Origin of the sequence: Bradyrhizobium sp. JR4.3 (assembly GCF_040547695.1) — a bacterium.
Taxonomy (GTDB): Bacteria; Pseudomonadota; Alphaproteobacteria; order Rhizobiales; family Xanthobacteraceae; genus Bradyrhizobium; species Bradyrhizobium canariense.
This window is the reverse complement of the sequence record NZ_JBEPQF010000047.1, coordinates 1-48,025: the sequence shown is the minus strand read 5'-3', so window position 1 is coordinate 48,025 and position 48,025 is coordinate 1. Positions and strand designations below refer to the sequence as shown.

The window sequence follows — 48,025 nt, the reverse complement described above, 5'->3', positions numbered from 1 at the left end:
GCTCGGTTGCCCCACCTGCCGATATGCCATCCCCAGATCCTCTTCAGATGTCTCTTAGAGAATCGCAGATTCGCGATTTACGCAAAGCCCTCGCAAGCGGGAGAGGTTACAGCCAGTCCGGAGGTCCGCTGTCCAGCCACAAGTCCTACCCGGCCGACAGCGCTTCGACGGTGACGTTGCGGTTGGTGTAAACGCAGATGTCGGCGGCGATGTCGAGGGAGCGGCGGACGATGGTCTCGGCGTCCTTGTCGGTGTCGAGCAGGGCGCGGGCCGCCGCCAGCGCGTAATTGCCGCCGGAGCCGATCGCCATCACGCCGGCTTCGGGCTCCAGCACGTCGCCGGTGCCTGTCAGCACCAGGGAGACGTCCTTGTCGGCCACGATCATCATGGCCTCCAGCCGCCGCAAATAACGGTCGGTGCGCCAATCCTTGGCGAGCTCGACGGCGGCCCGGGTCAATTGCCCCGGATATTGCTCGAGCTTGGCTTCCAGACGCTCGAACAGCGTGAAGGCGTCGGCCGTAGCGCCGGCAAAGCCGCCGATGACATCGCCCTTGCCGAGTTTCCGGACCTTCCTGGCGTTGGACTTGATCACGGTCTGGCCGATCGAGACCTGGCCGTCGCCGCCGACCACCACCGTGCCGCCCTTGCGGACCGTCAAAATCGTGGTGCCGTGCCAGACCGGCGAGCTGTTCTGGGAAGCCTGCATGAATGATCCTCGTTGTCCGGGCTGATTTAGGCGGTCGGGAGCGGGGGCACAACGGGCCGCTCCGGGCCCAATTTCGCTCACCATAGGCAGAAGTAGAGGCCGGGCCGGCCGTTGCCGCAGTAGCGAAGGCGTCATTTGGCTGTTAAAAGACCGGCGTTTTCGGCCCCGAACGAGGATGAAAGCCAGTTTTGATGCGCACCGCGACGATCAAGCGCAAGACCAAGGAAACCGACATCGAGGTCACCGTGAACCTCGATGGCACCGGCGTGTCCAATATCGCGACCGGCATCGGCTTTTTCGACCATATGCTCGATCTCCTCGCCCGCCATTCCCGCATCGACCTCACGGTCAAGGCGGTCGGCGATTTGCACATTGATCATCACCATACCACCGAAGACACCGGCATCGCGCTCGGCCAGGCCATCAAGCAGGCGCTCGGCAACATGGCGGGCATCACCCGCTATGCTGGCGTGCACATGCCCATGGACGAGACGCTGTCACGCGTGGTGATCGACATCTCGGGCCGCCCTTTCCTGGTGTTCAAGGCCGACTTCCCTCGCGACAAGATCGGCGAGTTCGACACCGAGCTGGTGCGCGAGTGGTTCCAGGCCTTTGCCATGAACGCCGGCGTGACTCTTCACGTCGAAACCCTATATGGCGATAACAGCCACCATATCGCCGAGTCCTGCTTCAAGGGTCTGGCACGGGCGCTGCGCACCGCCGTCGCGATCGATCCGAAGGCGGTGGGCGAAATCCCGTCCACCAAGGGCTCGCTCGGCGGCTGACGTCTTTCGGCCCGCGGCACGCGCCGTTTGCGGTATCACTGAATTCTTGGGAACGGGGCATCGCCATGTCCGTCTACACAGTTCATGCTCCCTCCCCTGCCGGAGCGGATCTGCGCGCGACCGACAAGTTCGTCTTCGTGCGCGACGGCTTCCATTTCTGGGCGATGATCTTCGGCCCGCTCTGGCTGCTGTGGAATCGGCTGTGGCTGGCGCTGATTGGCTGGCTGATCTTCGTTGCCGCGTTCAACGTCGGGCTATCCAGCCTCGGCGTCGGCCGTTCCTCGATCTTCTTCGCCGACGTCATCGTCGCGCTCCTGATGGGATTCGAGGCCTCGAGCCTGCGCCGCTGGACGCTGTCGCGCGGTAAATGGCGGCAGCTCGACGTGGTGATTTCCGACGACGAGGACACCGCCGAGCGCCGTTTCTTCGAGCGCTGGAGCCAGAAGCAGCGCGGCATCGTCAACGATCAATGGGCCGTCGATCGCGGCGGCCCGCCGCCGACCCGCAACGTGCCGGGTCAGCAATTCTCCAACCCGCCGCCGATGCCGGCAGGTGGCATCATTGGTTTGTTTCCAGAACCGGGAGGGTCAAGATGAGCGTCGCCATCATCGATTACGGTTCCGGCAATCTGCATTCGGCCGCCAAGGCGTTCGAGTGCGCCGCGCGCAGCATGGACAATCCGCAAAAGGTGTTCGTCACCAGCGATCCGGACCAGGCCTACGGCGCCGACCGTCTGGTGCTGCCGGGCGTCGGCGCCTTCGCCGATTGCCGGCGTGGGCTCGATGCCGTCAACGGCATGGTCGAGGCGATCACCGAGGCGGTGCGCGTCAAGGCGCGGCCGATGTTCGGCATCTGCGTCGGCATGCAGCTGTTCGCCACCCGCGGCAAAGAGCACGTGATCACGCAAGGCCTGAACTGGATCGGCGGCGACGTCGAGAAGATCACGCCGCGCGACGAGAGCCTCAAGATCCCGCACATGGGTTGGAATACGCTTGATGTGCTGCGCGAGCATCCGGTGCTGGACGGGCTGCCGCTCGGCCCCAAGGGCCAGCACGCCTATTTCGTGCACTCCTACCACCTCAACGCCGCCAACGAAGCGGACGTGCTTGCGCGCGCCGATTACGGCGGGCCCGTCACCGCGATCGTCGGCAAGGACACGGCGATCGGAACGCAGTTTCACCCCGAGAAGAGCCAGCGCTTTGGTCTGGCCCTGATCTCGAACTTCTTGCGATGGAAACCGTGATGGCCGCTGCTCTTGTTACCTCCCCCCTTGTGGGGGAGGTCGAATGCGAAGCATTCGGGAGGGGGGTAGCCGCAACGGTGGTGCCCGTGGCTTACCCCTCTCCCCAGCCCTCCCCCACAAGGGGGGAGGGAGCGCACCGTTCGCGCAGAAAAATCCTGGCTCAATCATGATTCTCTTTCCTGCGATCGACCTCAAGAACGGCCAATGCGTGCGCCTCGAACAGGGCGACATGGCGCGTGCGACCGTATTCAATCTCAATCCCGCCGCGCAGGCCGAGAGCTTCGTCGCGCAGGGCTTTGAGTATCTCCACGTTGTCGATCTCGACGGCGCCTTTGCCGGCAAGCCTGTGAACGCGCAGGCCGTCGAGGCGATGCTGAAGACGATCACGATTCCGGTGCAGCTCGGTGGCGGCATTCGCGATCTCGCGACTGTCGAAGCCTGGCTCGACAAGGGCATCACCCGTGTCATCATCGGCACCGCCGCGGTGCGCGACCCAGAATTGGTGAAGGCTGCTGCCAGGAAATTCCCCGGCCGCGTCGCGGTCGGGCTCGACGCACGTGACGGCAAGGTCGCGGTCGAAGGCTGGGCCGAGACCTCGCAGGTAACGGTGCTGGAGATCGCACGGCGTTTCGAGGATGCCGGCGTCGCCGCCATCATCTTCACCGACATCGCGCGCGACGGCCTGCTCAAGGGCCTGAATCTCGATGCGACCATTGCGCTGGCGGATGCGATCTCGATTCCCGTGATCGCCTCCGGCGGCCTCGCCTCGATCGAGGACGTCAAGGCGATGCTGACGCCGCGCGCGAAAAAGCTCGCCGGCGCGATCGCCGGTCGCGCGCTTTACGATGGCCGGCTCGATCCCTCAGCCGCCCTCACCCTGATCCGCGCCGCGGCCTAGGAGACATCCGATGTTCAAGGTGCGCGTGATCCCCTGCCTCGACGTCAAGGACGGCCGGGTCGTCAAGGGCGTCAACTTCGTCGACCTGCGTGATGCCGGTGACCCCGTCGAAGCGGCGATCGCCTACGACGCTGCCGGCGCCGACGAGCTCACTTTCCTCGACATCACCGCGACCCATGAGAATCGCGGCATCATGCTGGACGTGGTCCGGCGCACCGCGGAAGCCTGCTTCATGCCCGTCACCGTGGGCGGCGGCGTGCGTGAGGTCAACGACATCAAGACCCTCCTGCGCGCGGGCGCCGACAAGGTCTCGATCAACAGCGCCGCGGTGTCGCGGCGCGAGTTCGTCAAGGAAGCCGCCGAGAAATTCGGCGGGCAGTGCGTAGTGGTCGCGATCGACGCCAAGCGGGTCAAGCGCGCCGGTGGCGGGGAGCGCTGGGAGATCTTCACCCATGGCGGCCGCAACTCGACCGGCATCGACGCCATCGAATATGCCCAGGAGGTGGTCTCGCTCGGCGCCGGTGAAATCCTGCTCACCTCGATGGACCGCGACGGCACGCGGCAGGGTTTTGACATCCCGCTGACCCGGGCGATCGCCGACAGCATTCCCGTTCCCGTGATCGCTTCGGGCGGCGTCGGCAATCTCGACCACCTCGTCGACGGTATTCGCGACGGCCACGCCACCGCCGTGTTGGCCGCCTCGATCTTCCACTTCGGGGAATTCACCGTCCGCGAAGCCAAGGAGCACATGTCCCGGCGCGGGTTGCCCATGCGCCTCGATGCCTGACGACTCCCGTTCCTAAAAATGCTACATGATTGGCGGGGATCGGCTTATCCCGCCAGATAACCGGCCAATCATCGGCCAAGGCGCGTTTTCCGAGTATTTTGTATGCCGCGTTTCACGATCCACGATCTGGCCGAGACCATCGACGCCCGCGCGGCAGCGGGTGGCGAGGCGTCCTATACCCGCAAGCTCCTCGACAAGGGCGCCGAACATTGCGCCAAGAAGTTCGGTGAGGAAGCAGTCGAAACCGTAATCGCAGCAGTCGAAAACGATCGCGCGCATCTGATCGCCGAAGGCGCCGACCTGCTCTATCATTTCCTTGTGCTGCTCAAGGCCCGCGGCGTAAAGCTGGAAGAGGTCGAGGCCGCATTGGACAAGCGGACCAATATGTCAGGGTTGGAAGAAAAGGCGTCGCGCAAGGGCGGCAGCTAGCCGAGGTGGAGAGTCGCGTCATGGATATCCGCGCACCCGAGCAGCAGTATAATCCTTACCGCGTCTATACGCGTGAGGAGTGGTCGCGACTGCGCGACGACACGCCGATGACGCTGGAGCCGGGCGAGTTCGACCGGCTGCGCTCGCTGCACGACCGCCTCGACTTGCAGGAGGTCGAGGACATCTACCTGCCGCTGTCGCGCCTGCTGTCGATCTATGTCGATGCGATGCAGCGGCTTTATTACGCGGAGCGCCAGTTCCTCAACATCCGCGACCGCAAGATGCCCTACATCATCGGCGTCGCCGGTTCGGTCGCGGTTGGAAAATCCACCACGGCCCGCGTGCTTCAGGCGCTGCTGGCGCGCTGGTCGCCGCGTCCAAAAGTCGAGCTGATCACCACCGACGGATTTCTGTATCCCAACGCCGTGCTGGAGCGGCAGGGCATCATGCAGAAGAAGGGTTTTCCGGAAAGCTACGACCTGCCGCTGCTGCTCAGCTTCCTCTCCGACATCAAGGCCGGCCGCCGCCATGTGCGCGCGCCGGTCTATTCGCATTTGACCTACGACATCGTGCCGAACCAATGGGCCGAGATCGACCAGCCCGACATCCTGATCGTCGAGGGCGTCAACGTGCTGCAGACCGGCAAGCTGCCGCGCGACGGCAAGGCCGTGCCCGTGGTGTCCGACTTCTTCGATTTCTCGGTCTATATCGACGCCGACGAGGCCGCGCTGCGGCAGTGGTACATCAGGCGCTTCCTGTCGCTGCGCGACACCGCGTTCACCAATCCAAAATCGTACTTCAACCGCTACGCGCTGTTGTCGGACGAGGAAGCCACCGCCACCGCGATCGCGATCTGGGAACGCACCAACCTCGCCAATCTCGAGGACAATATCCTTCCGACCCGCCCCCGCGCGACCCTGATTCTGAAGAAGGGCGCCGACCACACGGTGGCGAGCGTGGCGCTGCGCAGGCTGTAGGCCTCCCACTCGTCATTGCGAGCGAAGCGAAGCAATCCAGAAATCTTTCCGCGGAGACAGTCTGGATTGCTTCGTCGCAAGGGCTCCTCGCAATGACGGCGGAGGGATTCCCCTAGACCGTCAGCTGCCGCGCCGCCGCCAGTCCGGCCAGCGCCTCTTCCAGCTTCTCGCGATCGAGCGGCTTGATCAGAAACCCGTTCATGCCCGCTTCAAAGCAGGCGTAGCGATCTTCCACCAGCGTATTGGCGGTGAGCGCGAGGATCGGCGTGTGGTGGCCGCCTTTGGCCGCCTCATGCGCACGGATGCGTTTTGTCGTTTCGATGCCGTCGAGCTGCGGCATCTGGATGTCCATCAGCACGAGATCATAGGGCGTGCCGGCCGAGGACGCGCCGAGCCAGGATTCCAGCGCGGCCTCGCCATTGATCGCGATGATGACGCGGTGACCGAGTTTCGTTAGCAGCGAGCGCATCAACAGCGCATTGATCTCGTTGTCCTCGGCGACGAGAACCGAGAGGCCTTTCGCCGGTACCGCGCCGGTGGATGGGGCCGATGGCTCCGGCGCGAGATCGGGCGAGGCGACCTCCGGGGCCAGCGCGAGGCGTGCGGCGAGTGAGGCCGCGCGCAGCGGCTTCACCAGGAAGCCGGTGAAGGCCGGCGAGAGTTTCTCGTGGCGCGAGCCGGACGTCAGCAGCACGAGGCGTTGCGTTGCATGGCTGCGTGCGGCTTCGCCGAGGCGGTCGGCGATGGCAGCGCCGAACGCGCGATCGATCAGCACCGAATGCCATGAGCGTTCCGGCAGCAGCGCTTCCGCCACCGCGGCGTCCGTCACCATGCAGGTCTGGCCGCCCCAGCGCTCCAGCCGCCGCGCGATCAGTGACGCCTCGATGCCGTCGGCAATCAGCAGGATCGACTTGCCTGTGAGGTCGGGACTCGGGAACGCCGTCTGCTCCGCGCCGGCGGAGGATGATGCCAGCGGGACTGAGACCTCGAAGGTCGAACCCTTGCCCGGCTCGCTCGCGAGTGTGATGCGGCCGCCCATGCGCTTGACGATGCGCTCGCTGATGGCGAGACCGAGGCCGGTGCCGCCATAGGTGCGGGCGACGCGTTCGTCGGCCTGCTCGAATTCGCGGAAGATGCGCTGTTGCGCGTCGGCTGCGATGCCGATCCCGGTGTCGCGCACCAGAAAGCTGATTTCGTTCGGCCAGATGCCGGGCTCGACGATCAGCGCGACGCCGCCGCTCGCCGTGAACTTGATGGCGTTGCCGGCGAGGTTGAGCAGCACCTGGCGCAGCCGCGCGGCGTCGCCGACCACTTCGAGCGGCAGCCGCTCGTCGACATAGGCGGCGATCTCGAGCTGTTTCGCCTGCGCGCGCGGCGCGAGCAGCTCGGTGATGTCCTCGATCAGGGCCGAGAGCGCGAAAGGACGCTGCTCGAGATCGAGCTTGCCGGCTTCAATCTTGGAATAGTCGAGCAACTCCTCGATCAGCGCCATCAGCGCTTCGCCCGAGGTCTTCACGGCCCTGGCGTAGGTCGACTGCTCCGGCGTCAGCGTGGTGTCGAGCAGCAGCCCGCCCATACCGATGATGCCGTTGAGCGGCGTGCGGATCTCGTGCGACGCCATCGCCAGGAAGCGCGATTTGGCCCGGTTGGCGGCGTCGGCCTGATCGCGGGCCTCGGACAGCGCACGCTCGGTCTCGGTGCGGTCGGTGACGTCGCGTCCGACGCTTTGCAATTCGGCGGCCTGGCCGGCGTCGAGGCGGACATAGCCTTCGCGCCAGGCGATCCAGCGCGCGCCGAGCGGGGTTGCGATCTTCTGGTCGTGAATCCGCGTTCCGTTGCTCTCGCGGGCGCTGTCGCCCTGCTCCAGTACGTCGAAATCAAAGCACGTGCCGACCAGCGCGCCGCGCGCCTGTCCGGCAAGCGCGCAATAGGCGTCGTTGGCGAAGGTGATGCGGCCGCTTGTGTCGCGCAGCACGATCAGATCGCCCTGCTGTTCGAACAGGCTGCGAGCGCGCTCCTCGGCCTCCTTCAGCTCCCAATTGCGGTCGATCAGCGTTTCGTTGTGGGCAGCCAGCGCACGCATCCGCTTGTTGACGAAGCGCAGGCGCATGCTCAGCGTGGCGAGGCCGAGGCAGGCGAGCGCGAACAGGAAGCTGACGCCGATCGCAAACGCATTGGGATCGTAGCCGGACGTCTCGGACCGGCTGCCGGAGACAAACCCATAGGCGCCGCCGAAGGTCGCCGAGAAGATCATGAAGGAGCGGATCGCGAAGGCGATTCGTGGGTACTGTCGCCTGAAGCGACGCATGCGCACCTTGATCCGGAACGTCCGATCCATCGCCACCGACCCGACTCTTTTCGTAAAAACCTGTGCTCGCTGTAAACGACGATGTGCCGCCGACCTTGCGAACAGTTTGAGGCCCTGCGACCGCCTCCAAACAGGGTTGACGAGACGTTAACGGCGCAAAGCGAGGCGGTTCAAAGCGAGGCCGCCTGGAGATGGCGGTGGCCGTCGCGGGCGCCGACGATCAGCGCCGCCGCCTCGCGCTGCGAGAAGGTTTTCGAGCGCACATAGACCCGGTAATCCGCCGGCCCCTCGGTGGAGAGATAGACCACCTGACCGCCGTCGACGGGCTGCGCGGCAATCGAGATCAGGCGAGTCGAAGGGTTGGCCTGGCAGGACTCCGATTCCGAACCGGGGCCATCGTCGACAACGGCGAAGTCGGCAGCGTCCGCATCCTCGGTGATCTGAACCCGCACCGTGGCGCGCGCGGGATCATCGGTGAAGGCGACATGCACGCCGGCGGTCCAGAACAGCGACGTCAGCTCGACCGAGGTGTCGCCGAGGGCGATGCAGGGATGCGAGACCGATCCGATCTCGCTCCGCGCGAACACCGCGGCCGCCAACAGGGGAACGACCGAGGCCAGGATCTTGAAACGCAACATGACACGCTACTCGCCAGGCCCTGTACGGGGAACTGATGGGCCTTATGGTTTGCAGAGCGTAAAGGAAACTCGTTACCGCCGGGTTGATGCCGGTATCGGGGGATGAGAATCTCAGTCGGTTAAGCGCTTCTGTTCGTTTTTCGCTCGACTTCAGTGAGAACCAAATAGCTGTTCTTGCCGAAGCTGATCGCCCACAGCGCTGCCCAGGCGCCCCACCTGTTCCTGACCTCGATCTCGACGGTTTGGCCGGGAGTGGTGCGAACGATGAGCGGCTGGCTCCTGCCCCAATCGATGGTCGCCTCGATCGTGCAGGCACCGGCCGGCAGCGTGATCTCCAACGCGCCGTTGCGCGCAAGCTTCCCAACGCTGGTCCCGTTGACCCACAACTCGTACGACCTCAGCCGATCGGCATATTGGGACGGGCGGACAAATCTGATGGTGCAGGCATTGACGTCGGTCATGGTTCAATCTCGGGCATGGTGATGTTGTCGAGAACGCTGCGGCGGCGCATCGCTCAGGCCAACTGGCGCACATCCTCCGCGAGTGCGCGGTAGGACAAAGCCTCGGCGAGATGCAGCCGGCCGATCCTGTCGGCGCCGTCGAGATCGGCCAGCGTGCGCGCCACCCGCAGCACGCGGTGATAGCCGCGCGCCGACAGCCGCATGGTCTCGGCGGCGTCGCGCAGCAGCTTCTGGCCTTGCGCATCCGGCTTAGCGATCTCCTCCAGCACCGAGGCCGGCGCTTCGGCATTGGTGCGGACCTTCGGCAGGCCGGCGTCCGCGTAGCGTGCGAGCTGGATGTCGCGCGCGGCGGCCACGCGCGCGGCGACTTCGGCCGAGCCCTCCGCCGGCGGCGGCAGGATCAAATCGGCCGCGGTCACCGCGGGAACCTCGATGCGCAAATCGATGCGGTCCATCAGTGGTCCCGAGATGCAAGCCTGGTAGTCGCCGGTGCAGCGATCGATGCGGCCGCGCTTGCAGGCATAGCCGGGCTCGAACGCATTGCCGCAGCGGCACGGATTCATCGCCGCGACCAGCATGAAGCGTGCGGGATAGGTGACGCGGTGATTGGCGCGGGACACCGAGACCTCGCCGTTCTCCAGCGGTTGGCGCAGCGAATCCAGCACGCGCGGATCGAATTCGGGGAGCTCGTCGAGGAACAGCACGCCCTGATGCGCGAGCGAGATCTCGCCTGGCCGTGCGCGCATGCCGCCGCCAGTGAGCGCGGCCATGCTGGCGGAATGATGCGGCGATCGAAACGGCCGCCGCGCCGTCAGTGCGCCGCCCTCGATCTCGCCGGCGACAGAGGCGATCATCGAGACTTCGAGCAACTCGCCCGGTGACAGCGGCGGCAGGATCGAGGGCAGGCGTGCCGCCAGCATCGATTTGCCGGCGCCGGGCGCGCCGATCATGAGCAGGTGATGACCGCCGGCGGCCGCGATCTCCAGCGCCCGCTTGGCGCTCTCCTGGCCCTTGATGTCGCGCAGGTCGAGCGGCGAGGCGGCGGCTTCGTGCACCTTCGGCACCGGCCGCGACAGCACCTGCGTGCCCTTGAAATGGTTGGCGATCTGGATCAGCGAACTTGCGGCGATGATCTGGATGTCCGGGCTCGCCCATGCCGCTTCCGAGCCGCAAGCCGCCGGACAGATCAGCCCCTCCTCGCGCACATTGGCGCCGATCGCGGCGGGAAGAACGCCGGCCACCGGCGCGATCGATCCGTCGAGACCAAGCTCGCCCAGAACGGTGAAGCCGCTCAGCGCATCCGGTGGGATCGCGCCGATCGCCCCCATCAGCCCGAGCGCGATCGGCAGGTCATAATGGCTGCCCTCCTTGGGCAGATCGGCGGGCGCGAGATTGACGGTGATCCGCCGCGCCGGCAGCGCCAGCCCAGAGGCGATCAGCGCCGAGCGGACCCGCTCGCGCGCCTCCGACACCGCCTTGTCCGGGAGACCGACGATCGCGAAGGCCGGCAGACCGGGCGCGACCTGCACCTGCACGTCGACCGCACGGGCCTCGATCCCCTCAAAGGCGACGGTAGAAACCCGCTGAACCATGCCCGAACCAGCCTGCCCTTTTGCACAATTAGGGGTAGCAGAGCGGGCCAGTTCTTGCAAGAACAATACGGGAACGGGTCGAGAGGGCCGGAAGGTCCTAACCGATCGTAAACACGTCGAAGACACTACGCCTCGAATGCAAGCTGCTCTGCTCAGCACATTCCAACGAATGTCCGCTACTCCTAGGGCTGCGGGATGGGCCGTGGTCTAACGGGTGAACAATTCAGATGCTTGCAAATCGCCGGAGAAGCGAACGACGGATGTGCACGCGGCTCGCCAAAATTCATTTTGGCGCGGGTTCGCTGCCGCGGGACTGCACGATCACGGATATTTCGGACGGCGGCGTGAAAGTGGTGGCGGAATTTCTGGAAGTGCCGCCGCAATTCACCATCATCTTCGCGCCCGACTATTCCCGCCAGTGCCGCCTGCGCTGGCGCATCGGCTGCGAGTTCGGCGCTGAATTCACCGACTGAGCTTTCGGAAGCGCCCCGCCTTAACGGGACTTTAGCGTTAATCGGTAAGCATCTCTGATCAGTCGCCGAGTGATCAGAGTATGTCCAAGCGTTTGTCCGTCGCCTCTCCTCCGGCGAGATATCTGTTTTCCGCGCTTCTGATCCTGGCCCTGGGCGGCTGTCAGACCACCGGCATCGAGGACATCACCGGCGCGCTCGGCGGAAAGTCGGACTCGGCTGTCAGGGCCGAGGCCAAGCCAGACGTGAGGCCGGACATGGACGCGCTGCGCGAGCGCTATCGTGCCAAGCCTGGCGATCCCAACGTCGCGCTCGAATATGGCAAGGCGTTGCGCCAGACCGGCCAGCGCGCGCAGGCGCTCGCGGTGCTGGAGCAGGCCGTGCTCGCCCATTCCAGCAACAAGGCGCTGCTCGCCGGCTATGGCCGCGCGCTCGCCGACAGCGGCAGTTTCCAGCAGGCGTTCGACGTCCTCGGTCGCGCGCATTCGCCCGAGGATCCCGACTGGCATATCCTGTCGGCGCAGGGCGCCGCGCTCGATCAGCTCGGTCGCAACGAGGAGGCGCAGCAATACTACGCCGCCGCACTGAAAATCGTGCCGGACGAACCGTCGGTGCTGTCCAATCTCGGACTGTCCTACATGCTGCAGAACAATCTGCCGCGGGCAGAGGAAACGATGCGCCGCGCGCACGAGCGCAATCCCGCCGATTCCCGCGTGCGCGCCAATCTCGCGCTCGTGCTGGGACTGGAAGGAAAGCAGGCCGAGGCCGAAACCATCGTGAAGGCGGACCTGCCGCCGGATCAAGCGGCGGCAAAGGTCACGGCGCTGCGGCAGTTGCTGGTGAAGAAGCAGCAGCGGGCGGAGAAGTAACCCGCCCGCGCGCGTCAGGAAGCCTTGCTTAGGAAGCCTTGCTCAGGACGCCTTGCGATGCGGGGCTGACGCGCGCCCCGACCTGCCCTTCAGCTTCTTCAACAGCGGCCCGAGCAGCGAGCGCTTCGGCTTCTTCACCTCGCCCCGCCCGGCGAGGCGGTTCGCCACGTTCTGGAACAGCTCGGTGGTGCGGTGGCTCTTGGAGACCTCCGCGATCATCTGGCCATTGTTGGCCGCGGTCGAGAACAGCTTTGAATCGAACGGGATCACCGCGATCGGCTGGCTCTCCATGGTCTTGGCGAATGCCTTGACCTCGATCTCCGCCCGCTTGGGCATGCCGACCTGGTTGATGCAGTAGAGCGGTGGCCGGTCGTTCGGCCGCGCCGCCTTCAACACGTTCAGCATGTTCTTGGTGTTGCGCAGGTTCGCAAGATCGGGCTCGGCCACGATCACGATGTCGTCCGCGTTGACCAGCGCACGCCGCGTCCAGCCCGACCATTGGTGGGGAACGTCGAGCACGATGCAGGGCGTCGTCATGCGCAGCGTGTCGAACACCGCATCGAAGGCCTCCGCGCCGAAATCGTAGACGCGGTCAAGCGTGGCAGGCGCAGCAAGCAGGCTAAGACGCTCGGTGCATTTGGAGAGCAGGCGCTCCATCAGGGCCGTGTCCGGCCGATCCTGCGACAGCACGGCATTGGCGATGCCCTGTACCGGGTCCTGGTTGTAGTCGAGACCTGCAGTGCCGAAGGCGAGGTCGAGATCGATCACGACGGAATCGAGCGCGAGGTCGCGGGCGATGGTCCAGGCCACATTGTGCGCGACGGTAGAGGCACCGACACCGCCCTTGGCGCCGACCACCGCGATGACGCGGCCGGTGATAATGGTTTCGGACGCCGAGAACAGGCTGCAGATCGAGCGGACGACGTCGAGCGTTTCGACCGGTCCCACCACATAGTCGTTGACGCCGCGGCGGACCAGCTCGCGATAGGGCGCGGTGTCGCTGGGATTGCCGATCACCACCACACGAGTGCCGGGATCGCAGACGCCGGCGAGGTCGTCGAGGCCCTCGAGAATGTCGCGCGTGCCGTCGGATTCGATCACGATGACGTTCGGCGTCGGCATCGTTTCATAGACTTCGATGGCCGCCGCGAGGCCGCCGTCCTTGGCGGTGAGATGCGCCTTGGCGAGACGGCGATCCTGCCCGGCCGCGGTCACCGCGGCGAGCGTCTGCTCGGTCTCGCAAAAGGCTTGCACGGAGATGCGAGGAACCGGCGCAATGTGTTCCTCGGGGTGCTGCGGATCGTCCGCTTCTTCGTCGTGGACGCGTGTCATCTGCCTGTATCGCTGAGTTTGGCCTTGTCGGCGTCTGAATTGGTGGTCGCGATCGGCATGCCCTTGCGATAGCGCTCGAAGGCGATGTCACGCCGTGCGTTATAGGCTGGCGTCTCGGACCGCGGCTGCTCGAGGTCGGCTGGATTGTCGATCATTGCCGCGAGGTTGCGCTGGCTGGCGCAGCCCAGATTGAAATAAGGCTGGTTCTCGTTGTAGCCGGGGTCGAGGATGGAGGGGCCGATATCTTCCGGCCACAGCCCGCAGGGGCCGGCGACTGCGGCGATCCGGGAATAGCTCAGGCGGATGGTGGGCAGTAGTCCGGGATCCTCCGGCCGATAGGGATGCTGGACGATGGCACGCGAGGGCACGCCGACGGATGCGAGCACGGAACGGATCTCGTGATAGGTCGCTGCCGCCGCCCGCGAATTCGCGGCGTTGGCGGGGACGTCGACGACGACCGAGCCGGTGCCTTCGCGCACCCAGTCCCGGGCAATGCCGGCGACGTCCGCGTGCTGCGCGGCCGAGAGGCCGCCGCGAGCCTTGCCGACGAAGATGACGATCGACTTCTTGGCTTCCTCGACCGCGATCGGGTGACGCTGGCGATAGTCGGTCGGCACCGTCTGAGTGACGATCTCGCCGGTGGTGTTGCAGGCGCCCAACATGACGGAGAGCCCCGTCAGCGCCAGCGCGACGCTCAACCTGCGACGTCGATCGGCCATGGTCTTCGTCATCGCTTCATCCCCTCGTGCCCCGTCTCTCGCCCGTCTCTGCCGCTTGCCCCAAGTCGTCCGTTCGTCATCAGTCGATGATGAAGCCGAAATCACCGGGCGTGCCCGCGATCGGATCGACGCGGCGCGCGATGCCATAGAGGCGGTTCATGCGGCCGAGCAGCGCCGTCTGGGCGTCAGAGGCCGGCGCGAAGCCGTCGTCGGGCCGGGACAGTTCCTTCTGAGCCACCGCGCGCACCACATAGGGCGTCACGATCACCATCAGCTCGGTCTCGTTGTTGACGAAGTCCTGGCTGCGGAACAGCGCACCGATGATCGGCACCTGGTCGACGCCAGGCAGGCCGTTGATCGCCTGTTTGGTCTGCTGCTGGATCAGGCCGGCCATCGCCATCGAACCGCCCGAGGGAATTTCCAGCGTCGTTTCGGCGCGGCGGGTCTGGATCGAGGGGATGGTGATCGAGTTGCTCGAGCTCGAGGACAGCGCCTGGGTCACCGTGATGGCGCTCTGGTTCGACAGCTCCGACACCTCGGTCATCACGCGCAGGCTGATCCGGCCCTCGCTCAGTACGACGGGGGTAAAGTTCAGGGAGATGCCGAACTTCTTGTAGGTGATCTGGGTGGTACAAACGTGGGTGACGGGATCGCAGGCGTAGCCCGACGGAATGGGGAATTCGCCGCCGGCGATGAAGGTGGCGGATTCGCCGGAGATCGCGGTCAGGCTCGGCTCGGCGAGCGTGCGCATGACACCGGCGCTTTCCATCGCGCGCATCGTGGCGCTGACGGTCGCGAAGCCCTTGGTGATGCCGGCCACACCTAATCCGTTGTTGCTGACGATCGGTCCGCCGCTGACCGAGAACGGGTTGGAATTGTTGAAGTTCACCACCGCGGTGCCGGCGTTCAGGCTGGCACTGAGATCGACGCCCAGCTGCTTGACGATATCGCGGCGCACTTCGCCGACGACGACCTTGAGCATCACCTGGTCGCGGCCGCGCACGACGATGTTGTTGACCACCTTCTCGGAGCCGCCGACCAGTTTGGCGGCGACGTCGCCGGCCTGCTGGGCCTCGACCGGGCTCGACACCGAGCCGGTCAGCATCACGCTGTCGCCGACGCCTTCGATCTGCACGCCCGGCAGCGCCTGACGCAGCGCCGTGCGCATGCCGTTGAGATCGCGCTTCACCGCGATGTCGTAGGCGGCCACCTGCTGGCCGTCGGCAGCGAAGAACACGACGTTGGTCTGGCCGACCTGTCCGCCGATGATATAGGCGCGTTGGGCCGAGCGGATCACGGCATTGGCGATCTTGGGATCGGCGACCAGCACGTCCTTGACGTCGCGCGGCAGGTCGATGACGGCGGACTTGCCGACGCCGAGCGACAGGAAGCGCGTCTTCGCCGGCACGATCGTCCCGACCGGCGACACATCGAGATCCGCTGCCTGCATCGGCGCCTGGTCGCCGACCGGCGCATCTGCGGCGCTGACGACATCGGGGGCTGCGATGAGCCCCAGGATCAGCATCGTCCCCGTCCAGACTGAGCGCGCGCGATTCCCCCGAATGCGCATGCCCGTCCGATCATCCCCATAGTTCATCATGTCCCCATCACTTCTGTGACGTCAGTTGCCGCGCCTGTACGCCGTAGCGGATCACGTTGATCCCGGCGGACCGCTTGCTCGCCTGGTCCTCGGGCGTACTGTCGACCGAGTTGGCATCGACGATGCTGCGCAGCGCGAGTGTCAGCGTGCCGCCCTGGCGCGCTGCCGATAGCGCGGCGACCTGGTCGGGTTTGAGCTCGAGCGTGACGGTCCTGCCGACGACGGCGTTCTGGCCGTCCTTTTCCTTCGGCGCCTGGTCGATCGCGAGCACGCGGATATTGGTCAGGATCGCTTCGGACAGGATGAGGTCGTTACCGCCGGCCCCGTCAGGATTCTTCAAGCGGCGGGTCAGCACGATGTCGACGCGGTCATTCGGCAGGATGAAGCCGCCGGCGGCAGTCTCGGCCGAAATCTCGGTGGAGACCGCGCGCATGCCCGACGGCAGGATCGCGGCCATGAAGCCGGAGCCGTCGGCCTTGACCAGCTTCTGCTCGCGGATCGGCTCGCCCTGCATCAACGGCACGCGTGCGATCGAGCCTGCGATCTGGATCTGCGCCTCGGGCCTGTTGTCGCGGCGGATGAAGGCGCTGCTCGCGGTCGCCGCCGGCCAGACCTGCCATTGCAGGTCCTCGGGCTTTACGGCCTGACCGAGCTGGATGTCGTTCTTGGCGACCAGGACCTCGACCGTCGGCAGCTTTTCGGCGACAGGAAGAACGGGCGCGGGCTTGTTGTCATAGCCGCTCGCCAGATACGCAGCGACGCCGCCGGCGCCCAGTGCGATGACGAGAACGACAATGCGTGCGGTGTTCATACGCTTCTACTCTTACGCGGGGCACTCGAACCGCACCTGGCGGGTTCCCCGTGTCGATGAGTAGGCAGTAAAAGTATAAGCGGTGTTGCGAGGCCGAATGTGATCGACGGCCGCGCTGTGGTCTTTCGGCGGATGGTGAACGTCGCGTTAGCCGGTCGGCCACTGGCCCCGTAGTTTCACGCAGTGCGGCCACTGCGTTCGAACGATGCGCGCCGCGTCGTGGTGAATAGGTGGTTAGTGATGGATGAGGCGGCTTTGGTGCCGGCATGCAGTGAGATGGAAGCAACGCGCCACATCACCGCTGTCGTCCTGGCGAAAGCCAGGACCCATTACCACTGCGATGAATTGTTAGGGAGGTGATCGCTTCGATGTCCGTCAAACCGGCAGCCGGGGTAATGGGTCCTGGCTCCCGTGCGCAATTGCGCACTAGGCTAGGGCGACGTCGAGGAGGCTACGGGCCCTACCTCGCCCGCTTCTGCTCGATCACGTCCCAGAGCTTTGCGGCAACGTCCGGTCCGCCGAGCCGCGCGATGGCGCGGATGCCGGTCGGCGAGGTCACGTTGATCTCGGTGAGGTTGCCGTTGATGACGTCGATGCCGACGAACAACAGCCCGCGCTCGCGCAGCGCCGGGCCCACGGTGGCGCAGATCTCGCGCTCGCGCGGCGTAAGCTCGGTCTCCTGCGCTGCGCCGCCGCGCACCATGTTGGAGCGGAGGTCGTCGGCGGCCGGCACGCGATTCACCGCGCCGGCGAACTCGCCGTTGATCAGGATGATGCGCTTGTCGCCGTGCTTCACTTCGGGGATGAACTGCTGGATCACCCAGGACTCCTTGAAGGTCACCGAGAACATGTCGAACAGCGAGCCGAAATTCATGTCCTGCGGCATCACGCGGAACACCGCCGCGCCGCCATGGCCGTGCAAGGGCTTCATCACGACGGCGCCATGCTTGTCGCGAAACGCGTTGATCTCGTCGAGGTCGCGCGAGATCAGCGTCGGCGGCATCAGCTGCGGGAAGTTCATCACGAACAGCTTTTCCGGCGCGTTGCGCACCGAGGCGGGGTCGTTGACGACGAGCGTCTTCGGATGGATGCGTTCGAGAAGGTGCGTCGAGGTGATATAGGCGAGGTCGAACGGCGGATCCTGGCGGAGCAGCACCACGTCGAAGCCGTTGAGCGCCTCGCGCCTGGGTTCGCCCAGGGTGAAATGATTGCCGGGCTCGTCGCGCACGGTGAGCAGCTGAACCGGAGCGACGATCTCCTCGCCGACCATCGAGAGCTTGTCGGGCGTGTAATAGGACAGGCCGTGGCCGCGCTTCTGCGCCTCCAGGAGCAGCGCAAAGGTGGAATCGCCCTTGATGTTGATGCGGGCGATGGGGTCCATCTGGACGGCGACGTTCAGTTTCATGGTCTGCCTTTCAGGTCGAGGCGTCGAATGCCGCCAACACATGGCGTGGAAGTGACCGCGGCGCAATCAGCATGGCATCGAATCGCATTTCAAATTCCGCATGCTCGGGATGCGCGACGAGCCAGCCTTGCGCGGCATCGATGATGCGCTGCTGCTGGCGCGGCGTCACCGCGAAGGCGGCGTCGTCCAGCGTCGCGCGCGCCTTGACCTCGACGAAGGCGATCAAATTGCGGCGGCGCGCCACGATGTCGATCTCGCCATGCGGCGTGCGGTAGCGTTTGGCGAGGATGCGATAGCCCTTGGCCATGAGATAGGCCGCGGCGCGGCTTTCCGCGGAGATGCCGGTGCGAAACGCGGCGACGCGCTCGGGCGAGGCGATTTTCGGTTCCGCCGGGGCCTCATTCTTCGCCATCGCCGCCCCGCAACTCCTTGGCAAGCTCGAGCGCGCGGGCATAGACCTCGCGGCGCGGCCGGCCCGAGAGCGCGACCGCATGCGCCACCGCATCCTTGACGCTGTTCGCGGCGAGCTGCTCGCGCAGGACACCGTCGAGCGCATCCGATGTCAGCATCTCGGCATCCGCCGCAGGCGGAGCGATCACCAGCACAAATTCTCCGCGCGTCTCCAGCGTATCGGCGCCGCGCGCGAGCTCACGCAACGTGGCGCGCGAAATCTGCTCGTGCAGTTTCGTCAGCTCGCGGCAGATCGCGGCTTCGCGGCTCCCCATAATCTCGGCAAGCTCGGCGAGCGTGTCCTGCACGCGGTTGCCGGAGTCGAACATCACCAGCGTCGCATCGATGCGCGCAAGCTCAGTCAGGCGGGACCGACGCGCCGCCGATTTGGCCGGCAAAAACCCTTCGAAAAAGAAGCGGTCGGTCGGCAGCGCGGCGACCGACAGCGCCGCCAGCACCGAGGACGGACCGGGCAGCGCGTAGACCGCGTGGCCGGCGGCGCAGACCTCGCGCACCAGCTTGTAACCGGGGTCCGAGATCAGCGGCGTGCCGGCATCCGACACCAGCGCGATCGAGCCACCCTGCGAAAGCCGCTCCAGGATTTTTGGGCGGGCCGCTTCCGCATTATGCTCGTGATATTGCTTGAGCTGCGCGGAGATATCGTAGCGCTCGGTCAGACGCCGCGTGATTCGGGTGTCCTCGCAGGCGATGACATCGACCCCGGCGAGGGTCTGCAGCGCCCGCAGCGTGATATCGCCGAGATTGCCGATGGGGGTCGCGACCAGGTGCAGGCCCGGCGCGGCCTTCGGCGCGACAAGCCGATGGGCGTCGATGGAGAAACCGCGCGAGGCGGGCTCCGTGATCTCGGGTGTATTTATCGGGGACGGCTTTGCGCGCATAATCAAACGAACTTAGGCATGATCCCCGGAGCTGGGAACCGGTCCCCGAAAAAAGATCGTGCCTGGGCAAGGGGCGACAAAGGACTGGAATGTGATCCATTCGGCATCACATACCGCAGGGAATGAAGCGTCAGCGCCATATTCGTGGCGGAAACGCCGCCTTGATGCTGGGTGACGGACGGCGGACAGCTAGCAGAACTTGAGAGGAAGCCGCGTTAAGCGGGCATTATCCTTTTGTTTGAGTTAACTATTTGCCGACAATATGCCTGAATCCATGGCCGGTGTCGTGGAAAGAATGTCGTGACCGGCTGGCGACGGTCGGTCGGAAGAGAAACTGTCATGACGGGCCCACGTGATCCCAGATCTTCCTTTTCGGAGGAGTCTCCCGTTCAGGGGCCCCTGATGTCAGGGGCGACCCGGCGAAGCGCGCTCGGCTTGTTGCTCGGCGCGCCGCTGCTGTCGGCCTGCGCCGGCGTGCAGCAGAGCCTGAGCCAGTTCTCCAATCCGTTCAGCAGCTCCTCCCCGCCTCCGGCCCAGCCGGCCGGCCCGCCGCAACAGGCGACGACCGCCGGCACCGGCGGGGTGAAGGTTGCCGTGATCCTGCCGCTCTCGGCATCCGGCAATGCCGGCCTCGCCGCGCAGTCGATGCGCAACGCCGCCGAGATGGCGCTGGCCGAGTTCCAGAATCCCAACATCCAGCTCCTGATCAAGGACGACAATGGCAGCCCGCAGGGCGCGCAGGCCAGTGCGCAGCAGGCGGTGGACGAGGGCGCCGAGATCATCCTGGGGCCGCTGTTCGCGCAATCGGTGCCTGCGGTGGCGCAGATCGCGCGCACGCGCGGCATCCCGGTGATGGCGTTCTCGACCGATTCCAGCATTGCCGGCCGCGGTGTCTATCTGCTGAGCTTCCTGCCGGAGTCCGACGTCAACCGCATCGTCGAATATTCCGCCAGCATCGGAAAGCGCTCCGTCGCCGTGCTCGTGCCCGACAATGCCTATGGCAACGTGGTCGAGGCCGCGGTGAAGGCGGCCGTGCCGCGCCGCGGCGGGCGCATCGTCGCGTTCGAGAAATACGGCGCCGATCGCGCCACGCCGGCCCGGACCGTTGCGCAGCAGCTCGGCAGCGCCGATGCGCTGTTCATCGCCGATGACGGCGACGCCGTCGTCGCGGTCGCCGATGCGATGAGCGCCGCGGGTGCGAATCTGCGCAATATCCAGCTGCTCGGTACCGGCCTGTGGGACAGTCCGCGCGTCTATGCCAGCTCCAACTTGCAAGGCGGCCTCTACGCAGCGCCGGACCCGGCCGGCTTCCGCGCCTTCTCCGGCCGCTATCGCACCAAATATGGCGCGGAGCCCGTGCGCACCGCGACGCTCGCCTATGACGCCGTCGCCCTGGTCGCCGCGCTGGCGCGCACGCAAGGCACGACGCGCTTCTCATCCGACGTGCTCACCAATCCGTCCGGCTTTGCCGGCATTGACGGCCTGTTCCGCTTCCGCGCCGACGGCACCAACGAGCGTGGTCTCGCGGTGATGAAGGTCACGACCGGTGGCGGCGTGGCCGTGGCGGGCTCGCCGAAGAGTTTTGGGGCGTAGTTCAAGATGACGGTGCCGTAGGGTGGGCAAAGGCGCGCTTTGCGCGCCGTGCCCACCATCTTTCTGCACATGTGGTAAAAATGGTGGGCACGCTTCGCTTTGCCCACCCTACGACAGCTCGCTACGCCGCCAGATCCGCGACCACCGCGTCCAGCACCGGAAAACCGCTGCTGGTCACGCGCAGCCGTCCCGTTGCATCCACCGTGATCGCGCCTTCTTCGCGCAGCAGCGTGATGCGCTTGGGATCGAGCGAGCGGCCTGACAGCGCGCGGTAGCGCTCGGGGTCGATGCCCTCGACGAGGCGCAACCCCATCAGCAAAAATTCGTCGGCGCGCTCTTCGCTGTTGAGGAGATCGTCGGTGACGACGCCGTGCCCGTTGGTCTCGACCCGCATCACCCAGGCTTCGGGACGCTTCTCGGTAGCGGTCGCGTGCCTGATACCGTCGATGTCGAGCCGGCCATGGGCACCGGGGCCGATGCCGGCATATTCCTCGCCGCGCCAGTAGACCAGATTGTGCCGGCACTCGGCGCCCCGCCGCGCGTGATTTGAAATCTCGTAGGCGGGCAGGCCGAGCTTGTCGCAGGTTTCCTGTGTGACGTCGTAGAGCGCGCGTGCGACCGCTTCATCCGGCGTCTTCAGCTTGCCGGCTTGATGCAGGCCGAAGAACGGCGTGCCTTCTTCGATCGTCAATTGATAGAGCGACAGATGTTCGGCCGCCTCGCCGATCGCGAGACGCAATTCATCGGCCCACATCGCCGGCGTCTGGTCGGGACGGGCATAGATCAGGTCGAACGAATAACGATCGAACGAGCGGCGCGCGATGGCGACGGCATCGAGGGCCTCGCGCGCGCTGTGCATGCGACCCAGCGCTTTCAGCGAGGCATCGTCGAGCGCCTGCACGCCGAGCGAGACGCGGTTGACGCCGGCGGCGCGATAACCGGCAAAGCGCGTGGCCTCGACGCTGGTCGGGTTTGCCTCCAGCGTGACTTCAACGTCTTTCGCCACGGTCCAGTGCTTGCCGATGGCGTCGAGCACGGCGCCGACGGTTGCAGGCTGCATGAGCGAGGGCGTGCCGCCGCCGAGAAAGATCGAGGTGACTTCGCGGCCGGGCGAGCGCTCGGCGGTCGTCGCGATCTCGCGCGCGAATGCTGACGCAAAACGCGCCTCGTCGATCGCGGCGTGTCGGACATGGCTGTTGAAGTCGCAATAGGGGCACTTCGACAGGCAGAACGGCCAGTGCACGTAGACGCCGAAGGCTTCCTTAGCGCGGCTCAAGGCAGATCTCCGCCAGTTTCACGAAGGCGCGGGCACGGTGCGACAGGCCGAGACCGAGCGGCGGCAGGCCGTGCTTCTCGATGCTTTCCATTTCGCCGAACGTGCGGCTGTGGCCGTCGGGCAAAAACATCGGGTCGTAGCCAAAGCCGGCGGTGCCGCGCGGCGGCCACACCAGCGTGCCGTCGACGCGCCCCTCGACCTCTTCGAGATGATCGTCGGGCCATGCAACGCAGAGCGCGGAAACGAAATGCGCCTTGCGCTTGGCGGGCGTGGTCGCGCCGCGCTCCTGCAACAGCCGTTCGATCTGCGCCATTGCCGCGGCAAAATCCTTGTTCGGGCCGGCCCAGCGCGCCGAGTAGATGCCGGGAGCGCCGTCGAGCGCGTCGACCACGATGCCGGAATCATCGGCGAAAGACGGCAGCTTCGTCGCCTGCGCTGCCGCGATCGCCTTGATCGCGGCGTTGCTGCGGAAATCGTTTCCGGTCTCTTCCGGCTCCGGAAGATCTAATTCGCCGGCCGACACCGCCTCGATGCCGTAAGGCGCAAGCAGCTCCTTCATCTCGGCGAGCTTGCCGGGATTATGGGTCGCGATGACCAGCTTTCCGGTGATTCGGCGATGCATCGGCCTATTGACTACGCTACCGCCAGTTTCTGCAAGTCCACGAGACGCGCGACGCCCTTGCGCGCAAGCGCCATCAACGCCAGGAACTCGGCTTCCGTGAACGGCTCGCGTTCCGCGGTGCCCTGGACTTCGATGATGCGGCCATCGCCCGTCATGACGAAATTGGCGTCGGTATCGGCTTCGGAGTCCTCGGCATAGTCGAGGTCGAGCACGGGCGTGCCCTTGTAGATGCCGCAGGAGATCGCGGCGACGTTGTCGCGCAACACATTGGCCTTGACCATGTTGCGCGCCTTCATCCAGCTGACGCAATCGGCGAGCGCGACCCAGGCACCGGTGATCGAGGCCGTGCGGGTGCCGCCGTCGGCCTGGAGCACGTCGCAATCGACCGTGATCTGGCGCTCACCGAGCGCTTCGAGATTGATGATGGTGCGAAGCGAGCGGCCGATCAGGCGCTGGATTTCGACGGTGCGGCCGCTCTGCTTTCCGGCGGAGGCCTCGCGGCGGGTGCGTTCCGAGGTCGCGCGCGGCAGCATGCCGTATTCGGCGGTGACCCAGCCGCGGCCCTGGCCCTTGAGCCATGGCGGCAGGCGGTCTTCCAGCGTGGCGGTGACCAGCACGTGGGTGTCGCCGAATTTCACCAGGCACGAGCCTTCCGCATATTTGACCACGCCGCGCTCCAGCGTCACGGGGCGCAATTCGTCGGGCGCACGGCGGCTTGGCCGCATGGGAAATCCTCCAAAACTCTCGGAAAAGGGCTGTTGGCGGTGCTTGTAGGTTGGGTGAGGGTGGGCGGCAAGGGGGAAGATCGAGGCCTTATTCACCCCCGATTTTCAATCCGCCAACGGCACGCTTGTCAGAAGCGTCCGGGATAGACAAATTACCTTTATCTTAGAGGAGTTACGGTCTGTGGCCCATCACGATCCGATCCATCTGATCGCGCCGCGCGCGGGCCTCGCCCAGCTCAACGAGCGTTCTCGCGACATCTTTCGTCAAATCGTCGAAAGCTATCTCGCGACCGGGGAGCCGGTGGGCTCGCGCAATATTTCGCGCCTGATCGCCATGCCGCTGTCGCCCGCTTCGGTCCGCAACGTCATGGCCGACCTGGAACAGCTCGGCCTGATCTACGCCCCGCACACCTCCGCCGGCCGGCTGCCGACGGAACTCGGCCTGCGCTTCTTCGTCGATGCCCTGATGCAGGTCGGCGACCTCAATGATAGTGAACGGCAGGCGATTCAGAGCCAGTTGACCTCCGTCGGCCACGCGCAATCGGTGGAGGCTGCGCTCGAGGAGGCATTGACGCGGCTCTCCGGCCTGACCCGCGCCGCCGCCGTCGTGCTGACGCCCAAATCCAATGCGCGGCTGAAACATATCGAATTCGTCCGGTTGGAACCGGAAAAGGCATTGGTGATCCTGGTCGGCGAGGACGGGCAGGTCGAAAATCGCGTGTTGACACTGCCGCCGGGGGTTCCATCCTCGGCGTTGACCGAAGCCGGCAACTTCCTCAATGCCCGCATCCGGGGCCGGACCCTGGCCGAGGCGCGGCTGGAGCTCGAAACCGCGCTCGGAGAGGCGCGCACCGAGCTCGATCAGCTGACGCACAAGGTGATCTCGGCCGGCATCGCCAGCTGGTCCGGCGGCGAGAACGAGGATCGCCAGCTCATCGTCCGCGGCCACGCCAATCTGCTCGAGGATTTGCATGCGCTGGAGGATCTCGAGCGCGTTCGCCTGCTGTTCGACGATCTCGAGACCAAGCGCGGGGTCATCGACCTGCTCGGGCGGGCCGAGACTGCGGAAGGCGTGCGGATCTTCATCGGCAGTGAGAACAAGCTGTTCTCGCTGTCGGGCTCGTCCACCATCATCTCGCCCTATCGGGATGCCGCCGGCCATATCGTCGGCGTTTTGGGCGTGATCGGGCCGACGCGGCTGAATTATGCCCGTGTGATCCCGACCGTGGACTATGCTGCCCGCATCGTCAGCCGGCTCCTGGGGGGCTGACCGGCGTCTCTCCCGATCACGGGCGCTTGATTTTCGGCGTCCGAAGCACGATATGCGGGCCAGAAACCCCCTGAGACGAATGCGAAAAGAGAGCCGATGACCGATCGAGACCGGCAACCCGAAGACACGAGTGCTGCGGCCGGCGAGCCCGTGGTGTCAAAACCCTACATCATGCCCGACGATCCCGAGCCCGGCTCGGTCGAGCTCTTGCAGAAGGAAGCCGCCGAGGCGCGCGACCGCATGTTGCGGACGCTGGCCGAGATGGAGAATCTGCGCAAGCGCACCGCCAAGGAGGTCGCTGACGCCAAGCTCTACGGCGTCACGGGCTTTGCCCGCGACGTGCTCGACATCGCCGACAACCTCCAGCGCGCGCTCGATGCCGTTCCGGTCGAAGCCCGTGCGGCGGCCGATGCCGGCTTGGCCTCGCTGATCGAAGGCGTCGAACTGACCGAGCGCTCGCTACTGAGCGCGCTGGAAAAACACGGCGTGAAGAAATTCGACCCCTTGGGCCAGAAGTTCGACCCGAACTTCCAGCAGGCGATGTTCGAGGTGCCTGATGCATCGGTGCCCGCGGGCACCGTCGTGCAGGTCATGCAGGCCGGCTACACCATCGGCGAGCGCGTGCTGCGTCCCGCCTTGGTCGGTGTCGCCAAGGGCGGCGCGAAGGCCGCGCCCGCCAACAGCAACGAGCCGAACGGCGCGGCGAACTGATCGATCCTCATGGTGAGGAGGCGCGTCAGCGCCGTCTCGAACCATGCAGGCCGAGCTGCTGCAGCGGGGGCCTTCATCCTTCGAGACGCGCGCCAAGAAGCGCGCTCCTCAGGATGAGGGTCTGGCAGTTCGGTTGCGTCTCTTACGCGCTCGCGGCGATATCTGCGGACTGAATCCGCTTCACGCCGGCCTTGGCCATATCGGCCCAGGCTTTTGCGAGCGAACCCTGATTGTCGATGCCGCGGCAGGCGTCTTCCACCACATAGACCTCGAACCCCGCCTTGCGCGCGTCGAGCGCGGTCCAAGCCACGCAGAAATCCGTCGCCAGCCCCACGACGAACACGCGCTTGATCTTTCGCGCCTTCAGATAACCGGCGAGACCCGTCGAGGTTTTGCCGTCGGCTTCGAGGAAGGCCGAATAGCTGTCGACGTCCTTGTGAAAACCCTTGCGGATGATGAGCTCGGCGTGCGGGATCGCAAGGTCTTTCGACAGCGCGGCGCCGTCGGTGCCCTGCACGCAATGGTCGGGCCACAGCACCTGCTTGCCGTAGGGAAGATCGACGGTCTCGAACGGCTTCTTGCCGGCGTGGACTGACGCAAAGGAAACATGGCCTTGCGTGTGCCAGTCCTGCGTCATCACCACGTTCGAAAACGCTTTCGAGATCTTGTTGATGACGGGCACCACCTGCTCGCCTTCCTTCACGGCAAGGCTGCCGCCGGGAAGGAAGCAATTCTGCACGTCGATCACGAGCAGCGCGGATGCATCGTCCGGCTTGATCGATGCCGCTGCCAGAATTGCAGTTGGCGCGAGCGCCACGAGCGCGCTCGTCCCGAGCGCTGCCAAGACTTGTCGCCGATCCAGCATCATTCGCCTCCCTCCAGGATGAACTCAACGGAAGGGGAGCCTAGTTCCGTTCGTATACGAACAGAAGCCCGAAAATGCAGCCGGCTTTGGTGAGTCGTTGGGCTTGAGCCGCGGGTTCGGTGCACCTCGCCCGCTTGCGGGAGAGGTCGCTGCGCTCGTAGAGCGCGGCGGGTGAGGGTTCTATCCTCTGGGGGATTGTCCCCTTGCGGCGACACCCTCTCCCCAGCCCCCCGCAAGCGGGGGAGGGAGCGCATCTCATGCGCAGATGCTGCTAGCCCTTTGGCTGGATGCCGTCGCGGACCGCGCGGAAGCGGGTGAAGGCAGTCGGCCATTGCTCGCGCGGGGCGCTGGCGATGATGCGCAGCGAGGCGCCGCCGCTGCTGAAGCGGATCCACTGCACCACGGTCACCGGCGTCTTGTCCTTGCCGCTGACGCCGTCGATCCGGGTCTCGAACCCCTGCTGGCCGCTGATGCGGATCGGCTCGGACATGGTGACGCGCGACTCGCGCACGCCGGGGATCTGGAGCGCCGCCTCCTGGGCGAAGCGGGCGCGGTCGTCGGCGGCTTGCGGGGTGGCGCCGATCACGCCGAGGATGATGAACGGCTTCGATTCATAGCCGGAGCTCTCGTCGCCGTCGGCCAGGATGATGCTCGAGCCCGGCGCCAGCGTGCGAACGTCCTTGAAGTCGGCGAGATCGGTGATCTTGAACGGCATCAGCGCGATCTGCTCGTCGGCCGAGACCTGCTTGCGGGTGACGACGCTCGCAAACATCTGCCGCACCGCCTCGTCGGTGTAGATCTTGACCGCATTCTCGGGAATCTGCACCGCGACATAGCCGGAGAAGCCGGCGCCCGGCACGATCATCGAATAGCGCCGCACCGGGGTCTCGCCGGCCTTGCCGCTCTCGGTGGTGAAATAGGCAAGTCCCGCGGGCGTCTCGATCTTGTCCTGCTTGACGCCGTTGGCTCCGGCCGGATTGGAGTTGAAGGCGCTCACGACCTCGCCATAGGCCGCCGGCGGCAGCTCTGTGATCAGCACCTTGACGCTGCCGTCCTCGCTCTCGAAGCCGGGAAAAGTCTTGGCCGTGTTAAGGCCGACCAATGGCACCATGCCGAGGCGCAAGCCAGGTGGGAAAACGGCGTCGGCAGCCAGAGCCGGAAGCGCAGAGGCAACGAGGAGGACGAGCGCGGCGAGGGGGCGGATCAGCTTCATGGGCACTCTGATTGGTTCACATTGAGGCCGTTCGATGGTGGCCGGCCGGCCGTTTTGTCGCGCGAGGCGGCCTGATGACGAGCCCGGCCGGCTGCCCGCCTTTTAGCGGTTTTGGTCTGGCCGCAACAGGGCGGGGCGGGATGCTGTGACGGATGCGGGCCGATCGCGGGACCTGTTAATATTTCCTCACCCGCAAGGGCGGTGCAGCCCGGATATGTTCTTCCAAAACCCAATGTTTTCACGGCCGAAACTTGCGTTCGGTCCTTGCAGGCACCTCCCCCCCTCCTATATGACCCCCAACCATCGCAATATCGCGAATGTTTGATCTTAGGGGGTTTCGGTTCGGGTGCCTTCTGGGCCCAGCCAGCCTGCCGCAAAAACAAGGATATAGGACCATGGGAAAGGTCATCGGGATCGACCTCGGTACCACGAATTCGTGCGTCGCCGTAATGGATGGCAAGAACGCCAAAGTCATCGAGAATTCCGAAGGCATGCGCACGACGCCTTCGATCGTCGCCGTGACGGACGACGGTGAGCGCCTCGTCGGCCAGCCGGCCAAGCGCCAGGCGGTCACCAATCCCGAGCGCACGTTCTTCGCAGTGAAGCGCCTGATCGGCCGCCGCTACGACGACCCGATGGTCGAGAAGGACAAGAAGCTCGTTCCGTACAAGATCGTGAAGGCTTCCAACGGCGACGCCTGGGTCGAGGCCGACGGCCAGACCTACTCGCCCTCGCAGGTCTCGGCGTTCATCTTGCAGAAGATGAAGGAGACCGCGGAAGCCCATCTGGGCCAGAAGGTCGACCAGGCCGTCATCACCGTGCCCGCCTACTTCAACGACGCCCAGCGCCAGGCGACCAAGGACGCCGGCAAGATCGCGGGCCTTGAAGTGCTGCGCATCATCAACGAGCCGACCGCGGCCGCGCTCGCCTACGGCCTCGACAAGACCAAGGCCGGCACGATCGCCGTGTACGATCTCGGCGGCGGCACGTTCGATATCTCGATTCTCGAAATCGGCGACGGCGTGTTCGAGGTGAAGTCGACCAACGGCGACACCTTCCTCGGCGGCGAAGACTTCGACATGCGCCTCGTCGGCTATCTCGCCGACGAATTCCAGAAGGAGCAGGGCATCAACCTGCGCAACGACAAGCTCGCGTTGCAGCGCCTGAAGGAAGCCGCTGAAAAGGCCAAGATCGAGCTGTCGTCGACGACGCAGACCGAGATCAACCTGCCCTTCATCACCGCGGACCAGACCGGCCCGAAGCATCTGACGATGAAGCTCACCCGCGCCAAGTTCGAGGCGCTGGTCGATGACCTCGTCCAGAAGACCGTCGAGCCCTGCCGCAAGGCGCTGAAGGATGCCGGCCTCACCGCCGCCGAGATCGGCGAAGTGGTGCTGGTCGGCGGCATGTCCCGCATGCCGAAGGTCCAGGAAGTCGTGAAGCAACTGTTCGGCAAGGAGCCGCACAAGGGCGTCAACCCGGACGAAGTCGTGGCGATCGGCGCCGCGATCCAGGCCGGCGTGCTTCAGGGCGACGTCAAGGACGTGCTGCTGCTCGACGTGACCCCGCTGTCGCTGGGCATCGAGACGCTGGGCGGCGTGTTCACCCGCATCATCGACCGCAACACCACGATCCCGACCAAGAAGAGCCAGGTGTTCTCGACCGCCGAGGACAGCCAGAACGCGGTCACCATCCGCGTCTTCCAGGGCGAGCGTGAAATGGCGGCCGACAACAAGATGCTCGGCCAGTTCGACCTGATGGGCATTCCGCCGGCCCCGCGCGGCATGCCGCAGATCGAGGTGACCTTCGACATCGACGCCAACGGCATCGTCAACGTCTCGGCCAAGGACAAGGCCACGTCCAAGGAGCAGCAGATCCGCATCCAGGCCTCTGGCGGTCTGTCGGAAGCCGACATCGAGAAGATGGTCAAGGACGCCGAGGCCAATGCCGAGGCGGACAAGAAGCGCCGCGAGGCCGTGACTGCCAAGAACGACGCGGACGGACTTGTGCATTCGACCGAGAAGGCACTGGCCGAGCACGGTTCGAAGGTCGCCGAGACCGAGCGCCGCGCCATCGAGGATGCCGTCAGCGACCTCAAGGAAGCGCTGAAGGGCGACGATGCCGAAGCGATCAAGGCCAAGACCCAAACGCTGGCCCAGGCATCGATGAAGCTCGGCGAGGCCATGTACAAGCAGCAGGCCGAGGCCGACGCCAAGAAGGACGCGGCCAAGGACGACGTCGTCGACGCGGAATTCACCGAAGTCGACGACGACAAGACCAACAAGAAGTCCGCCTGAACCCCGCGAGGGTGATGATGCGGACGGCTTGGACCCCACACGCGCCAACGGCCTCCTCCCTCGCGGGGGAGGCCATCGTGTCGGGCTCGACGGACCAAGGCTTTAAATTTGGGCCCGTTACGATCGATCAATTCCCAGCCGTTATTCTGAACACTGCCATGCAATCCTCTGCCGCGAGGCGGAAGGCTGCCTATATCGTTGCATGGCGACGTTGCTTCGCTCCGACTTGAATCGCGATCGGATAGACTGAGCTCATCATGTCCACGTCCACCAAGCGCTGCTACTACGAAACCCTCGAAGTCGAACGCGATGCCGACGATTCCGTGCTGAAATCGTCGTTCCGCAAGCTGGCGATGAAGTTTCACCCCGACCGTAATCCCGGGGACAACACCAGCGAAGTCAAGTTCAAGGAAATCAACGAGGCCTACGAGGTCCTGAAAGACAAGGACAAGCGCGCCGCCTATGACCGTTACGGCCATGCCGCCTTCGAGCAGGGCGGCGGTGGCGGCGCCGGTTTCGGCGCGGGCTTCGCCTCCTCCTTTTCCGACATTTTCGAAGATTTGTTCGGCATGGCCGGACAGCGCGGCGGCCGTGGCGGCCGCGAGCGCGGCGCCGACCTGCGCTACAACATGGAAATCACGCTCGAGGAAGCATTTGGCGGCAAGACCGCCCAGATCGAGATTCCGGTCTCGGTCACTTGCGAAGCCTGTTCGGGCATCGGGGCCAAGGCCGGCACCAAGCCGAAGACCTGCTCGACCTGCGGCGGCGCCGGACGCGTACGGCAGTCGCAGGGCTTCTTCACCTTGGAGCGCACTTGTCCGGGCTGCCAGGGCCGCGGCCAGATGATCGAGGACGCCTGCCCGTCCTGCTCGGGTCAGGGGCGCGTCACCCGCGAGCGGAATCTGTCGGTCAACATTCCCCCTGGAGTCGAGGACGGCACCAGGATCAGGCTCGCCGGCGAGGGCGAGGCCGGGGTCCGCGGCGGCCCGCCCGGCGACCTCTACATCTTCCTGTCGCTGGCCCAGCACCAGTTCTTCCAGCGCGACGGCGCCGATCTGCATTGTCGTGTGCCGATCTCGATGGTGACGGCGGCGCTTGGCGGCGAGTTCGAGGTGCCGACCATCGAGAAGGGCAAGACCAAGGTGAAGGTCCCAGCCGGGACCCAGTCCAGCCGCCGATTCCGCATCGCATCAAAAGGCATGCCGGTGCTGCGCTCGCGCCAAATGGGCGACATGTACGTTCAGGTCGTGGTCGAGACCCCGCAGAACCTCACCAAAAAGCAGCAGGAATTGCTGGCCGAGTTCGACAAGCTCTCCTCCGGCAACACCCAGCCGGAATCCGAGGGTTTCTTCACCAAGGTCAAGGATTTCTTCGGTAATCGGGCGAGTTGACGCGTCTTGACCGTGCCGCCTTCGGCCTATACGTCTTTATGACCATTTTCTGACACGCCGCGGTCACGCGGTCCCGGCCGGTCCCGACATGCCATTGCCATCGTCCGCGCGTGCGTTGAAGAAGCCCCGTCTTGATGACGAGGTGCGTTTTCTCCGGTCATGGATCGAAAAGCCCCTCCACATGGGCGCGGTGATGCCGTCGGGCAAGCTGCTGGCCCGGACCATGGCCCATTACGTCGACGTCAATTCTGACGCACCGGTGGTTGAGCTCGGCCCCGGCACCGGCGCCATCACCTCGGCCCTGGTCGAGCGCGGCGTCGACCAGAAGCGTCTGGTCCTCGTCGAATACAATCCGGGCTTCTGCGCCCTGCTGCGCGACCGCTATCCGCAGGCCAAGGTGGTGCAGGGCGATGCCTATCGCCTGCGCGACACGCTGTGGAACGTGCTGAGCGCGCCGGCCTCCGCGGTCGTCTCGGGCCTGCCGCTGGTCACAAAACCGATGCTGACGCGGCTGCGGCTGATCCGCGACGCCTTCACGGCCCTGGCGCCCGGTGCGCCCTTCGTCCAGTTCACCTATGCGGTGGTGCCGCCGATTCCGAAATCGCTGCCCGGCGTGTCCACAGAGGCCTCCGAACGGATCTGGATGAACCTTCCGCCGGCCCGCGTCTGGGTGTATCGCAAGGACTAATTCCGCCGGCATTGCTGTTTGCGTGGCGGGCTCGTTTCGCCGAACGCATGGAAGCGGATGTCCGCACCGAAAATTCTGATCATTCCCGGCTCCCTGCGCACCGGCTCGCACAATGCGAAGCTGGCAGCGGTCGCCGCCTATGCGTTCGACCAGGCCGGCGTCGACGTCACCCGCGTCTCGCTCGCCGATTTTCCGCTGCCGATTTATGACGGCGACCTGCAGGCCAAGTCCGGTGTGCCCAAGCACGCGATCAATCTCAAGCGCATGATCGGCGCGCATCATGGCGTGCTGATCGTCTCGCCCGAATACAATGCCTCGGTGCCGCCGCTGCTGAAGAACGCTATCGACTGGGTCAGTCGCGTGCATGAGCTGCACGAGCCGCGCGGCGAGGTGTTCCGCAACCGCGTCTTCGCGCTCGCCGGCGCCTCGCAGAGCCGGCTTGGCGCGGCTCGCGCGCTGCAAGCGTTGCGTCTGATCCTGACCTCCTGCCACGCCAATGTGATTGCCAGCCAGCTGACGCTCGCCTTTGCCGACCAGGCCTATGACGATATGGACAGGCTGAGGCACGAGGGCGATATCGCCGCGTTGAAGGAACTGGTGCGGCAGTTGATCGATTTTTCCCAACGCATGATGTGAGGTGACATGACGCCAGCCGAGATCGCCCCGAAAGACCGCCTGATCGTCGCGCTCGATCTGCCCGGCGTTGATGCCGCGGAAGCGATGGTCAACCGGCTCGGCGACAGCGTCACCTTCTACAAGATCGGCTATCGGCTGGCTTATGCCGGCGGCTTGCCGCTGGTCGGCAAGCTCGCCGACAAGGGCAAGAAGGTCTTTCTCGATCTCAAGCTGCACGACATCGGCAACACCGTGGCGCAGGGCGTCGACAGCATCACCAGGCTCGGCGCGACCTTCCTCACCGTGCACGCTTATCCGCAGACCATGAAAGGTGCCGTCGAAGGTCGCGGCAGCTCGAACCTGAAGATCCTCGCCGTCACTGTTCTGACCTCCTACAACGAGGACGATCTGCACGCGGCAGGCTTCCGGCTCGGCGTCTCCGAGCTCGTCGAAGCGCGCGCGCAGCAGGCGCAGGTGCTCGGCATCGACGGGCTGGTGTCGTCGCCCGAGGAAGTTGGAGCCTTGCGCAAGATCGTCGGCCACCAGATGAGCCTCGTCACCCCCGGCATCCGGCCGGCGGGCGCGGCGAGCGGCGATCAGAAACGCATCATGACGCCGGGCCGCGCGATTGCGGCCGGCGCGGACTATCTCGTCGTCGGGCGGCCGGTGGTGGAAGCCACGGACCCCAAGGCGATCGCGGAGGCGATCCAGAGCGAGATCGCCGAGGCACTCGGAGCATGATCTGGACCCGAAGGGCCGCGTTAGCGCAAAGTGTGCAGCGGTTTTCCGATCAGATCATGCTCAAATAGAAGCCCAACAACACAGGGAGAAGAACAATGGCAAAAGGCTACTGGATCGGACGCGTCGACGTGAGCAGTGACGAGGGCTACAAGCCCTATGCCGTCGCCAATGGTCCGATCTTCAAGAAATGGGGTGGCCGCTTCGTCGTCCGCGCGGGCAAGTTCACCACGGTCGAAGGCGCCAGCCGCACCCGCAACGTCGTGATCGAATTCCCGGACTACGAGACCGCGATCGCCTGCTACAACTCGCCGGAATACCAGGCCAACATCAAGGTGCGCCAGCCGCACTCCGTCGCCGACCTCATCATCATCGAGGGCTATGACGGCCCGCAGCCGTCGGACGGCTGAGGCTGGGTCTGCGCGCGCCTCGTCCTTCGAGACGACCGCTCCGCGGTCTCCTCAGGATGAGGCTAAGCAGTATCGGCGCCCGTCGAATTTGTTGCCACGGATTCCAACCTCATCCTGAGGGCCCGCCGTAGGCGGGCGTCTCGAAGGATGGCCGCAAGCGACCGCGCTCCAGGGGAGGGTGGAAGCCCGCCTGCCCCCAATCCCCCTTGGTTGCCGGAACTGCGTCCCCCCGCTACAACGACCGTGAGAGGATCGCACCATGTCCGACATGCGCTTGATCGTTGCTGGAGCCGGCGGCCGGATGGGCCGGGCGCTGACGCGGGCGATTGCCGAGACCAAAGGCGCGGTGCTGGCGGGCGCGCTGGAGGCGCCGGGATCGGAGCTGCTGGGCAAGGATGCCGGCGTGCTCGCAGGCCTGCCGGCCAACGGCATCAAACTCTCCGGCGATCTCTGGGCGTTGTCGAAGGACGCCGACGGCATTCTGGACTTCACCGTGCCCGCCGCGACCCTCGCCAATGTCGCGATCGCCGCCGAACGCGGCCTCGTGCACGTGGTCGGAACGACCGGCCTATCGGGCTCCGACAACGCCGTGATCAAGAGCGTCACCAACCGCGCCGTCGTGGTGCAGTCCGGCAATATGAGCCTGGGTGTCAATCTGCTCGCCGCCGTGGTCAAGCGCGTCGCCAAGGCGCTCGACGAGAGCTTCGACATCGAGATCGTCGAAACCCATCACCGCATGAAGATCGACGCGCCCTCGGGCACGGCGCTGATGCTGGGCCAGGCGGCGGCGACCGGCCGCGGCATCGCGCTCGACGAGCATGCAGATCGCGGCCGCGACGGCATCACCGGCGCGCGCAAGCCCGGCGATATCGGCTTTGCGTCGTTGCGCGGCGGCACCGCGGCCGGCGATCACAGCGTGAGCTTCCTCGGCCCGTTCGAGCGGCTGACGCTGTCGCATCACGCGGAGGATCGCATGCTGTTCGCCCACGGCGCGCTGAAGGCCGCGCTCTGGGCGCACGGCAAGAAGCCGGGGCACTATTCCATGGCCGACGTGCTCGGTCTGTCTGACATTTAAACTAAACGGAAAGCAATCAATGAGCGAACGTCTTCTCGTGCTGGTGCGGCACGGTCAGAGCGAATGGAATCTGAAGAACCTGTTCACGGGCTGGAAGGACCCTGATCTCACCGAGCTCGGCGTGAAGGAAGCCTCGGAAGCCGGCCGCAAGCTGAAGGCGCAGGGACTCGTGTTCGACGTCGCCTACACCTCGGTGTTGACGCGCGCACAGCACACGCTCGATCTCATTCTCGGCGAGCTCGACCAGAAGGGCCTGCCGACGACGAAGAACCTCGCGCTGAACGAGCGCGACTATGGCGATCTCTCGGGGCTCAACAAGGACGACGCCCGCAAGAAATGGGGCGAGGACCAGGTGCTGATCTGGCGCCGCTCCTACGACGTGCCACCGCCCGGCGGTGAAAGCCTGAAGGACACGCTCGCGCGCGCATTGCCCTATTACGTGCAGGAGATCCTGCCCGGCGTGCTCAACGGGAAGCGCACATTGGTCGCCGCCCACGGCAATTCGCTGCGCGCGCTGATCATGGTGCTGGAAAAGCTCTCGCCCGAAGGCATTTTGAAGCGCGAGCTCGCCACCGGCGTGCCGATCATCTACCGCCTCAATGCGGATTCGACGGTGGCCTCGAAGCTGGATCTGGCGGGGTAAAGATGAGGGGCGGCTAGGCCGCGCTAAGCACGCAGAATTGTAGGGTGGGCAAAGCGTAGCGTGCCCACCATGCAGCAGCGATTGCGGAACGATGGTGGGCACGGCGCGCGAAGTGCGCGCCTTTGCCCACCCTACGAAACTTTGCCGATGACAGTCTTACTGCATCCCCAGCTGCCCGGCCTCCCAGCCCAGCATCGCTTGCTTGCGAGTGATGCCCCAGTGGTAGCCGGTGAGTGTGCCGCTCTTGCCGAGCGCGCGGTGGCAGGGCACGACAAAGGACACCGGGTTCTTGCCGACGGCAGCGCCGACGGCGCGTGAGGCTTTCGGGCTGTTGATGTTGCAGGCGATGTCCGAATAGGACACCGCGCGGCCCATCGGGATCTTCAGCAACGTCTCCCACACCCGGACCTCGAAATCGGTGCCGATCATCACCACGCGCAGCGGCTGGTCCGGCCGCCAGAGCTTTGTGTCGAAGATGCGCTGCGCCAGCGGTGCGGTGCCTTCGTGATCCTCGACGTAAGTTGCGTTCCGCCATCGCCGCGTCATATCGGCAAGCGCCACCTTTTCCTCACCGGGATCGGCGAAAGCAAGTCCCGACAATCCGCGATCGGTCGCGATCACGATCGCAGTGCCGAACGGCGAGTGATGAAAGCCATAGCGCAAGATCAGCCCCGCGCCGCCGTTCTTCCATTCGCCCGGCGACATCGCTTCGTGCGTGACGAAGAGATCGTGCAAGCGCCCCGGACCCGACAGGCCCGAGTCGAGCGCCGCATCGAGGATGCTCGCGGAATCCCTGAGCAAGCCCTTGGCGTGATCGAGCGTGAGCGCCTGCATAAACGCCTTCGGCGTGATCGAGGCCCAGCGGCGGAACAAATGGTGCAGTTCGTCCGGGGTGACGCCGGCCGCATCCGCCATCGCCTCGATGGTCGGCTGCGCGCGCCAGTTTTCCGAAATGAAGGCGATCGCCCGGCGCACGGAATCATAGTCGCGCAAGGCGGCGTTCTGGGAGCCCGGCCCGGCCAGGCGCTGGTCATGTATCGCGAGTGTCATCATGGCCACAAATGTAGGAGAGGGCAGGGTGCGAAACCACCCGATTTCCGATCCGCAAATCAGGTCACCGGATTGTAGGTCGGACCGCGCCTGGCGGCATTTAATGCCTCAACCAAACCCTTGTAAAAACTTGCTTTTTCATCCGGTCCGAGGAAGCGGGCGATCTGGATCTGGTGACCTCGCGAGATCAGATAGAGGTGCTCGATGCCAAAATCCTCGTCGATTTCCATGTCTAGCCGGACCCAGAGCGGATTGAAGGTCCACTCGACGATTTGGCCGTGCTGGCTGATGCGCCGCACGCGTAATTCAGATGGCGTGACCACGATCTCCTCGCTGGCCCGCGCCGCGCGGAAATTGGCCTTGAAGGCCCACCAGATCACCAGCACATCGAGGCCGAAGAAACCGAACACCGGCCACGCGCCCATCATAAGGAAGACGAGGCCGGTGACGAAGCTGACGGCGCTCAGGAACAGCATCACCGCGAGGAAGCCGGTGCGGTTCAGCGAGCGGTGCGGCGTCAGGCGCGCGGAAAAGATCTGAGGCTCGGCCTCGCTTCCCGATCGTTCGCGCTCAATTTCATTGCCTGTGCTCATCGTCCCTCAGTATATCCCGATCATGGCGAAAATCACCCGCAAGCCGGCCCCGCGCAAAACGTCCGTGCCGAAGAAAAAGGCGAAGGCGGCCGCCGCGAAGCCCAAGGCCCCCGGCAAGAAATCCCTCAAGGCCATGAAACCCTGGACGCCGCCCGAGGTGCACGAGGTCTTCAGCCGTTTCCGCAAGGCCAACCCGGAGCCGAAAGGCGAGCTCGAGCACGTCAATCCGTTCACGCTGCTGGTCGCCGTGGTGCTGTCGGCACAGGCGACTGACGCCGGCGTCAACAAGGCGACGCGCGCGCTGTTTGCGATCGCCGACACGCCGCAGAAGATGCTCGACCTCGGCGAAGAGCGCCTGCGTGAGTACATCAAGACCATCGGCCTCTACCGCACCAAGGCCAGGAACGTCAGTGCGCTGTCCGCGAAGCTGCTCAGCGAATTCGGCGGCGAGGTGCCGCGCACGCGCGCCGGGATCGAGTCGCTGCCGGGCGCCGGGCGCAAGACCGCCAATGTCGTGCTCAACATGGCCTACGGCGAGCACACGATGGCGGTCGACACGCATGTCTTCCGCGTCGGCAACCGGACCGGACTTGCGCCGGGCAAGACGCCGCTGGAGGTCGAGCTCGGTCTCGAAAAGGTGATCCCGGCCGAGTTCATGCTGCATGCCCATCATTGGCTGATCCTGCATGGCCGCTATACTTGCATCGCGCGCAAGCCGCGTTGCGAGGTTTGCCTGATCAACGATCTCTGCCGGTGGCCGGAAAAGACGGTCTGAAAATAGCGTTCGGGAAAGTGGTTTTTGGAGTCTAGCGTGAGTCAGCAGGAACAAATCTCGCCGTCACCACCTGCTGCTACACCGGCGCCGCCACCGAAGCCAACGCAGCGACCAGCGAGTTCACTGTGGAGCCGGCTCGCGATTCCGCTGTTCGCGGTGATCGTCGCGCTCGGCTTCGTCGCGCTGGCAACGCAGCGCTTCGACGAATGGGTCGGCAATTCGGCGGTCCAGACCACCAACGACGCCTATGTGCGCGCCGAGCTGACGCGGCTTGCCAGTCGCGTCTCCGGCGAAGTGCTGACCGTCGGGGTCACCGATTTCCAGCGCGTCAAGGTCGGCGATCTCCTGATCCAGATCGATCCTGCCGACTATGAGGCGCAAGTCGCGCAGTCCGAAGCGGCGGTCGCCGCCGCGCAAGCCGTGCTCGACAATCTGGCCAATCAGATCGAGCTGCAATATGCGACGATCGCGCAGGCGCAGGCCGCGCGGCTCTCGGCCGAAGCCGTGGAGGTCGAGGCGCGGCAGGAGCAGGAGCGCCAGCAGTCGCTGTCGCAGACCGAATCCGGCACGCGGCAGCGGTTCGAGCAGGCGGTCGCAGGCTATGCCAAGGCGCAGGCCGATGTGCGCGCGAGCCGCGCCGTGATCGCGGCCCAGCAGCACCAGCTCGAGGTGCTGCAAGGCACCAGGAAGCAGCGCGCCGCCGATCTCGAAGCGACCAAGGCAACACTGGCGAGTGCGAAGCTCAAGCTCGGCTACACCAAGATATCGGCACCGTTCGACGGCGTCGTCGGCGAGCGGCAGGTCCAGCCTGGCGACTACGTCAACATCGGCACCAATCTCATCAACGTTGTGCCGTTGCCGAAGGTCTACGTGATCGCGAACTACAAGGAGACCCAGCTGACCCACGTCGCACCGGGCCAGCCAGTCGAGATCACTGTCGACAGTTTCCCGCGCGAGAAGCTGCGCGGCAGGGTCGAGCGCATTGCGCCCGCGACCGGCGCGCAGGTCGCGCTGCTGCCGCCGGACAACGCAACCGGTAACTTCACCAAAGTCGTGCAGCGCATTCCCGTGCGCATCCAGCTCGACGACAACCAGCCGCTGCTGGCGCGGCTGGTGCCGGGCATGTCGGTCGTCACCAGCATCGACACCAAGGCCGGCAATGGCGGAAAATGACGATTCCAGTCGCGGACCGCTCTCGCGCGGCGGCGTCGCACCACAGCCGCTGTTTGCGGTGGCGGCGGTGCTGCTCGGCTCGTTCCTCGCCAATTTCGACAGCCGGCTGACCACAATTGGCCTGCCGGACCTGCGCGGCGCGTTCTCGCTCTCGTTCGACGAGGGCGCCTGGCTCTCCACAGCAGGCATCGGCTCGCAGATCTTCATCGCGCCCGCGGTGGCCTGGCTTGCCACCGTGTTCGGCCTGCGCCGCGTGCTCGGTATCCCGAGCCTCGTCTATGCCGCGGTCTCGCTGATCATCCCGTTCGTGCACGATTATCCGACATTGCTCGCGCTCAGCGTCGTGCATGGTCTCCTGCTCGGCACCTTCGTGCCGGCGACGCTGATGATCGTGTTCCGCAATTTGCCGATCCGCTGGTGGCTCCCGGCGATCTCGATCTATTCGATCCGCGTCGGCTTCGCGCTTGATACCTCGAGCTCGCTGGTCGGCTTCTATGTCGACCATCTCGGCTGGCAATGGCTGTACTGGCAGAGTGTCCTGATCGCGCCGCTGATGGGCCTGATGGTCTATTGGGGCACGCCGAACGAGCCGGTGAACCGCGCTTTGCTGCGCGAGGCCGATTGGGGCGGCATGCTGCTGCTCGGTGCCGGCGTCTCGATGATCTATGCCGGGCTCGACCAGGGCAATCGGCTGGACTGGCTGGGATCGGGGACGGTGATGGCGTTGATCACTGCCGGCGCGGTGCTGGTCGCGGGCTTCCTCGTCAACGAGGCCTTGGTGCGACAGCCCTGGGCCCATGTGAACGTCTTGTTCTCGCGCAATATCGGCCTGGGGCTGGTGTTGATCCTGCTCTACACGCTGACCAGCCTGTCCAACGCGTCGCTGGTGCCGAATTTCCTCGCCAACATCGCCCTGCTCAGGCCGGAGCAGAGTGGCTTGCTGCTGCTCACCTACGGCGCGTTGCCGATGTTCGTGCTGGTGCCGCTCTCGATCTGGCTGCTGCGGCATTTCGATACGCGGACGGTGGTGATCGTGGGATTTGCCTGCTTCGCCGCGGCCAATCTCTGGGGCACGCAGCTCAGCCATGATTGGGCACGCGAGGATTTCGCCGGCATCGTGCTGCTCCAGGCGATCGGGCAGTCGCTGACCTTGCTGCCGCTGATCATCACGCTGCTGTCCAATTCCGATCCGAGCCGCGCGACCTCGTTTGCTGCCTATATCCAGATCATGCGGCTCGGGGGCGCCGAGATCGGCGTCGCGGTGATGGGGACGTGGCTGCGCGTCCGTGAGCAGATCCATTCCTTCTATCTCGGCCAGAATCTCGGCGTCGGCGACGTCGATGTGGTTCGCATGCTGAAACAGCTCGCCGACCATTTCGCGGCCCATGGTACGGGCTCGGCACAGGCACGCGCGGTCGGGACGCTCGCGAGCTTGGTCCAGCGCGAGGCCAATGTGCTCGCTTATATTGACGGCTTCTGGCTGTGCTTCTGGGTCGCGATGGCCGCGCTCGGCGTCGTCGCGCTTGTTACCCGTGCCCCGCCCGGCCCATTCACCCCGGCGCCGTTCGGCTTTGCCAGGATGCTGTTGCGCAGATGCGGGGTGTCGCTGAAGTAGTCACCGTCACCGCATCTGTCGCGCCGGCTCGATCAGCTCGGGCCGCGGGCCTGAGAGCCGCTTATGCATGTGGACCATGAAGGCCATGGCGAAGATCGGCGTCGCCAGATTGACGATCGGGATCGAGACGAAGGCTGCGATGAACAGGCCCGCGGTGAAGATGGTCGCGGCATTGTCGCGCCGCATCGCCTTGGCTTCCTCCGGCGAGCGAAACCGCATCGCCGCGAGCTCGAAATATTCGCGGCCGAGCAGCCAGGCCGTGGCGAGGAAGAAGACCAGGAAACCGGCGCCGGCGAAAAGCACCAGCGGCAGCGCGACCAGATAGACCAGGATCGTCAGCAGCGCGGTCTTGACGCCCTCGTAGATCGCCTGGCTGAACGGCAGCGCGACGCCCGGCCGCTCCGCCGGATAATGCTCGCGCTCGACAATGTCGGCGACGTCGTCCACGAACAGGCTCGCCACCAGCGAGGTGATCGCGGGCATCAGGAACACAGCCCCGAACACAACGCCGAAGCCCGCGGCGATCGAAATGATCCAGGACAACACCTCGAGCGATGAGTGCCAGCCCGGACCGAGCAGGCCTTCCAGCCAGGCCTCGCCATAGGTCGCAAACCAGCTCAGGAGCCGCTGCAAGCCGATCGCCAGCACGATGATCAGCACCAGTGCGACGCCGATCGACCGCCACAGGATCGAGCGCATCGGCGGCGAGATCATTTGCGACAGCGCCTTGACGGCGGCATCCAGCATGGGAGTACCTCTCACGAAATCACCCGCGAGAGGTAGACACCCCGGGCCACTTCGGCAAGGGAGGCTGACCTTGCTCCGGCTGCGGCTCAAGGCTCCGCCGCGATACTGGCCCAGCAGGTGATGGCGCTGCAGACGGTGCTCCATCAACCAAAACCCTTGTAGATCTGAGCCGCGATCTGCTCCTGCTGCTTCAGGGTACCCTCGGCCTTGATCTGCGGGTCGGAGACGTTGCGGATCGCGAGCCAGCGCGGCGCCTTGTCGCCCATCTCCTGCGCCACGAGGAGGGCGGCAGCTTCTCTGTCGAGCAGATCGCAGAGCTCTACAACTTCCCGGGCGGCGAGACCGGAGCCGGCCAGTGCATCGCCATCATCGAGCTCAACGATATCGACCAGAAGGGCCATCCGACCGGTGCCGGCTACAAGACCTCGGACCTGCGCACCTTCTTCGAGAAGGCGGGCATCCCGATGCCGAAGATCGCGCCCGCGAGCGTCGACGGCGGCGCTAACAAGCCAGGCCATTCCGATGCGGACGGCGAGGTCGTGCTCGACATCGAGGTCGCCGGCGCCATCGCGCCGGGTGCCAAGATCGTGGTCTATTTCGCGCCGAACACCACCAACGGCTTCATCGACGCGGTCAAGGCCGCCGTCCACAACGCCGCGCGAAAACCCTCGGTGATCTCGATCAGCTGGGGCGGACCGGAAGACCAGGAGGGCTCGCAGCAGTTCGTCGACGGCCTCAACGAGGCGATCCGCGATGCCGCGGCGATGGGCGTCACCGTCTGTGTTGCCTCGGGCGACAATGGCTCGGCCGACATGGGCGAAGATTGGGACGGCAAGCCGCATGCAGATTTCCCGGCCTCGAGCCCCTTCGCGCTTGCCTGCGGCGGCACCAATCTCAAGGCGACAAACGGCCACATCAACGAGGTGGTCTGGAATGGCGGGCCGCGGGGCGGCGCGGGCGGTGGCGGCGTCAGCGTCATGTTCGCGCAGCCGAAATACCAGGCCCACGCGCACGTGCCGAAATCGCCGGCGCATCGGAGCGGACGCGGCGTCCCTGACGTCGCCGGCGATGCCGATCCCGCCACCGGTTATCAGATCTTCCTCAATGGCGTTGGCACCACGATCGGCGGCACCAGCGCGGTGGCCCCGCTGATGGCCGGATTGATCGCCCGCATCAACGAGGCCACGATGAAGAAATTCGGCAAGACCGTCGGCTTCATCAACCCGCTGATCTACGCCTCGCACGCGCAAGGCGCCTTCCGCGACATCACGGCCGGCAACAACGACATCACCGGCGATTTGCACGGCATGTACAAGGCCGGCTCCGGCTGGGATCCCTGTACCGGCCTCGGCGTCCCCGATGGTGCGGCATTGCAGAATTTGCTGGCGGCGTAAGCTGAGGAAGGCTCCCTCCTCCGTCATTGCGAGGAGCCCTTGCGACGAAGCAATCCAGAGTCTCTCCGCGGAGACAGACTGGATTGCTTCCGCCTTCGCTAAAGCTTCAGCGGACAAGTCGCTGCGCTCGCAACGACGAACTCAGCTACACCACGTCCAGCGGCTTGCCGCGCACGTTCGGGCCAAACAGCGCCATGGCGATCACCACGATCAACATCGCCGCGGTGATCAGGCCGAACACGCCGGTGACGCCGGCTTCCTTCAGCATGTAGGCGACGATGAAGCCCGAGAACGTCGCGCTCAGCCGGCTCATCGAATAGACGAGGCCGGAGGCGCGCGCCCGGATCTGGGTCGGAAACACCTCGGTCTGATAGGCGTGATAGGCATAGGACATCGTCGTGTTGCAGGCCGTCAGCAGCACGCCGCAGACGATCAGCAGCACGGGCCCGGTCAGTTGCGCGAACGCCATGCCGAAGACGATGATGGCGACGCACGCCCCCGCAATGATCCACCGTCGTTCGAACCTGTCGGCGAAGCTTGAGGCCAGCAGCGGCGCGATCGGATAGGCGAAAGCGACGATGAAGGCATATTGCAGGCTCTTGGTGACGGTGATGCCCTTCTCGACCAGCAGCGTCGGCACCCAGTTGGCGAAGCCGTAGAAGCCGAAGGCCTGGCAAAGGTTGAACACCATGAAGAGGATGACGAGCGAGAGAAAAGGCGGGCGGAACAGGTCGGCGAAGCCGATTTCCGCGACCGAGTGTGCTGCCGGCCGCGCGGACGACGGCGCAGGGCGCGCCGCAACAGTGTTTCCGGCGGCGGCTTCCAGCTTGGCCAGGATGCGATAGGCCTCCTCACCGCGGCCATGGCGCGCCAGCCAGAGCGGGCTTTCGGGCAGGAATAGCCGCAGCACCCAGACGATCATGCTGGCGGCCGCCCCGATCAGCACCACCCAGCGCCAGCCATCGATGCCGTAGGGCGTCAGCGGCACCAGCCACCAGGCCAGCGCTGCGACGACGGGCACCGCGATGAACATGATCGACTGATTCACCGCGAAGGCGCGGCCGCGGATTCGGCTCGGCACCAGTTCGGTGATGTAGGCATCGATGGTGATGACTTCGACACCGATGCCGATGCCGGCGAAGAAGCGCCACAACAACAGGCCCTCCGAGGAGGTCTGGCAGGCCATGATCACGGAGGCCGCGGTGTAGCCGAGCAACGCGTAGGTGAAGATCGCGCGGCGCCCAAAACGGTCGGCGAGAAAGCCGAGGAAGAAGGTGCCGACGAACAGGCCGGCAAAGGTCGCGGCGACGAAGGCGCCGATGCCGGAGAAGCCGAAGAAGGCCTGCGTCGTCGTGGTCAGGAGCCCGCTGCGGTTCAGCCCCGGCGCGATGTAGCCGGTGAGGAACAAATCGTAGATCTCGAAACAGCCGCCGAGCGAGAGCAGGATGACGAGGCGCCAGACATAGGCGGTGGCCGGCATGGCCTCGAGCCGCCGCGAGATCTCGTCCGGTGCTGCGGATGCGGTGCCGAGTTCGATGCCCGTGTCGATGCCGACGACGCTCATGATATCCTCCCCGTGAAGCGCGGATTGCGCGCTGTTCCCGGCGGCTCATCTCTGTCGTTTGTCGTGAACTCTGCCGGACCGCGCCATGTTGGCCGGTCAAGGACGGAAATCCAGAAGAACATATCGATGGGAGCGTTCGAGATTTTCGAACTCGGGCGATGAGAGGCAGGACAGCCGGTCGGCGCTATCCCGCCAGCTCTGCCTGCCAGCCGCCGCTACGCACCTGCTCGGCGATCAATGCCAGCATCAGCCGCCTCATCTCTTCCATGGCGTAGGTCATCGGGCGGTTGCGCAGACGGCAGAGATAGAGCGTGCGGGTCAGCTTCGGATCGATCACCTTGCGTGCGACCAGGCGGCCGGCCGCCAGCTCTTCCCGAGCGAAAAGCTTTGTCGCGATGGTGCAGCCCAACCCCTCCACCAGCGCGCCGGTCATGCCTGTGATCGAATTGGCGTGCAGGATGGCGCTGCCTTCCAGCCGCTTGAGCAGGACCGGATCGTCGAGCAGCGCGCGCGAAGACAGGCCGAGGCCATAGCGAAGCAGGATCAGCGGCAGCCGGCTCAGCTCCTCGAAGCGGATCGGGGTCTTGCCCTTGCCGACCAGCTTCGGAATGCCGACGAGGAACATCTCCTCTTCGAGCACTGGTTCCGTAATCAGCTCTTTCTCCGACGGCGGATTGTAGACCAGCGCCAGATCGACGCTGGAGATCATCAGGTGCATCAGCGTCGCGCCCGACAGGCTCTCGGTGAGCGACAGCTTGAGCTTGGGATATTTGGTGAGCACCGTGCGCATCAGCTCGACGCCGATCGCCTTGACGCCGGAATTGGCCATGCCGATGGAGATGTCGCCGGCAATGACCCGGGCGCCTTCGCGAACCTCGGTCTCGGCCTCCACCATTGCGCGCAGGATGATGCGGGCGTGTTCATAGAGCCGCTCGCCGGCTGCCGTCGGCTCCATGCCGCGCGGCTTGCGCTCGAACAGCGGCGTTGCGAATTCCGCCTCCAGGTTCGAGATATGATGGCTCAGCGCCGACTGCGCGACATTGATCTGGTCGGCCGCCCGCGACAGGTTCCGCTGCTCGTAGACGGCGATGAAATAGCGGAGCTGGCGCGAATCCATTGGGCGATCAAGCGTTCTAGAAGCACGAAGGCAATCTTCGACAGATTATATTTTTCAGAAGGCTTGTGAAGGCCTAGTCTTCAAACACCGAACCGAGAGGGAGAGACGCATGGCCGAAGCCGGATTGCCGCTTGCAGGCGTGCGCGTCATCGAGATGACCCACATGGTCATGGGCCCGACCTGCGGCATGATCCTGGCGCAGCTCGGAGCCGACGTGATCAAGGTCGAGCCGCCCGCGGGCGACAAGACCCGGAGCCTGGGAGGCATGGGCACCGCCTTCTTCCCGTTGTTCAACCGCGGCAAGCGCAGCGTGGTGCTGGATTTCGAGAAGCCTGAGGATCTCGACACCATGCACCGGCTGCTGGCGACGGCCGACGTGTTCCTGGAGAATTTTCGCGACGGCCAGCTCGCGAAGCAGGGGCTTGGCGCCGACGAACTGCGCCGCCGGCATCCGGAGCTGATCATCGCCGGCCACAAGGGTTTCCTCTCCGGTCCCTACGAGCACCGGCCCGCGCTCGACGAGGTCGTGCAGATGATGGCGGGGCTTGCCGCCATGACCGGCACCAGCGAAAAGCCCCAGCGTGTCGGCTCGTCCGCCAACGACATCATGGGCGGCATGTTCGGCGTGATTGCGATCCTCGCGGCGCTCTATCAGAAGCGCGGGGGACAACGTGACGGTGCCGACATCCGCATCGGCCTGTTCGAGAACTGCCTGTTCCTGGTCGCCCAGCACATGGTCGAATACGAGATGACCGGCAACAAGCCGCGCTCGATGCCGGAGCGCGAGCATGCCTGGCCAATCTACGACATCTTCGAGACCGCCGGCGGCGAGCGCATCTTCATCGGCGTCGTCACCGAAGGCCATTGGCAGAGCTTTTGCCGCGAGTTCGGCCTGACTGAATTCCTCGATGATCCCGCCTTGCGCACCACGACCGATCGCATTCTGGCGCGTGGGCGGATCATTCCGCGCGCGGCCGGGATCATCAGGCAGTGGGACGTGGCAAGACTGTCGCAGAGGCTCGATGCGCTCAACATCTGCTTTTCTCCGATCAACCGGCCCGAGGATCTCTTCACCGATCCGCATGTGCTGCGGCCGGGCGGCCTCGTCAACAATGTCACCGCCGACGGCAAGCCGTTCCGGGTGCCGGCGCTGCCGATCGAGTGGAACGGCAGCCATATCGGCGAAGGCCTGAGGGTCGCGCCGCTCGGGGGCGACACCGCGACCGTTCGCGCCGAGATCAACACCGAAAATGAAGACGCCACGTCAAAAACAACAGGGAGGCGCGCATGAGCCGGATTCAGGAGATTTACCCCGCAGAACGCGTCAGCCTGCGCGAAGTCGGCCTGCGCGACGGGCTCCAGCTCGTGAAGAAAATTCCGTCGACCGACGCCAAGCAACGCTGGGTGCGCGAGGAATATGCCGCCGGTGTGCGGCATTTCGAGGTCGGCTCGTTCCTGCCGGCGAAGACGTTTCCGCAATTCGTCGATGTTCGTGATGTCGTCGCGACCGTCGCTTCATTGTCCGGCGCGCATGGCATCGCGCTTGCGCTCAACGAACGCGGCGTGAACGAGGCGCTGGAATCCGGCGTCGGCGAAATCGCCTCCGTGGTCTCGGCAACGGAAGAGCACAGCCAGGCCAATGCGCACCGCTCGCGCGAGTCCGCGATCGCCAATCTGAAACGCCTGTGCGAGATGCGCGATGGCACCAGCCACAAGCCGCTGGTCAACGCGGCGATCTCGATGGCGCTGGGCTGCTCGATCACCGGGGCGGTCGACCCTGCAGAAGTGCTGCGGCTGGTCGACAAATGCCTGGAGGCCGGTGTCGATTTCGTCGGCATCGCCGACACCGTCGGCTATGCCGGGCCGAAGCAGGTGGCGGAGCTGACGCGCGCCGCGGTGAAGCTCGCGGGGTCAAAGCCGATCTGCATCCATCTCCACGACACCCGCGGCATGGGCATCGCGAACGCGGCCGCGGCGCTCGACGAAGGCGCGCGTATCCTCGACGGCTCGCTCGGCGGCCTCGGCGGCTGCCCCTTCGCTCCCGGCGCGACCGGCAATGTCGTGTTCGAGGATCTCGTGTTCCTGTGCGAGAGCAAGGGCTTTGCGACCGGCATCGATTTGGAGAAATTGATCGCGGTGCGCAGGATCCTGCGCGAGGAAATGCCGAATGAGCAGCTCTACGGCGGCCTCGCCCGGGCGGGATTGCCGGGTGGGAGCGCGGCGAAGGCGGCTTAAATCCGCAGGGTGGAACGCTCTTCCCTTCTCCCCTTGTGGGAGAAGGTGGCGCGAAGCGCCGGATGAGGGGTGGCTCTCCGCGAGCTCGAAGAGGAGTAGTCGCGGACACATACCCCTCACCCGTCTCGCCGCTTCGCGGCGAGCCACCCTCTCCCACAAGGGGCCTGTTGCGCTATTGGCTTTTGAGGCTGAAGACGTCGAGAGAGAAGGTCTGGGTCGCGACAGGCTCCGGCCAAGACTGTGATTGTCGC

Annotated in this window: 49 protein-coding genes; 26 read left to right on the top strand and 23 right to left on the bottom strand. The window is 65.3% G+C overall.

Annotation, left to right across the window (positions count from 1 at the left end; translation table 11 throughout):
• Positions 1–145: 145 nt before the first annotated feature.
• Positions 146–706, bottom strand: a complete 561-nt coding sequence (gene hslV, locus ABIB91_RS37955) for an ATP-dependent protease subunit HslV (RefSeq protein WP_354172020.1) — start codon at positions 704–706, stop codon at positions 146–148.
• Positions 707–897: 191 nt separating this feature from the next.
• Between hslV and hisB the strand changes: the two genes are divergently transcribed.
• The 7 genes from hisB to coaA all read left to right on the top strand — a co-directional run bounded on the left by hisB (position 898) and on the right by coaA (position 5,825).
• A complete protein-coding gene (gene hisB, locus ABIB91_RS37950; protein ID WP_007598437.1) occupies positions 898–1,491 on the top strand; it encodes an imidazoleglycerol-phosphate dehydratase HisB in 594 nt (197 codons plus the stop codon).
• A gap of 65 nt (positions 1,492–1,556) precedes the next feature.
• Positions 1,557–2,087 (top strand): DUF2628 domain-containing protein, encoded by a 531-nt coding sequence (locus tag ABIB91_RS37945; protein WP_354172018.1) that lies wholly within the window; start codon positions 1,557–1,559, stop codon positions 2,085–2,087.
• Positions 2,084–2,734 carry an imidazole glycerol phosphate synthase subunit HisH gene (gene hisH, locus ABIB91_RS37940; protein ID WP_354172016.1) on the top strand — a complete coding sequence of 217 codons (651 nt, stop codon included), beginning with the start codon at positions 2,084–2,086 and terminating at the stop codon, positions 2,732–2,734. Before ABIB91_RS37945 ends, hisH begins: the two co-directional genes overlap by 4 nt.
• A 166-nt stretch (positions 2,735–2,900) precedes the next feature.
• The gene (gene hisA, locus ABIB91_RS37935) at positions 2,901–3,632 is read left to right on the top strand and encodes a 1-(5-phosphoribosyl)-5-[(5-phosphoribosylamino)methylideneamino]imidazole-4-carboxamide isomerase (protein ID WP_354172014.1); all 732 of its coding nucleotides are present in this window, start codon (positions 2,901–2,903) and stop codon (positions 3,630–3,632) included.
• A gap of 10 nt (positions 3,633–3,642) precedes the next feature.
• A complete protein-coding gene (gene hisF / locus ABIB91_RS37930; protein WP_007598443.1) occupies positions 3,643–4,419 on the top strand; it encodes an imidazole glycerol phosphate synthase subunit HisF in 777 nt (258 codons plus the stop codon).
• A gap of 102 nt (positions 4,420–4,521) precedes the next feature.
• The gene (locus ABIB91_RS37925; protein ID WP_007598445.1) at positions 4,522–4,848 is read left to right on the top strand and encodes a phosphoribosyl-ATP diphosphatase; all 327 of its coding nucleotides are present in this window, start codon (positions 4,522–4,524) and stop codon (positions 4,846–4,848) included.
• 20 nt (positions 4,849–4,868) lie between these two features.
• On the top strand, positions 4,869–5,825 hold the full coding sequence (gene coaA / locus ABIB91_RS37920) for a type I pantothenate kinase (RefSeq protein ID WP_007598451.1): 957 nt from the start codon (positions 4,869–4,871) through the stop codon (positions 5,823–5,825).
• 112 nt (positions 5,826–5,937) lie between these two features.
• Here the strand turns inward: coaA and ABIB91_RS37915 are convergent, their stop codons facing one another.
• The 4 genes from ABIB91_RS37915 to ABIB91_RS37900 all read right to left on the bottom strand — a co-directional run bounded on the left by ABIB91_RS37915 (position 5,938) and on the right by ABIB91_RS37900 (position 10,824).
• On the bottom strand, positions 5,938–8,163 hold the full coding sequence (locus tag ABIB91_RS37915) for an ATP-binding protein (RefSeq protein ID WP_354172024.1): 2,226 nt from the start codon (positions 8,161–8,163) through the stop codon (positions 5,938–5,940).
• A 140-nt stretch (positions 8,164–8,303) separates the two neighbouring features.
• Complete coding sequence (locus tag ABIB91_RS37910) at positions 8,304–8,771, bottom strand: hypothetical protein (RefSeq protein WP_354172011.1); 468 nt, start codon at positions 8,769–8,771, stop codon at positions 8,304–8,306.
• A 119-nt stretch (positions 8,772–8,890) separates the two neighbouring features.
• Positions 8,891–9,232, bottom strand: a complete 342-nt coding sequence (locus ABIB91_RS37905; RefSeq protein WP_354172009.1) for a hypothetical protein — start codon at positions 9,230–9,232, stop codon at positions 8,891–8,893.
• 53 nt (positions 9,233–9,285) lie between these two features.
• On the bottom strand, positions 9,286–10,824 hold the full coding sequence (locus ABIB91_RS37900) for a YifB family Mg chelatase-like AAA ATPase (RefSeq protein ID WP_354172007.1): 1,539 nt from the start codon (positions 10,822–10,824) through the stop codon (positions 9,286–9,288).
• Positions 10,825–11,051: 227 nt separating this feature from the next.
• On the opposite strand from ABIB91_RS37900, the gene ABIB91_RS37895 reads away from it, so the two are divergent.
• Together ABIB91_RS37895 and ABIB91_RS37890 are read left to right on the top strand one after the other, a co-directional pair.
• Positions 11,052–11,297 (top strand): PilZ domain-containing protein, encoded by a 246-nt coding sequence (locus ABIB91_RS37895; protein ID WP_007598461.1) that lies wholly within the window; start codon positions 11,052–11,054, stop codon positions 11,295–11,297.
• Between the two features lie 80 nt (positions 11,298–11,377).
• Positions 11,378–12,163: a tetratricopeptide repeat protein gene (locus tag ABIB91_RS37890; RefSeq protein ID WP_354172005.1), complete on the top strand. Its 786-nt coding sequence runs from the start codon at positions 11,378–11,380 to the stop codon at positions 12,161–12,163.
• Positions 12,164–12,205: 42 nt separating this feature from the next.
• Here ABIB91_RS37890 and ABIB91_RS37885 read toward each other — a convergent pair whose 3' ends face one another.
• The 7 genes from ABIB91_RS37885 to rsmI form a co-directional block, all read right to left on the bottom strand.
• Positions 12,206–13,495, bottom strand: coding sequence for a CpaE/TadZ family protein (locus tag ABIB91_RS37885; protein WP_354172003.1), 1,290 nt, complete (start codon positions 13,493–13,495; stop codon positions 12,206–12,208).
• Positions 13,492–14,226 (bottom strand): CpaD family pilus assembly protein, encoded by a 735-nt coding sequence (locus ABIB91_RS37880; RefSeq protein WP_007598468.1) that lies wholly within the window; start codon positions 14,224–14,226, stop codon positions 13,492–13,494. The genes ABIB91_RS37885 and ABIB91_RS37880 overlap by 4 nt, the downstream gene beginning before the upstream one ends.
• Positions 14,227–14,293: 67 nt before the next feature.
• Positions 14,294–15,811, bottom strand: a complete 1,518-nt coding sequence (locus ABIB91_RS37875; RefSeq protein ID WP_354172022.1) for a type II and III secretion system protein family protein — start codon at positions 15,809–15,811, stop codon at positions 14,294–14,296.
• Between the two features lie 10 nt (positions 15,812–15,821).
• Positions 15,822–16,625, bottom strand: coding sequence for a Flp pilus assembly protein CpaB (cpaB, locus tag ABIB91_RS37870; protein WP_007598472.1), 804 nt, complete (start codon positions 16,623–16,625; stop codon positions 15,822–15,824).
• 460 nt (positions 16,626–17,085) lie between these two features.
• A complete protein-coding gene (gshB, locus tag ABIB91_RS37865) occupies positions 17,086–18,030 on the bottom strand; it encodes a glutathione synthase (protein WP_354172001.1) in 945 nt (314 codons plus the stop codon).
• A gap of 10 nt (positions 18,031–18,040) precedes the next feature.
• Entirely contained in the window at positions 18,041–18,442 is a 402-nt protein-coding gene (locus ABIB91_RS37860) for a YraN family protein (protein WP_354171999.1), read from the bottom strand.
• Positions 18,429–19,379 carry a 16S rRNA (cytidine(1402)-2'-O)-methyltransferase gene (rsmI, locus tag ABIB91_RS37855; protein ID WP_354171997.1) on the bottom strand — a complete coding sequence of 317 codons (951 nt, stop codon included), beginning with the start codon at positions 19,377–19,379 and terminating at the stop codon, positions 18,429–18,431. Before rsmI ends, ABIB91_RS37860 begins: the two co-directional genes overlap by 14 nt.
• 339 nt (positions 19,380–19,718) lie before the next feature.
• Between rsmI and ABIB91_RS37850 the strand changes: the two genes are divergently transcribed.
• Positions 19,719–20,972 (top strand): penicillin-binding protein activator, encoded by a 1,254-nt coding sequence (locus ABIB91_RS37850; RefSeq protein ID WP_502917079.1) that lies wholly within the window; start codon positions 19,719–19,721, stop codon positions 20,970–20,972.
• Between the two features lie 121 nt (positions 20,973–21,093).
• On the opposite strand, the gene hemW is transcribed toward ABIB91_RS37850, so the two are convergent.
• The 3 genes from hemW to rph are packed head-to-tail and all read right to left on the bottom strand — an operon-like array spanning position 21,094 to position 23,595.
• Positions 21,094–22,248 carry a radical SAM family heme chaperone HemW gene (gene hemW / locus ABIB91_RS37845; RefSeq protein WP_354171993.1) on the bottom strand — a complete coding sequence of 385 codons (1,155 nt, stop codon included), beginning with the start codon at positions 22,246–22,248 and terminating at the stop codon, positions 21,094–21,096.
• Positions 22,235–22,870: an RdgB/HAM1 family non-canonical purine NTP pyrophosphatase gene (gene rdgB / locus ABIB91_RS37840; protein WP_354171991.1), complete on the bottom strand. Its 636-nt coding sequence runs from the start codon at positions 22,868–22,870 to the stop codon at positions 22,235–22,237. Before rdgB ends, hemW begins: the two co-directional genes overlap by 14 nt.
• Positions 22,871–22,881: 11 nt before the next feature.
• On the bottom strand, positions 22,882–23,595 hold the full coding sequence (rph, locus tag ABIB91_RS37835) for a ribonuclease PH (protein WP_007598482.1): 714 nt from the start codon (positions 23,593–23,595) through the stop codon (positions 22,882–22,884).
• A 181-nt stretch (positions 23,596–23,776) separates the two neighbouring features.
• On the opposite strand from rph, the gene hrcA reads away from it, so the two are divergent.
• Positions 23,777–24,865: a heat-inducible transcriptional repressor HrcA gene (hrcA, locus tag ABIB91_RS37830; protein ID WP_007598483.1), complete on the top strand. Its 1,089-nt coding sequence runs from the start codon at positions 23,777–23,779 to the stop codon at positions 24,863–24,865.
• Between the two features lie 96 nt (positions 24,866–24,961).
• Entirely contained in the window at positions 24,962–25,576 is a 615-nt protein-coding gene (gene grpE / locus ABIB91_RS37825) for a nucleotide exchange factor GrpE (protein ID WP_354171988.1), read from the top strand.
• Between the two features lie 142 nt (positions 25,577–25,718).
• On the opposite strand, the gene pncA is transcribed toward grpE, so the two are convergent.
• Both pncA and ABIB91_RS37815 read right to left on the bottom strand, forming a co-directional pair.
• Complete coding sequence (gene pncA / locus ABIB91_RS37820) at positions 25,719–26,441, bottom strand: bifunctional nicotinamidase/pyrazinamidase (protein ID WP_088941363.1); 723 nt, start codon at positions 26,439–26,441, stop codon at positions 25,719–25,721.
• Positions 26,442–26,712: 271 nt separating this feature from the next.
• Positions 26,713–27,654: a hypothetical protein gene (locus tag ABIB91_RS37815; protein ID WP_219681933.1), complete on the bottom strand. Its 942-nt coding sequence runs from the start codon at positions 27,652–27,654 to the stop codon at positions 26,713–26,715.
• A 395-nt stretch (positions 27,655–28,049) separates the two neighbouring features.
• On the opposite strand from ABIB91_RS37815, the gene dnaK reads away from it, so the two are divergent.
• The 8 genes from dnaK to ABIB91_RS37775 all read left to right on the top strand — a co-directional run bounded on the left by dnaK (position 28,050) and on the right by ABIB91_RS37775 (position 35,511).
• On the top strand, positions 28,050–29,951 hold the full coding sequence (dnaK, locus tag ABIB91_RS37810; protein WP_007598490.1) for a molecular chaperone DnaK: 1,902 nt from the start codon (positions 28,050–28,052) through the stop codon (positions 29,949–29,951).
• Between the two features lie 257 nt (positions 29,952–30,208).
• The gene (dnaJ, locus tag ABIB91_RS37805; protein ID WP_007598494.1) at positions 30,209–31,342 is read left to right on the top strand and encodes a molecular chaperone DnaJ; all 1,134 of its coding nucleotides are present in this window, start codon (positions 30,209–30,211) and stop codon (positions 31,340–31,342) included.
• 88 nt (positions 31,343–31,430) lie between these two features.
• Positions 31,431–32,030: a class I SAM-dependent methyltransferase gene (locus ABIB91_RS37800; protein WP_007598495.1), complete on the top strand. Its 600-nt coding sequence runs from the start codon at positions 31,431–31,433 to the stop codon at positions 32,028–32,030.
• A 57-nt stretch (positions 32,031–32,087) separates the two neighbouring features.
• Complete coding sequence (locus ABIB91_RS37795; RefSeq protein ID WP_354171985.1) at positions 32,088–32,666, top strand: NADPH-dependent FMN reductase; 579 nt, start codon at positions 32,088–32,090, stop codon at positions 32,664–32,666.
• Between the two features lie 6 nt (positions 32,667–32,672).
• Positions 32,673–33,386: an orotidine-5'-phosphate decarboxylase gene (gene pyrF / locus ABIB91_RS37790; protein ID WP_007598498.1), complete on the top strand. Its 714-nt coding sequence runs from the start codon at positions 32,673–32,675 to the stop codon at positions 33,384–33,386.
• Between the two features lie 95 nt (positions 33,387–33,481).
• A complete protein-coding gene (locus ABIB91_RS37785) occupies positions 33,482–33,793 on the top strand; it encodes a DUF1330 domain-containing protein (RefSeq protein ID WP_027566211.1) in 312 nt (103 codons plus the stop codon).
• Positions 33,794–34,052: 259 nt separating this feature from the next.
• Positions 34,053–34,868, top strand: coding sequence for a 4-hydroxy-tetrahydrodipicolinate reductase (gene dapB / locus ABIB91_RS37780; protein WP_354171982.1), 816 nt, complete (start codon positions 34,053–34,055; stop codon positions 34,866–34,868).
• Between the two features lie 19 nt (positions 34,869–34,887).
• Positions 34,888–35,511 carry a 2,3-bisphosphoglycerate-dependent phosphoglycerate mutase gene (locus ABIB91_RS37775; RefSeq protein ID WP_007598504.1) on the top strand — a complete coding sequence of 208 codons (624 nt, stop codon included), beginning with the start codon at positions 34,888–34,890 and terminating at the stop codon, positions 35,509–35,511.
• Positions 35,512–35,667: 156 nt separating this feature from the next.
• Here ABIB91_RS37775 and ABIB91_RS37770 read toward each other — a convergent pair whose 3' ends face one another.
• Both ABIB91_RS37770 and ABIB91_RS37765 read right to left on the bottom strand, forming a co-directional pair.
• Positions 35,668–36,564 (bottom strand): methylated-DNA--[protein]-cysteine S-methyltransferase, encoded by an 897-nt coding sequence (locus ABIB91_RS37770; RefSeq protein WP_354171979.1) that lies wholly within the window; start codon positions 36,562–36,564, stop codon positions 35,668–35,670.
• A 56-nt stretch (positions 36,565–36,620) separates the two neighbouring features.
• A complete protein-coding gene (locus tag ABIB91_RS37765) occupies positions 36,621–37,154 on the bottom strand; it encodes a DUF2244 domain-containing protein (RefSeq protein ID WP_354171977.1) in 534 nt (177 codons plus the stop codon).
• 22 nt (positions 37,155–37,176) lie between these two features.
• Between ABIB91_RS37765 and nth the strand changes: the two genes are divergently transcribed.
• From nth to ABIB91_RS37750, 3 genes are read left to right on the top strand one after another with little or no spacing between them, the layout of a single operon-like run.
• Entirely contained in the window at positions 37,177–37,929 is a 753-nt protein-coding gene (nth, locus tag ABIB91_RS37760; RefSeq protein ID WP_354171975.1) for an endonuclease III, read from the top strand.
• A 36-nt stretch (positions 37,930–37,965) separates the two neighbouring features.
• A complete protein-coding gene (locus ABIB91_RS37755) occupies positions 37,966–39,102 on the top strand; it encodes an HlyD family secretion protein (RefSeq protein WP_354171973.1) in 1,137 nt (378 codons plus the stop codon).
• On the top strand, positions 39,089–40,717 hold the full coding sequence (locus ABIB91_RS37750) for an MFS transporter (RefSeq protein WP_354171971.1): 1,629 nt from the start codon (positions 39,089–39,091) through the stop codon (positions 40,715–40,717). Before ABIB91_RS37755 ends, ABIB91_RS37750 begins: the two co-directional genes overlap by 14 nt.
• Before the next feature lie 6 nt (positions 40,718–40,723).
• Here the strand turns inward: ABIB91_RS37750 and ABIB91_RS37745 are convergent, their stop codons facing one another.
• A complete protein-coding gene (locus ABIB91_RS37745; protein WP_354171969.1) occupies positions 40,724–41,464 on the bottom strand; it encodes a sulfate transporter family protein in 741 nt (246 codons plus the stop codon).
• A 143-nt stretch (positions 41,465–41,607) separates the two neighbouring features.
• The gene (locus ABIB91_RS37740) at positions 41,608–41,865 is read right to left on the bottom strand and encodes a hypothetical protein (protein WP_354171967.1); all 258 of its coding nucleotides are present in this window, start codon (positions 41,863–41,865) and stop codon (positions 41,608–41,610) included.
• Positions 41,866–41,928: 63 nt separating this feature from the next.
• Here ABIB91_RS37740 and ABIB91_RS37735 point away from each other — a divergent pair, with 63 nt between their 5' ends.
• Positions 41,929–42,858 carry a S53 family peptidase gene (locus tag ABIB91_RS37735; protein ID WP_354171965.1) on the top strand — a complete coding sequence of 310 codons (930 nt, stop codon included), beginning with the start codon at positions 41,929–41,931 and terminating at the stop codon, positions 42,856–42,858.
• 145 nt (positions 42,859–43,003) lie between these two features.
• On the opposite strand, the gene ABIB91_RS37730 is transcribed toward ABIB91_RS37735, so the two are convergent.
• Positions 43,004–44,422 carry an MFS transporter gene (locus tag ABIB91_RS37730; protein ID WP_354171963.1) on the bottom strand — a complete coding sequence of 473 codons (1,419 nt, stop codon included), beginning with the start codon at positions 44,420–44,422 and terminating at the stop codon, positions 43,004–43,006.
• Between the two features lie 184 nt (positions 44,423–44,606).
• Positions 44,607–45,539 carry a LysR family transcriptional regulator gene (locus ABIB91_RS37725; RefSeq protein ID WP_354171961.1) on the bottom strand — a complete coding sequence of 311 codons (933 nt, stop codon included), beginning with the start codon at positions 45,537–45,539 and terminating at the stop codon, positions 44,607–44,609.
• 109 nt (positions 45,540–45,648) lie between these two features.
• On the opposite strand from ABIB91_RS37725, the gene ABIB91_RS37720 reads away from it, so the two are divergent.
• Positions 45,649–46,830 carry a CoA transferase gene (locus tag ABIB91_RS37720; RefSeq protein ID WP_354171959.1) on the top strand — a complete coding sequence of 394 codons (1,182 nt, stop codon included), beginning with the start codon at positions 45,649–45,651 and terminating at the stop codon, positions 46,828–46,830.
• Complete coding sequence (locus ABIB91_RS37715; protein ID WP_354171957.1) at positions 46,827–47,774, top strand: hydroxymethylglutaryl-CoA lyase; 948 nt, start codon at positions 46,827–46,829, stop codon at positions 47,772–47,774. The genes ABIB91_RS37720 and ABIB91_RS37715 overlap by 4 nt, the downstream gene beginning before the upstream one ends.
• Positions 47,775–48,025 lie beyond the last annotated feature (251 nt).

Coding starts and splice junctions, on each gene's coding strand:
- ABIB91_RS37735 (WP_354171965.1), top strand. CDS start 41,929: ATGCCGAAGATCGCGCCCGCGAGCGTCGACGGCGGCGCTAACAAGCCA.
- ABIB91_RS37785 (WP_027566211.1), top strand. CDS start 33,482: ATGGCAAAAGGCTACTGGATCGGACGCGTCGACGTGAGCAGTGACGAG.
- dapB (WP_354171982.1), top strand. CDS start 34,053: ATGTCCGACATGCGCTTGATCGTTGCTGGAGCCGGCGGCCGGATGGGC.
- rdgB (WP_354171991.1), bottom strand. CDS start 22,870: ATGCATCGCCGAATCACCGGAAAGCTGGTCATCGCGACCCATAATCCC.
- ABIB91_RS37720 (WP_354171959.1), top strand. CDS start 45,649: ATGGCCGAAGCCGGATTGCCGCTTGCAGGCGTGCGCGTCATCGAGATG.
- gshB (WP_354172001.1), bottom strand. CDS start 18,030: ATGAAACTGAACGTCGCCGTCCAGATGGACCCCATCGCCCGCATCAAC.
- hisB (WP_007598437.1), top strand. CDS start 898: ATGCGCACCGCGACGATCAAGCGCAAGACCAAGGAAACCGACATCGAG.
- dnaK (WP_007598490.1), top strand. CDS start 28,050: ATGGGAAAGGTCATCGGGATCGACCTCGGTACCACGAATTCGTGCGTC.
- ABIB91_RS37905 (WP_354172009.1), bottom strand. CDS start 9,232: ATGACCGACGTCAATGCCTGCACCATCAGATTTGTCCGCCCGTCCCAA.
- ABIB91_RS37765 (WP_354171977.1), bottom strand. CDS start 37,154: ATGAGCACAGGCAATGAAATTGAGCGCGAACGATCGGGAAGCGAGGCC.
- ABIB91_RS37925 (WP_007598445.1), top strand. CDS start 4,522: ATGCCGCGTTTCACGATCCACGATCTGGCCGAGACCATCGACGCCCGC.
- ABIB91_RS37770 (WP_354171979.1), bottom strand. CDS start 36,564: ATGATGACACTCGCGATACATGACCAGCGCCTGGCCGGGCCGGGCTCC.
- ABIB91_RS37890 (WP_354172005.1), top strand. CDS start 11,378: ATGTCCAAGCGTTTGTCCGTCGCCTCTCCTCCGGCGAGATATCTGTTT.
- ABIB91_RS37875 (WP_354172022.1), bottom strand. CDS start 15,811: ATGAACTATGGGGATGATCGGACGGGCATGCGCATTCGGGGGAATCGC.
- pncA (WP_088941363.1), bottom strand. CDS start 26,441: ATGCTGGATCGGCGACAAGTCTTGGCAGCGCTCGGGACGAGCGCGCTC.
- ABIB91_RS37860 (WP_354171999.1), bottom strand. CDS start 18,442: ATGGCGAAGAATGAGGCCCCGGCGGAACCGAAAATCGCCTCGCCCGAG.
- ABIB91_RS37715 (WP_354171957.1), top strand. CDS start 46,827: ATGAGCCGGATTCAGGAGATTTACCCCGCAGAACGCGTCAGCCTGCGC.
- ABIB91_RS37740 (WP_354171967.1), bottom strand. CDS start 41,865: ATGGCCCTTCTGGTCGATATCGTTGAGCTCGATGATGGCGATGCACTG.
- coaA (WP_007598451.1), top strand. CDS start 4,869: ATGGATATCCGCGCACCCGAGCAGCAGTATAATCCTTACCGCGTCTAT.
- hslV (WP_354172020.1), bottom strand. CDS start 706: ATGCAGGCTTCCCAGAACAGCTCGCCGGTCTGGCACGGCACCACGATT.
- ABIB91_RS37895 (WP_007598461.1), top strand. CDS start 11,052: ATGCTTGCAAATCGCCGGAGAAGCGAACGACGGATGTGCACGCGGCTC.
- ABIB91_RS37945 (WP_354172018.1), top strand. CDS start 1,557: ATGTCCGTCTACACAGTTCATGCTCCCTCCCCTGCCGGAGCGGATCTG.
- dnaJ (WP_007598494.1), top strand. CDS start 30,209: ATGTCCACGTCCACCAAGCGCTGCTACTACGAAACCCTCGAAGTCGAA.
- ABIB91_RS37850 (WP_502917079.1), top strand. CDS start 19,719: ATGACGGGCCCACGTGATCCCAGATCTTCCTTTTCGGAGGAGTCTCCC.
- cpaB (WP_007598472.1), bottom strand. CDS start 16,625: ATGAACACCGCACGCATTGTCGTTCTCGTCATCGCACTGGGCGCCGGC.
- hisF (WP_007598443.1), top strand. CDS start 3,643: ATGTTCAAGGTGCGCGTGATCCCCTGCCTCGACGTCAAGGACGGCCGG.
- ABIB91_RS37910 (WP_354172011.1), bottom strand. CDS start 8,771: ATGTTGCGTTTCAAGATCCTGGCCTCGGTCGTTCCCCTGTTGGCGGCC.
- ABIB91_RS37750 (WP_354171971.1), top strand. CDS start 39,089: ATGGCGGAAAATGACGATTCCAGTCGCGGACCGCTCTCGCGCGGCGGC.
- ABIB91_RS37745 (WP_354171969.1), bottom strand. CDS start 41,464: ATGCTGGATGCCGCCGTCAAGGCGCTGTCGCAAATGATCTCGCCGCCG.
- ABIB91_RS37725 (WP_354171961.1), bottom strand. CDS start 45,539: ATGGATTCGCGCCAGCTCCGCTATTTCATCGCCGTCTACGAGCAGCGG.
- ABIB91_RS37795 (WP_354171985.1), top strand. CDS start 32,088: ATGTCCGCACCGAAAATTCTGATCATTCCCGGCTCCCTGCGCACCGGC.
- ABIB91_RS37900 (WP_354172007.1), bottom strand. CDS start 10,824: ATGGTTCAGCGGGTTTCTACCGTCGCCTTTGAGGGGATCGAGGCCCGT.
- ABIB91_RS37915 (WP_354172024.1), bottom strand. CDS start 8,163: ATGGATCGGACGTTCCGGATCAAGGTGCGCATGCGTCGCTTCAGGCGA.
- hisA (WP_354172014.1), top strand. CDS start 2,901: ATGATTCTCTTTCCTGCGATCGACCTCAAGAACGGCCAATGCGTGCGC.
- rph (WP_007598482.1), bottom strand. CDS start 23,595: ATGCGGCCAAGCCGCCGTGCGCCCGACGAATTGCGCCCCGTGACGCTG.
- ABIB91_RS37815 (WP_219681933.1), bottom strand. CDS start 27,654: ATGAAGCTGATCCGCCCCCTCGCCGCGCTCGTCCTCCTCGTTGCCTCT.
- rsmI (WP_354171997.1), bottom strand. CDS start 19,379: ATGCGCGCAAAGCCGTCCCCGATAAATACACCCGAGATCACGGAGCCC.
- ABIB91_RS37775 (WP_007598504.1), top strand. CDS start 34,888: ATGAGCGAACGTCTTCTCGTGCTGGTGCGGCACGGTCAGAGCGAATGG.
- ABIB91_RS37800 (WP_007598495.1), top strand. CDS start 31,431: ATGCCATTGCCATCGTCCGCGCGTGCGTTGAAGAAGCCCCGTCTTGAT.
- nth (WP_354171975.1), top strand. CDS start 37,177: ATGGCGAAAATCACCCGCAAGCCGGCCCCGCGCAAAACGTCCGTGCCG.
- ABIB91_RS37880 (WP_007598468.1), bottom strand. CDS start 14,226: ATGACGAAGACCATGGCCGATCGACGTCGCAGGTTGAGCGTCGCGCTG.
- ABIB91_RS37885 (WP_354172003.1), bottom strand. CDS start 13,495: ATGACACGCGTCCACGACGAAGAAGCGGACGATCCGCAGCACCCCGAG.
- grpE (WP_354171988.1), top strand. CDS start 24,962: ATGACCGATCGAGACCGGCAACCCGAAGACACGAGTGCTGCGGCCGGC.
- hisH (WP_354172016.1), top strand. CDS start 2,084: ATGAGCGTCGCCATCATCGATTACGGTTCCGGCAATCTGCATTCGGCC.
- pyrF (WP_007598498.1), top strand. CDS start 32,673: ATGACGCCAGCCGAGATCGCCCCGAAAGACCGCCTGATCGTCGCGCTC.
- ABIB91_RS37730 (WP_354171963.1), bottom strand. CDS start 44,422: ATGAGCGTCGTCGGCATCGACACGGGCATCGAACTCGGCACCGCATCC.